Annotated in this window: 58 protein-coding genes, 1 tRNA gene and 1 riboswitch (2 of these 60 cut by a window edge); of the genes, 28 read left to right on the plus strand and 31 right to left on the minus strand. The window is 60.3% G+C overall.

The features are described from left to right. The 5 genes in view from nirB to cysG are tightly spaced (each overlapping or abutting the next) and all read left to right on the plus strand, a layout consistent with a single transcriptional unit that may run on beyond the window. Window positions 1-769, plus strand: partial view of a nitrite reductase large subunit NirB gene (gene nirB, locus V8J81_RS18575; protein ID WP_368477238.1) — the 3' end only. Its footprint begins 1,667 nt before the window's first position; 769 of the gene's 2,436 nt are visible here — the last part of the coding sequence; its start codon lies beyond the left edge, outside the window; its stop codon occupies window positions 767-769. Continuing rightward, on the plus strand, window positions 766-1,095 hold the full coding sequence (nirD, locus tag V8J81_RS18580; protein ID WP_368477239.1) for a nitrite reductase small subunit NirD: 330 nt from the start codon (window positions 766-768) through the stop codon (window positions 1,093-1,095). The genes nirB and nirD overlap by 4 nt, the downstream gene beginning before the upstream one ends. Next, window positions 1,095-3,713, plus strand: a complete 2,619-nt coding sequence (locus V8J81_RS18585) for a molybdopterin-dependent oxidoreductase (protein WP_368477240.1) — start codon at window positions 1,095-1,097, stop codon at window positions 3,711-3,713. The genes nirD and V8J81_RS18585 overlap by 1 nt, the downstream gene beginning before the upstream one ends. Then, window positions 3,710-4,672, plus strand: coding sequence for a glycosyl transferase family protein (locus V8J81_RS18590; protein ID WP_368477241.1), 963 nt, complete (start codon window positions 3,710-3,712; stop codon window positions 4,670-4,672). The genes V8J81_RS18585 and V8J81_RS18590 overlap by 4 nt, the downstream gene beginning before the upstream one ends. After that, the gene (gene cysG / locus V8J81_RS18595) at window positions 4,669-6,135 is read left to right on the plus strand and encodes a siroheme synthase CysG (protein WP_368477242.1); all 1,467 of its coding nucleotides are present in this window, start codon (window positions 4,669-4,671) and stop codon (window positions 6,133-6,135) included. The genes V8J81_RS18590 and cysG overlap by 4 nt, the downstream gene beginning before the upstream one ends. Window positions 6,136-6,153: 18 nt before the next feature. Here the strand turns inward: cysG and V8J81_RS18600 are convergent, their stop codons facing one another. After that, window positions 6,154-7,041, minus strand: coding sequence for a LysR family transcriptional regulator (locus V8J81_RS18600; RefSeq protein WP_368477243.1), 888 nt, complete (start codon window positions 7,039-7,041; stop codon window positions 6,154-6,156). A 94-nt stretch (window positions 7,042-7,135) separates the two neighbouring features. Here V8J81_RS18600 and V8J81_RS18605 point away from each other — a divergent pair, with 94 nt between their 5' ends. From V8J81_RS18605 to V8J81_RS18615, 3 genes are all read left to right on the plus strand, one after another. After that, window positions 7,136-7,420, plus strand: coding sequence for a DUF2218 domain-containing protein (locus V8J81_RS18605; RefSeq protein ID WP_368477244.1), 285 nt, complete (start codon window positions 7,136-7,138; stop codon window positions 7,418-7,420). Window positions 7,421-7,442: 22 nt separating this feature from the next. Further along, entirely contained in the window at window positions 7,443-8,282 is an 840-nt protein-coding gene (locus V8J81_RS18610; RefSeq protein ID WP_368477245.1) for a nuclear transport factor 2 family protein, read from the plus strand. A gap of 114 nt (window positions 8,283-8,396) precedes the next feature. Further along, complete coding sequence (locus V8J81_RS18615; protein WP_368477246.1) at window positions 8,397-9,185, plus strand: nuclear transport factor 2 family protein; 789 nt, start codon at window positions 8,397-8,399, stop codon at window positions 9,183-9,185. 376 nt (window positions 9,186-9,561) lie between these two features. Here the strand turns inward: V8J81_RS18615 and V8J81_RS18620 are convergent, their stop codons facing one another. Next, entirely contained in the window at window positions 9,562-10,443 is an 882-nt protein-coding gene (locus V8J81_RS18620) for a LysR substrate-binding domain-containing protein (RefSeq protein WP_368477247.1), read from the minus strand. A gap of 105 nt (window positions 10,444-10,548) precedes the next feature. On the opposite strand from V8J81_RS18620, the gene V8J81_RS18625 reads away from it, so the two are divergent. Further along, the gene (locus V8J81_RS18625) at window positions 10,549-11,208 is read left to right on the plus strand and encodes an SDR family NAD(P)-dependent oxidoreductase (RefSeq protein WP_368477248.1); all 660 of its coding nucleotides are present in this window, start codon (window positions 10,549-10,551) and stop codon (window positions 11,206-11,208) included. Between the two features lie 245 nt (window positions 11,209-11,453). Here the strand turns inward: V8J81_RS18625 and V8J81_RS18630 are convergent, their stop codons facing one another. The 5 genes from V8J81_RS18630 to V8J81_RS18650 all read right to left on the minus strand — a co-directional run bounded on the left by V8J81_RS18630 (window position 11,454) and on the right by V8J81_RS18650 (window position 19,267). Next, a complete protein-coding gene (locus V8J81_RS18630; RefSeq protein ID WP_368477249.1) occupies window positions 11,454-13,289 on the minus strand; it encodes a glycosyltransferase family 2 protein in 1,836 nt (611 codons plus the stop codon). After that, window positions 13,286-14,782: a cellulose biosynthesis cyclic di-GMP-binding regulatory protein BcsB gene (locus tag V8J81_RS18635; protein ID WP_368477250.1), complete on the minus strand. Its 1,497-nt coding sequence runs from the start codon at window positions 14,780-14,782 to the stop codon at window positions 13,286-13,288. Before V8J81_RS18635 ends, V8J81_RS18630 begins: the two co-directional genes overlap by 4 nt. Window positions 14,783-14,865: 83 nt before the next feature. Further along, window positions 14,866-16,077, minus strand: coding sequence for an NAD-dependent epimerase/dehydratase family protein (locus V8J81_RS18640; protein ID WP_368477251.1), 1,212 nt, complete (start codon window positions 16,075-16,077; stop codon window positions 14,866-14,868). 154 nt (window positions 16,078-16,231) lie between these two features. Then, window positions 16,232-18,727 carry a hybrid sensor histidine kinase/response regulator gene (locus tag V8J81_RS18645; protein ID WP_368477252.1) on the minus strand — a complete coding sequence of 832 codons (2,496 nt, stop codon included), beginning with the start codon at window positions 18,725-18,727 and terminating at the stop codon, window positions 16,232-16,234. 48 nt (window positions 18,728-18,775) lie between these two features. After that, window positions 18,776-19,267, minus strand: coding sequence for a putative pterin-binding protein (locus V8J81_RS18650; protein WP_368477253.1), 492 nt, complete (start codon window positions 19,265-19,267; stop codon window positions 18,776-18,778). 147 nt (window positions 19,268-19,414) lie between these two features. Here V8J81_RS18650 and V8J81_RS18655 point away from each other — a divergent pair, with 147 nt between their 5' ends. Then, window positions 19,415-20,026: a response regulator gene (locus V8J81_RS18655; RefSeq protein WP_368477254.1), complete on the plus strand. Its 612-nt coding sequence runs from the start codon at window positions 19,415-19,417 to the stop codon at window positions 20,024-20,026. A 178-nt stretch (window positions 20,027-20,204) separates the two neighbouring features. On the opposite strand, the gene V8J81_RS18660 is transcribed toward V8J81_RS18655, so the two are convergent. From V8J81_RS18660 to V8J81_RS18680, 5 genes are all read right to left on the minus strand, one after another. Next, on the minus strand, window positions 20,205-21,251 hold the full coding sequence (locus V8J81_RS18660; RefSeq protein ID WP_368477255.1) for a FecCD family ABC transporter permease: 1,047 nt from the start codon (window positions 21,249-21,251) through the stop codon (window positions 20,205-20,207). Next, window positions 21,248-22,183 carry an ABC transporter substrate-binding protein gene (locus V8J81_RS18665; protein WP_368477256.1) on the minus strand — a complete coding sequence of 312 codons (936 nt, stop codon included), beginning with the start codon at window positions 22,181-22,183 and terminating at the stop codon, window positions 21,248-21,250. The genes V8J81_RS18660 and V8J81_RS18665 overlap by 4 nt, the downstream gene beginning before the upstream one ends. Next, window positions 22,180-22,980, minus strand: a complete 801-nt coding sequence (locus tag V8J81_RS18670) for an ABC transporter ATP-binding protein (RefSeq protein ID WP_368477257.1) — start codon at window positions 22,978-22,980, stop codon at window positions 22,180-22,182. The genes V8J81_RS18665 and V8J81_RS18670 overlap by 4 nt, the downstream gene beginning before the upstream one ends. Then, entirely contained in the window at window positions 22,977-23,387 is a 411-nt protein-coding gene (locus V8J81_RS18675; protein WP_368477258.1) for a DUF1636 family protein, read from the minus strand. The genes V8J81_RS18670 and V8J81_RS18675 overlap by 4 nt, the downstream gene beginning before the upstream one ends. A gap of 106 nt (window positions 23,388-23,493) precedes the next feature. Continuing rightward, window positions 23,494-23,696, minus strand: a riboswitch (cobalamin riboswitch). A 290-nt stretch (window positions 23,697-23,986) separates the two neighbouring features. Beyond that, window positions 23,987-24,994 carry a zinc-dependent alcohol dehydrogenase family protein gene (locus V8J81_RS18680; RefSeq protein WP_368477259.1) on the minus strand — a complete coding sequence of 336 codons (1,008 nt, stop codon included), beginning with the start codon at window positions 24,992-24,994 and terminating at the stop codon, window positions 23,987-23,989. Between the two features lie 102 nt (window positions 24,995-25,096). Here V8J81_RS18680 and V8J81_RS18685 point away from each other — a divergent pair, with 102 nt between their 5' ends. The 5 genes from V8J81_RS18685 to V8J81_RS18705 all read left to right on the plus strand — a co-directional run bounded on the left by V8J81_RS18685 (window position 25,097) and on the right by V8J81_RS18705 (window position 28,807). Further along, window positions 25,097-25,960, plus strand: a complete 864-nt coding sequence (locus tag V8J81_RS18685; RefSeq protein WP_368477260.1) for a LysR family transcriptional regulator — start codon at window positions 25,097-25,099, stop codon at window positions 25,958-25,960. 109 nt (window positions 25,961-26,069) lie between these two features. Next, on the plus strand, window positions 26,070-27,014 hold the full coding sequence (locus V8J81_RS18690) for an alpha/beta fold hydrolase (RefSeq protein ID WP_368477261.1): 945 nt from the start codon (window positions 26,070-26,072) through the stop codon (window positions 27,012-27,014). Window positions 27,015-27,152: 138 nt separating this feature from the next. Further along, window positions 27,153-28,046 (plus strand): haloalkane dehalogenase, encoded by an 894-nt coding sequence (locus V8J81_RS18695; RefSeq protein ID WP_368477262.1) that lies wholly within the window; start codon window positions 27,153-27,155, stop codon window positions 28,044-28,046. A 10-nt stretch (window positions 28,047-28,056) separates the two neighbouring features. Further along, the gene (locus V8J81_RS18700) at window positions 28,057-28,371 is read left to right on the plus strand and encodes a DUF1330 domain-containing protein (protein ID WP_368477263.1); all 315 of its coding nucleotides are present in this window, start codon (window positions 28,057-28,059) and stop codon (window positions 28,369-28,371) included. Window positions 28,372-28,402: 31 nt separating this feature from the next. Beyond that, window positions 28,403-28,807 carry an MAPEG family protein gene (locus tag V8J81_RS18705; RefSeq protein WP_368477264.1) on the plus strand — a complete coding sequence of 135 codons (405 nt, stop codon included), beginning with the start codon at window positions 28,403-28,405 and terminating at the stop codon, window positions 28,805-28,807. 458 nt (window positions 28,808-29,265) lie between these two features. Here the strand turns inward: V8J81_RS18705 and V8J81_RS18710 are convergent, their stop codons facing one another. Next, the gene (locus tag V8J81_RS18710; RefSeq protein WP_368477265.1) at window positions 29,266-29,865 is read right to left on the minus strand and encodes a TetR/AcrR family transcriptional regulator; all 600 of its coding nucleotides are present in this window, start codon (window positions 29,863-29,865) and stop codon (window positions 29,266-29,268) included. A gap of 111 nt (window positions 29,866-29,976) precedes the next feature. Between V8J81_RS18710 and V8J81_RS18715 the strand changes: the two genes are divergently transcribed. Genes V8J81_RS18715 through V8J81_RS18735 form a run of 5 tightly spaced genes read left to right on the plus strand, consistent with a single transcriptional unit; the run spans window position 29,977 to window position 32,603 of the window. Next, window positions 29,977-30,567: an SRPBCC family protein gene (locus tag V8J81_RS18715; RefSeq protein ID WP_368477266.1), complete on the plus strand. Its 591-nt coding sequence runs from the start codon at window positions 29,977-29,979 to the stop codon at window positions 30,565-30,567. Between the two features lie 38 nt (window positions 30,568-30,605). After that, window positions 30,606-30,995: a hypothetical protein gene (locus tag V8J81_RS18720; protein WP_368477267.1), complete on the plus strand. Its 390-nt coding sequence runs from the start codon at window positions 30,606-30,608 to the stop codon at window positions 30,993-30,995. Window positions 30,996-31,012: 17 nt separating this feature from the next. Next, window positions 31,013-31,483 carry an SRPBCC family protein gene (locus V8J81_RS18725; protein ID WP_368477268.1) on the plus strand — a complete coding sequence of 157 codons (471 nt, stop codon included), beginning with the start codon at window positions 31,013-31,015 and terminating at the stop codon, window positions 31,481-31,483. A 17-nt stretch (window positions 31,484-31,500) separates the two neighbouring features. Further along, entirely contained in the window at window positions 31,501-31,923 is a 423-nt protein-coding gene (locus tag V8J81_RS18730) for an MAPEG family protein (RefSeq protein ID WP_368477269.1), read from the plus strand. After that, window positions 31,920-32,603 (plus strand): methyltransferase domain-containing protein, encoded by a 684-nt coding sequence (locus V8J81_RS18735; RefSeq protein ID WP_368477270.1) that lies wholly within the window; start codon window positions 31,920-31,922, stop codon window positions 32,601-32,603. The genes V8J81_RS18730 and V8J81_RS18735 overlap by 4 nt, the downstream gene beginning before the upstream one ends. Before the next feature lie 200 nt (window positions 32,604-32,803). Here the strand turns inward: V8J81_RS18735 and V8J81_RS18740 are convergent, their stop codons facing one another. The 5 genes from V8J81_RS18740 to V8J81_RS18760 all read right to left on the minus strand — a co-directional run bounded on the left by V8J81_RS18740 (window position 32,804) and on the right by V8J81_RS18760 (window position 38,216). Continuing rightward, the gene (locus V8J81_RS18740) at window positions 32,804-33,544 is read right to left on the minus strand and encodes a lytic murein transglycosylase (RefSeq protein ID WP_368477680.1); all 741 of its coding nucleotides are present in this window, start codon (window positions 33,542-33,544) and stop codon (window positions 32,804-32,806) included. Window positions 33,545-34,401: 857 nt separating this feature from the next. Continuing rightward, a tRNA-Thr gene (locus tag V8J81_RS18745) sits at window positions 34,402-34,477 on the minus strand. 44 nt (window positions 34,478-34,521) lie between these two features. Further along, window positions 34,522-36,039, minus strand: coding sequence for a heme biosynthesis protein HemY (locus V8J81_RS18750; RefSeq protein WP_368477271.1), 1,518 nt, complete (start codon window positions 36,037-36,039; stop codon window positions 34,522-34,524). Between the two features lie 12 nt (window positions 36,040-36,051). Continuing rightward, window positions 36,052-37,419, minus strand: coding sequence for a COG4223 family protein (locus tag V8J81_RS18755; protein ID WP_368477272.1), 1,368 nt, complete (start codon window positions 37,417-37,419; stop codon window positions 36,052-36,054). Between the two features lie 101 nt (window positions 37,420-37,520). After that, window positions 37,521-38,216, minus strand: coding sequence for a uroporphyrinogen-III synthase (locus V8J81_RS18760; RefSeq protein ID WP_368477273.1), 696 nt, complete (start codon window positions 38,214-38,216; stop codon window positions 37,521-37,523). A 52-nt stretch (window positions 38,217-38,268) separates the two neighbouring features. On the opposite strand from V8J81_RS18760, the gene tsaD reads away from it, so the two are divergent. From tsaD to V8J81_RS18780, 4 genes are read left to right on the plus strand one after another with little or no spacing between them, the layout of a single operon-like run. Beyond that, the gene (gene tsaD, locus V8J81_RS18765) at window positions 38,269-39,333 is read left to right on the plus strand and encodes a tRNA (adenosine(37)-N6)-threonylcarbamoyltransferase complex transferase subunit TsaD (protein WP_368477274.1); all 1,065 of its coding nucleotides are present in this window, start codon (window positions 38,269-38,271) and stop codon (window positions 39,331-39,333) included. Beyond that, window positions 39,330-40,253, plus strand: a complete 924-nt coding sequence (locus V8J81_RS18770) for an NAD(P)H-dependent glycerol-3-phosphate dehydrogenase (protein WP_368477275.1) — start codon at window positions 39,330-39,332, stop codon at window positions 40,251-40,253. The genes tsaD and V8J81_RS18770 overlap by 4 nt, the downstream gene beginning before the upstream one ends. Before the next feature lie 3 nt (window positions 40,254-40,256). Continuing rightward, a complete protein-coding gene (locus V8J81_RS18775; RefSeq protein ID WP_368477276.1) occupies window positions 40,257-40,529 on the plus strand; it encodes a YciI family protein in 273 nt (90 codons plus the stop codon). Continuing rightward, window positions 40,529-40,942: an EVE domain-containing protein gene (locus V8J81_RS18780; RefSeq protein WP_368477681.1), complete on the plus strand. Its 414-nt coding sequence runs from the start codon at window positions 40,529-40,531 to the stop codon at window positions 40,940-40,942. The genes V8J81_RS18775 and V8J81_RS18780 overlap by 1 nt, the downstream gene beginning before the upstream one ends. Window positions 40,943-40,949: 7 nt before the next feature. On the opposite strand, the gene V8J81_RS18785 is transcribed toward V8J81_RS18780, so the two are convergent. From V8J81_RS18785 to V8J81_RS18815, 7 genes are all read right to left on the minus strand, one after another. Continuing rightward, window positions 40,950-41,381, minus strand: coding sequence for a DM13 domain-containing protein (locus tag V8J81_RS18785; RefSeq protein WP_368477277.1), 432 nt, complete (start codon window positions 41,379-41,381; stop codon window positions 40,950-40,952). Window positions 41,382-41,655: 274 nt separating this feature from the next. Further along, window positions 41,656-41,970, minus strand: coding sequence for a DUF1272 domain-containing protein (locus tag V8J81_RS18790; protein WP_368477278.1), 315 nt, complete (start codon window positions 41,968-41,970; stop codon window positions 41,656-41,658). Window positions 41,971-42,039: 69 nt separating this feature from the next. Further along, window positions 42,040-42,381, minus strand: a complete 342-nt coding sequence (locus V8J81_RS18795; protein WP_368477279.1) for a DUF2853 family protein — start codon at window positions 42,379-42,381, stop codon at window positions 42,040-42,042. A gap of 137 nt (window positions 42,382-42,518) precedes the next feature. Further along, window positions 42,519-43,121, minus strand: a complete 603-nt coding sequence (locus tag V8J81_RS18800) for an HD domain-containing protein (protein ID WP_368477280.1) — start codon at window positions 43,119-43,121, stop codon at window positions 42,519-42,521. A 408-nt stretch (window positions 43,122-43,529) separates the two neighbouring features. Further along, entirely contained in the window at window positions 43,530-44,117 is a 588-nt protein-coding gene (locus V8J81_RS18805) for a hypothetical protein (RefSeq protein WP_368477281.1), read from the minus strand. A 225-nt stretch (window positions 44,118-44,342) separates the two neighbouring features. Next, a complete protein-coding gene (gene ahcY, locus V8J81_RS18810; protein WP_368477282.1) occupies window positions 44,343-45,725 on the minus strand; it encodes an adenosylhomocysteinase in 1,383 nt (460 codons plus the stop codon). Between the two features lie 165 nt (window positions 45,726-45,890). Continuing rightward, window positions 45,891-46,013 (minus strand): hypothetical protein, encoded by a 123-nt coding sequence (locus V8J81_RS18815; protein ID WP_368477283.1) that lies wholly within the window; start codon window positions 46,011-46,013, stop codon window positions 45,891-45,893. A 184-nt stretch (window positions 46,014-46,197) separates the two neighbouring features. Between V8J81_RS18815 and V8J81_RS18820 the strand changes: the two genes are divergently transcribed. Next, window positions 46,198-46,794: an HD domain-containing protein gene (locus tag V8J81_RS18820; protein ID WP_368477284.1), complete on the plus strand. Its 597-nt coding sequence runs from the start codon at window positions 46,198-46,200 to the stop codon at window positions 46,792-46,794. Next, on the plus strand, window positions 46,791-47,279 hold the full coding sequence (locus V8J81_RS18825; protein ID WP_368477285.1) for a GNAT family N-acetyltransferase: 489 nt from the start codon (window positions 46,791-46,793) through the stop codon (window positions 47,277-47,279). Before V8J81_RS18820 ends, V8J81_RS18825 begins: the two co-directional genes overlap by 4 nt. 63 nt (window positions 47,280-47,342) lie before the next feature. On the opposite strand, the gene V8J81_RS18830 is transcribed toward V8J81_RS18825, so the two are convergent. Further along, complete coding sequence (locus V8J81_RS18830) at window positions 47,343-47,504, minus strand: hypothetical protein (protein ID WP_368477286.1); 162 nt, start codon at window positions 47,502-47,504, stop codon at window positions 47,343-47,345. 94 nt (window positions 47,505-47,598) lie between these two features. Here V8J81_RS18830 and V8J81_RS18835 point away from each other — a divergent pair, with 94 nt between their 5' ends. Together V8J81_RS18835 and V8J81_RS18840 are read left to right on the plus strand one after the other, a co-directional pair. Next, window positions 47,599-48,501, plus strand: coding sequence for a LysR family transcriptional regulator (locus V8J81_RS18835; protein WP_368477287.1), 903 nt, complete (start codon window positions 47,599-47,601; stop codon window positions 48,499-48,501). Window positions 48,502-48,525: 24 nt separating this feature from the next. Next, a complete protein-coding gene (locus V8J81_RS18840; protein WP_368477288.1) occupies window positions 48,526-48,936 on the plus strand; it encodes a hypothetical protein in 411 nt (136 codons plus the stop codon). Here V8J81_RS18840 and V8J81_RS18845 read toward each other — a convergent pair. The 5 genes from V8J81_RS18845 to addB all read right to left on the minus strand — a co-directional run. Continuing rightward, complete coding sequence (locus V8J81_RS18845; RefSeq protein ID WP_368477289.1) at window positions 48,933-49,286, minus strand: hypothetical protein; 354 nt, start codon at window positions 49,284-49,286, stop codon at window positions 48,933-48,935. The two genes, V8J81_RS18840 and V8J81_RS18845, sit on opposite strands and share 4 nt — an antisense overlap. Further along, entirely contained in the window at window positions 49,283-49,843 is a 561-nt protein-coding gene (locus V8J81_RS18850) for an ActR/PrrA/RegA family redox response regulator transcription factor (RefSeq protein WP_368477290.1), read from the minus strand. Before V8J81_RS18850 ends, V8J81_RS18845 begins: the two co-directional genes overlap by 4 nt. Before the next feature lie 142 nt (window positions 49,844-49,985). Beyond that, window positions 49,986-50,306, minus strand: a complete 321-nt coding sequence (trxA, locus tag V8J81_RS18855) for a thioredoxin (protein ID WP_339986555.1) — start codon at window positions 50,304-50,306, stop codon at window positions 49,986-49,988. 60 nt (window positions 50,307-50,366) lie between these two features. Then, window positions 50,367-53,726 carry a double-strand break repair helicase AddA gene (gene addA, locus V8J81_RS18860; RefSeq protein ID WP_368477291.1) on the minus strand — a complete coding sequence of 1,120 codons (3,360 nt, stop codon included), beginning with the start codon at window positions 53,724-53,726 and terminating at the stop codon, window positions 50,367-50,369. Then, window positions 53,719-55,329, minus strand: partial view of a double-strand break repair protein AddB gene (gene addB / locus V8J81_RS18865; protein ID WP_368477292.1) — the 3' portion only. It continues 1,350 nt past the right edge of the window; the window shows 1,611 of its 2,961 coding nt (coding positions 1,351-2,961); its start codon lies beyond the right edge, outside the window — the gene reads right to left on this strand; it ends in the stop codon at window positions 53,719-53,721. The genes addA and addB overlap by 8 nt, the downstream gene beginning before the upstream one ends.

The following is a 55,329-nucleotide window of genomic DNA, read 5'->3' on the forward strand; positions in this document are numbered from 1 at the left end:
GAAGGATGGGACGTTCAGCGTGGTGCCGCGCATGTGGGGTGGGATCACGAACCCGACCGAATTGCGCGCCATTGCCGATGCGGCTGACAAATACAAAGTGCCGACCGTGAAAGTGACGGGCGGGCAGCGCATCGACCTGCTGGGTGTGAAGGGCGAGGACCTGCCCGCCATCTGGGCTGATCTGAACAAGGCCGGGCTGGTCTCGGGCCATGCCTATTCCAAGGGGCTGCGCACGGTGAAGACCTGTGTGGGCACGGATCATTGCCGGTTCGGGACGCAGGATTCGACGGGTCTGGGCATCAAGTTGGAGCAAGCGCTCTGGGGGTCCTGGACGCCGCACAAGGTGAAGCTTGGCGTCTCGGGCTGCCCGCGCAATTGCGCGGAGGCGACGTGTAAGGATGTGGGCATCATCTGTGTCGATAGTGGTTATCAGGTGGGTGTTGCGGGTGCTGCCGGTATGGACGTGAAAGAAACCGAACGGCTGATCGACGTGGCCACCGAGGCCGAGGCCATCGACGTGACCGTGGCGTTTGTTCAGCTCTACCGGGAGAACGCCAAGTACCTCGACCGGCCCTACAAATGGGTTGCGAAGGTGGGCCTCGACTGGGTGAAAGAGCGGATCAACGACCTGGACGAACGCGCGCGTTTGATCGAGGCGTTCGAGCTTTCGCAGTCGATCTATCGCAAGGATCCCTGGGCGGAACATGCCGCTGAGAAGGCAGAGCGCTATCAGCCGCTCGCTGACCTTACGCTGGAGGCGGCAGAATGAGCTGGATCGACATTGGATCAATCGATGATGTGCCACTCAGGGGCGCGCGCAAGTTGAAGACGCGGTTGGGCTGTGTCGCTGTGTTCCGTACGGACACGGAAGAAGTCTTCGCGGCCTCCAATACCTGCCCCCACAAGGGCGGGCCACTGGCCGAGGGGATCGTGCATGGGCAATCGGTAACCTGCCCGTTGCACAACTGGGTTTTTGATCTGAACACAGGGCAGGCGCAAGGTGAGGACGGGCAGATTGCCACTTATCCCGTGCGGGTCGACGCCGGGCGCATCCTGATTGACGGGACGGCCTTGGCCGCACGGAGTGCCGCGTGATGGATGGCAGTCCAGCCTCGCCTGAAGTTCGCTCGACCTGTCCCTATTGTGGGGTGGGCTGTGGCGTGTTGCTGCGGCGCGAGGGCGACGGGTTGGCGGTGCGCGGCGATCCAGCCCATCCGGCGAATTATGGGCGGCTCTGTTCTAAGGGCACGGCGTTGGGCGAGACAGTCGGCTTGGGTCACCGCTTGCGGGCACCGATAGTTGGCGGGGTCGAGACCGGTTGGGATGAGGCGCTGCAATTGGTGGCGGATCGGTTTAGCGACGTGGCGCGCGACCACGGCCCGGATGCGACGGCGTTTTACGTGTCGGGCCAGTTGCTGACTGAGGATTACTACGTCGCCAACAAGCTGATGAAAGGATTCATCAGGTCGGCTAATATCGACACGAATTCAAGGCTTTGCATGGCCTCGACGGTAGCGGGGCACAAGCGGGCCTTTGGCACGGATACCGTGCCGGGGACTTACGAGGATCTGGATCAAGCGGACCTGGTGGTTTTGGTCGGATCGAACCTCGCCTGGTGCCACCCCGTGCTGTTTCAGCGGGTCAGGGCGTCGGGCGCGAAGGTGGTGGTGATCGATCCACGGCGGACGGCATCTTGCGACGGGGCGACTCTGCATCTGGCGATTGAGCCGGGAGCGGATGTGGCGCTGTTCAATGGGTTGTTGCGTGCGATTGCCGAGCGGGGCGCGGTGGATGCAGATTTCGGCGCGCACACCGATGGATTGGACGCCGCACTTGCCGCTGCGCGCGCTGACACAGCGACGACAGGCCTGAGCCCTGAGGACGAGCGGGCTTTTTACGATCTGTGGATTGGGACCGAGAAGGTTGTCACGATCTTCAGTCAGGGTGTGAACCAGTCGACCAGCGGGTCGGATAAGGTCAACGCAATCCTGAATTGTCATCTGGCGACGGGGCGGATCGGGAAGCCGGGCATGGGACCGTTCTCCGTCACCGGGCAGCCCAATGCGATGGGCGGGCGAGAGGTGGGCGGGTTGGCCAATATGCTGGCCTGCCATCTGGATCTGGAAAACGCCGAACACCGCGCGGCGGTGCAGGGATTTTGGAACGCCGGTGATCTGCCGCAGGCCGCGGGCCTGAAGGCGGTGGATATGTTCCGGGCTGTGGGGGAGGGGCGCATCAAGGCGCTGTGGATCATCCACACCAATCCGGCCGTCTCGATGCCCGACGCGGATGCCGTGCGCGACGCGATTTCAGGCTGCGAGTTTGTCGTGGTCAGCGATGTCACGGGGGCCACGGACACGGCGCGGCTGGCCGATGTTCTGCTGCCTGCCACCGCTTGGGCGGAGAAGGAGGGCACAGTCACCAACTCTGACCGCACCATCAGCCGACAGCGCGCGGTTTTGCCGGCACCGGGACATGCGCGGCCGGATTGGGATATCCTGGCCGAAGTTGGTCGCCGAATGGGTTTTGAGACGGCTTTCGATTACGAAACGCCTGCTGAGATTTTTCGAGAGCATGCTGCACTGTCAGGCATTGCCGGAGCGCATTTTGGGCGGGATTTCGATATCTCAGGTCTCGCGGATCTGAGTGACGCCGAATACGACACACTCGCGCCTACGCGCTGGCCAACCACGAAGAGCCGCACCGGCGGTCGCTTCTTTGCGGATGGACGGTTCTTTCACCCTGACGGAAAGGCGCGGTTCGTGCCTGTTACCACGCGCTCACCCGCCGCCACGCCGACCCCGGCGTACCCTTACCGCCTCAACTCCGGTCGGGTCCGCGACCAATGGCATACGATGACGCGCACCGGCCTGAGCGCGCGCCTGTCCGGGCACCTGGCGGAGCCGTATTTGGATATTCATCCGCAGGATGCTGTCGCGTTAGACATCAACCCCGCCGATCTGGTTGAGGTCACAAGCCCGCATGGTATGGCGATCCTGCGCGCGCGACTGACCACAGATGTGCAACCTGGCCAGATGTTTGCACCTATGCACTGGACCGGTGAAACCGCCCCGACGGGTCGGATCGATGCGCTGGTGGCACCGGCAACGGACCCGGTTTCAGGCCAGCCGGAAAGCAAGGCTGCGGTTGTCTCGGTCAAGCGGATGCAAGCGGCCTGGTACGGCTTTGCGGTTTCAACCATGCCGATGCGGCCGGAAAGTGACTATTGGGCCGTCGCCGCCACTCCCGCCGGCTATCGCATGGAACTGGCAGGCTACACGCGCCCCGAGGAATGGGACGCCGCCGCAAGGGCGCTGTTTGGCATAGAGGATGCCGCCGCGATCTCAGTGAAAGATCCGGCCCGGGGCACAGCCCGCATTGCCTTTGAGCAGGACGGGCGCATCACGGCAGCCCTATTTGTGGCGCCTGAGCCGATTGCGATCATGCGCGACTATATCGCGGGTCTTCCCGGGACATCCGCCCCGGCCAATCTGACAGGCCGCCCCCCAGCGGATGTGGTCGATGCCGGCGCGATCCTTTGTGCGTGTTTCGGTGTCGGGATCAACACCATCGTCACGGCGATTGAGACGGACGGCCTGTTGAGCGTTGAGGCCATTGGCGAGGCCCTTCAGGCGGGCACAAATTGCGGCTCTTGCAGGCCGGAACTGGCCAGCCTGATCGCCCGCAGTCAGCACCGGGAGGCCGCGGAATGAGCCTTGCACCTTTTGTCGCTGCGCTTGGACGCGGGCCGGGTCGGTCACGGTCGCTGACGCAAGCAGAAGCCACCGAGGCAATGGACATCATGCTGTCAGGTGGGGCCGCGCCCGAGGCGGTCGGTGCCCTGCTGATGCTGTTACGCATGAAGGGCGAGACGGCGGAAGAGATTGCGGGATTTGCCGGGGCGGCGCAGGCTGCTTGCCCGGCCCTGCCACGCGCCGATCTGGATTGGCCGTCCTATGCGGCGGGCCGCACGCGCGGCTTGCCGTGGTTTCTTCTGTCTGCCCGTTTGGTGGCGCTGAATGGGCATCGCGTGATGCTGCATGGCTGGAACGGGACGGATAGCGCGGTGCGCGTTCACCTTAAGACGGCGGGCATTCCCGTCGCCCGGACATTCGGTGAGGTGGAGCGCGCGTTGGGCAACGCCAATATCGTCTATTTGCCGTTGGAAGACTTGAATCCGAACCTGTTTCGCTTGCTTGCCTTGCGTCCGGTTCTTGGCCTGCGCTCATGCATCAACACAGTGGCGCGGATGGCGAACCCGGGCCGGGCCTCGGCCAGCGTGCAGGGTGTGTTCCACCCCTCCTACCGCCTGTTGCAGGCCGACGCAGCCCAACGCCTTGGTTGGCAGGCGTTGAGTGTCATCAAGGGCGGGGGCGGGGAGTTCGAACGCCATCCCGGTAAGGCGATATCGGCCTTTGGTTTGCGGGCAGGCAAGTCGTGGGAGGCGCTGCATGAAAGCCTGTCAACCGACACTCGGCGCTTGGCGGAAGTGGGCGCCGGTTCTGATCTGGAGTCGATCTGGTCGGGCGCAGCTCACGATGGTTTTGCCGAATCCATCGTGATCGGCACTGCTGCCTTGGCGCTCGACACGCTTGGATCGGTGGACCCGCTTAAAGCGGCCCGCGACCTGTGGTGCGCTCGTCCGACCCTGTTAACGGAGGTTGCCGCATGAAAAGCTTTCCGATGTTCTTTCGCACAAGCGGACGGCGCATTGTCATCGCCGGAGGTGGCGAGCAGGCTGCGCAAAAGGCGCGGCTGATCCTGAAAACCGACGCACAGATTGTGTTGGCCGCGCCCGAGCTTGATGAGGAATTGGCCGCATTGGTGGCAGATGGTCGGGCTGAGCATCATGCGCAGGCCCTGACGCCGGAAGCATTCTCCGGGGCCGCCATGGCCTTTATTGCTACCGGTTGCCCCGGATGGGACGCGGCCCTGCACGGGTTGGCCAAGGCCGCGCATTGCCCGGTGAATGTGGTCGATCGACCCGACCTTTGTGACATCACCACGCCGTCTATCGTGGACCGTGATCCGGTTGTGGTCGCCATCGGGACAGAGGGCACAGCCCCCGTTTTGGGGCGCGATCTGAAGACCCGGATCGAACAGATGCTGCCCGCGAATATCGGCGGGCTGGCCGCACTGGCGGGTCGTTTGCGCCCTGCGGTGGCGAACCATGTGCCCCGTGCGAAACGGCGCGCTTTCTGGGCCTGGGTTTTCAAATCAGGCCCGCGCGATGCCTGGGTCAGAGGCGCGGAACGCGAGGCAGCGCAACAGATCAAACAGGCCATCGCCACATCCGCTGCGCCAGGGGCGGATGAAGCTGGTTCTATCACATTGGTTGGTGCAGGGCCGGGCGCGCGCGATCTGCTTACCTTGCGCGCGGTTGAGCGGCTGCAGGAAGCCGATGTGGTTTTCTACGATCGGCTTGTGGATGCGGAGGTGTTGGAGCTTGCCCGCCGCGACGCGGAGCGGGTCTTTGTGGGTAAACATGTTGGCGCCCATGCCTGGCCGCAAGATCGCATCAGTCAGGCGATCGTGGCTGAGGCGTCAAAGGGTCGTCGGGTGGTGCGGTTGAAGTCGGGCGATCCGGGCATTTTCGGCCGTGCCGGTGAAGAGGTTGAAGCGGCGCGGGCTGCCGGTGTCGCGGTTGAGATCGTGCCGGGTGTGACCGCGGCCTCGGCTGCGGCGGCGTCGTTGGGGCAAAGCCTGACCCTGCGCGGTCAAACGGATACGCTGGTTTTGGCGACTGGCACTGGTTGCGCAGACGCGCCTTTGCCCGATTGCGTGCGCCACGCCGGGCCAGGAACGACCGTTGCGGTCTATATGGGCGCACGGCAAGTTGATCGGATTTGTGCAGCGCTTGCGGAGCGGGGGTTCCCCGAAGACGCGCAGATCGACGTTTGCGTGGATGTCTCGAAAGGAAGCCAGCGCCTGTTGTCAGCCGCATTGAAGGATGTTCCCGAATTGCTGAGATCTGAGGCGATAGACGGCTGCGCCATTTTGCTGGTCAGGTGGCCGAAAAGGCTTGCCCAGATCAGTGCAAGGCCTGTCTTCCAATCGAGCTCCAACCTAATTGCAGGTTTGATTAATGAATCGCGAACCGTCGAAGAGCGGATCTCTGTGAATGTCCGAGCCTAAAGAGACTGCGGCTGACCGCTATTCGTCCAAGCGCTCCACGCGCTCAAGAAACTCGATCAGTTTGCGCGTGAGCTTCTTTTGGGGGCCTATGTCGGGCCAAACTGCGTAGATGCCAAGATCAGGTGGGGACCATCGCGGAAGCACTTCCACCAAACGGCCTTCTGCGATCTCGATGTCCACTTCACTGTCGGGGAGGTGCTGAACGCCCAGTCCCTCCAGCACTCCAGCCTTCGCGGCCGACAATGAATGAACCTCCAGGCGCACATTTTCCGGCTGGAAACTCACCTGCTCCTCTTTGCAGACAAGTGTGATTGTGTCGGGCAGCATCGCCATTGCGATGAAATCACAGCTCTGTAGATCGGTCAGCGTTTTGATCGGTGGTCGCTTCGCCAGATAGTCAGGGCTTGCGACGATCTTGCGCCCGAACGTGCCAATGCGTTTGCTCTTCAGCGCACTGTCGCGCAGCACTCCCAGCCGGATTGCCAAGTCGAAGCCTTCTTTCACCAAATCCACCTGCTGGTCGCTGCTATGGAGCGACACGGCGACCATGGGATGCTCGTGAGCAAAGCGCAGAATGGCCCGGTTGAACGGGTTTCGATCTCCGAAGGCGGGCAGAGTGACCCGAAGCGAGCCGACCAGTTGATCGTTTGCCTCGGCCAAAACATCCAGTGCGTCCTTGGCAGCAGCGACCATAGCGCGGGCGGCGGGCAGGATCGCTTTGCCTTCCGGTGTCAGTGACAAGGCCCGGGTCGAGCGAAAAAACAGCGATGCCCCGACCTTGGCCTCCAGCTTCGACACATGATGGCTGACGACTGAGGTCGAAAGCTTGAGGCGCCGCCCTGCTGCGCTGAAGCTTCCAGCGTCATGGACCGCGGCCAAAACGGCGAGGGAACGATATTCATCCATCTTTCTATTCTATCGAAAAGTGATCCCTACACAATTGGGATAATCAAACGGCAGGACGTTCCTTAAATCTGTGATCCATAGCAAGGACCGACAGATGACACAGAGCAATCTACACTTCAGCACGACACATGCGTCCCGTTACCTTCAGCAACTGGCTAAGCACTTCGGACATAAGGTTCCGGTGACATTCACGCCTAGCGAGGGGGAAGTAAGCCTCCCCTTTGGCACTTGCGAAATGGCGGCAACAGACGCGGCATTGTCGATCACCGTTTCGGGAGAGACCCGCGATATCCCGCGTCTTGAGCACTTCGTAGGCGACCACCTCGCCCGCTTTGCATTCCGCGAAAACCCAACCCTGACCTGGCAGCGTACTGCCTGACTCCAACTGGAAGGATCATCCAATGATGAAACCAATTACGACATTCGCAGCCCTGGCGCTCAGCACGACGGCTGCTATGGCAGACACCGCCGAGAATAGGCAGCTCGTCATCGACGCGATGACCGAGGTCCTCATTCGTGGCAACGTTGACGCGATCCCGGACTACTTCGCTGACCCTTACATCCAGCACAATCCCATGGCGGCGTCGGGCATCGATGCGCTGGCCGGTTTGGTCGGTCACATGCAGGGAGACCCGGAGGGCACATTTGAGCCCGCTCGGATCATCGCCGAAGATGATTTGGTCGTGACCCACTACGTCTACGAAAACTTCGGGCCCGTTCCGCTCGTCGCATTTGACGTCTTCCGCATTGAAGAGGGCCGGATCGTTGAGCATTGGGACAATATGATCCCGCTGGCCGATGAACCGAACGCCTCAGGTCGCACGCAGATCGATGGCGAGACCGAGGTCACGGACCTTGACCAAACCGCCGCCAATCGCGCCGTGGTGGAAGACTTCATCACACGGGCGCTGATCAACGGCGAAGAGGTTGATTACACTCAGTACATCAACCCCGAGATGTATCTGCAGCACAATCCGCAGGTGGCAGACGGGCTCGAAGGGTTCGGGGCGTTCATGCAATATCTGGGCGAGAACGAGATCGCGTTCGGCTATTCGGATCTGCACATGGTGGTGGCCGAAGGCAACTTCGTATTCACCGCGTCCGAGGGGATCTTCGGCGAAACGCCAACGGCGTATTTCGATCTGTTCCGCCTCGAAGACGGTCGCATCGTGGAGCATTGGGACGTGATTGCCGACATGCCATCGGGTGATCTTCCCGAAGGCTATCCGGGCAAGTTCTGAGACATCGTTTGGCCGGGGCGAACGCCACGTCCCGGCCTCTCTTCATTGCACGGACACTGACCCTGAGCCGCGCGTGCATTGTGCGCGCCCGCCCGAGAGGAACGGAGATATGAAATGACAGACAGCATCCGCGTCGCAAACGCGAAGGGCCTTTATCTGGAAGGCATTCGCGACGGCAACATGAAAGAAGCGCTCGATAAATACACGGGCGACCGGTACACGCAGCACTCCACCGGTGTGCGCGATGGCAAAGAGGGCTTCATCGAATTCTTCACGCCGTTTCTGGAGCGCAACCCAATCCGCGATATTCAGGTGTTTCGCACAATCGAAGACGGCCCGTACGTTTTTGTGCATGTCTATCAAAGCCTCAACAACGGTGAAGCGCAGTGGGTGACAGCCGATCTCTTTGACACCGATGCCGATGGCAAGATCATTGAGCATTGGGACGTCATCGCAGAATACCAATGGCCGACAAAGTCCGGCCGTTCCATGGTCGACGGACCGACGGAGATCGAGGATCTGGACAAAACCGACGCCAACAAGACCATCATTCAGGGGTTCGTGGATGACATTCTGATCGGCGGTCAGACCGACAAGATCACCGACTACATCTCGACCGAACAATACGACCAACACAATCCGTTGGTTGGGGATGGCCTGGACGGCTTTGGCGCCTTTCTTGGCGAGATGGCCGCCAACGGCCAAACGATGGAATACGTCAAAGTCCATCGGCTGATCGGGCAAGGCAATTTCGTCGTGATCTTCAGCGAAGTGAAGATGGACGGCCACGACTGGGCCTTCTTCGACATCTTCCGCCTCAAAGACGGCAAGATCGTCGAACACTGGGATGTGCAGGAACAGATCGGACCGAAAGAGACGTGGAACAATTCGGGCAAGTTTTGATCCAAGATAGAAGTGCGGCAGACCACTCAGTGTCGCACTTCTTTACGTGACTTCGAAAACCGCCGTTCATGCGGCGCGCAGCATTTGTCGCGTTAAGCTCTGATCCGCCTTTCGCCGCGTCGCAGCTTTCTGAAAGCGGACGTTGATTGCAGGAACGGCGTGGTCGTGCTTCAGCTTTCGACCGAATGAGCGTATTTCCCAAAATTCGGTTTGTTGAAGGTAATCTCCTCACGTTTCGACGAACTGAAATTCACTTCCGGTATGCTTACCGCTGATGGAGATGGCATAGGTCGCTATCCTCTTGGTTGGGAGGACTATTTTTCAAGTCGTACCGAGGTGCTTTGTCGTCCAGCAATCCTGGGTCTCGCGCCCTGTTCTACTTCAAGTGGTCAATAAACAACCTGAGCGGCGTCATGTTTCGGTATTCCCGCGGGAAGTAGATGAACAAACCGGGCACATTTCGAGAGAATGGTGACAGGACTTGTTCCAATTCACCGCTCTCCAGACTGTCTGCAATGTAATCGCGAAAGGTGTGGATCAGCCCATTGCCGCGCTTGGCCATATCTACCAACACAGGCAGATCGTCAGCCAGCAATTTGCCGGCCACAGCCACCTCCTCCTCGCCTTCGGCGCCTTCAAACAACCAAGGTGCGGTTTGGCGCGAGCTACGGAACCGATAGCGGATGCATTCATGCGCCAGCAGATCTGCGGGCGTGTCTGGTCGCCCTGCTCGGTCAAGGTAGCCGGGGCTTGCGACAGTCGCGATAGGGAGGGGGGCGGTCAGCCGGACAGCAATCATATCTTGCGCCACGACGTTTCCCAATCGGAAGCCTGCGTGAAACCCCTCTTCCAAGATATCCACCAACGCATCGGAAAGCGAAATCTCAACCTCAATCTCGGGATACACTGACCGAAAAGTGGGCAGCTTGTCGGCGATGATGGTGTGATATGCGTGTTCAGCGGCGGTCAGTCGCAACGTCCCACGCGCGCTGTCGCCTGTTGTTCGCGCGGCTTCGACCGCCTCTCCAAGCTGTTCGAAGGCGGGGGCTGATCCGCGATGCAAAGCGCGACCTGCTTCTGTGAAGCTGATGGAGCGTGTGGTCCGGATGAACAGGTCAACGTCCAACCGTTCTTCAAGGCTCTTGAGTTGATGGCTGACCGTGGAGGCTTTCAACCCCAGCCGGTCCGCCGCGCCGCGCAGACTGCCCTCCCGCGCTATCGCGTCGAACACTTCAAGCATGGCGAAGGGCAGTCTCATTATTCGATTTTATACATGAGAGTCATGAGAAAATAGGGCATTAATGAATCTTTGATCGCTGCCTACATCTGGGTCATCGAAACACAAGCCCGATTGGAGGCGATCATGACCCGCACAGCACTCGTGACCGGAGGCAACCGAGGCATCGGCTTTGCCATTGCCTCCGGCCTGACTTCAAAAGGCATCGATGTTGTCATCGGGTCGCGTGACGCAGTGGCGGGCCGCGATGCAGCGCACCGGATCGGCGCCCGATCCGTTCAACTCGACCTCCAGGACCGAGCATCAACAGAAGCGGCAATATCCCAAATCGACGATGTCGAAATCCTCGTCAACAACGCGGGCGTTTTGGGAACCGGCGATCTTTTCAGCGACGACGCGCAGTTCAAAGCTTCCATGGAGGTGATGGTTGACGGGCCTTACCACCTCCTAAAGGCGGTAACTCCCTACATGAAACGCAACGGCTACGGGCGCATCGTCAACGTATCATCTGGCTGGGGGGCATTCTCGGATGGTGTCGCAGGGCCCGGTGCTTATGGCGTTGCCAAGGCTGCGCTGAATGCACTGACCGTTTCCGCCGCGCGCGCCTTGCCGGAAACGATCAAAATCAATGCCATGTGTCCGGGCTGGGTGCGCACGCGCATGGGCGGATCCAGTGCCTCGCTATCCGCCGAGGAAGGCGCGGATACCGCGATTTGGCTGGCAACACTGCCTGAAACCGGGCCGACTGGGATGTTCTTCCGGGACCGCGAGAGAATTGGATGGTGAGTGGACGCATATCATGGACAGTCGTGCGACTGAGCCAAGGTTTGGTTTTGTGCTTGTAGCGCACGGCTTGGCTCAAAGCAGGTTTTCGAGATGGGCAACTGCGCCGCAGGGAAGCGTTTCCTGAAGCAGGAGCCGGTAATTGACGCAGCCGGCCGGGCGTTCAGAGCTCAAAAGCTGACCTTGATACTATTTGCGCCCCGCAAAGTTCCTCCATCGATGTGTGCGATGCAGTCCAGAGCCTTCATTTATGCCACACGAACCGGGCCTGTTGGTGTGACGTTCTTCTTGGTCGCTAATTCGAGATCTTCTCCTTGATGGCCCACCAAGATGCTCATCATGGACTCAAGCGTGAAATAGGCGCGCAGGACGCGAAAGATAAGGTATTCCGGCAAGGCGAGGATACCCTTAGGCACGCCGTTAAGGAGCGACGCAATCACGGCCATGATCGCAGGCGCGCCGGTTGTGACCGCAACGACCGCTTGCCACACGATGGGGCTGTTGGGGTTGAAGGCAAACACGCACTCCAGCGCGCCATAGATTATCAATGGAACGAGCATCGCGCGTCGGGCGGAATTAACCAGCATGTAGGGCAGGATGATCTTGCCCCTGAGCGAGCCATTGCCGGAATAGATCAGGTCCCGACAGCGCGACGAGATGTGGTAGATGGATCGGAACCAACGCATCCTCTGTTCGCGCATATGCTCGTAGGCCGACGGCACTTCGGAGATATAGCGGATCTTGGGATCGACCACGGAATGGTAGCCAAGCTCTCCGATGCGCAGGGACACGTCTGTGTCTTCGCCGTTCATCCCCTCCACGAAGCCGCCGAGGTAGCGCGGGTGTTCGGTGCGGTAGACCACGAACATGCCGGGAATACCGACGACCCCGTTCACCGCGCCCATGGCGACGGAATAAAACCCGTGTTTCACCAGCACCTCCAGAAGCCGCGCGCGATCGAACAGCGCGCCACCGGGCGGTACGGGGACGCCGCCGACAACGCCGACGGCGGGATTTGTGAAGTAGGGCATGGCGCGGGTGAGGTTGTCTTCGCCAACCAACGTGTCTGCGTCGACGCGGACAAGGAATTCGGTCTCGGCCGCGTCGAGGCCCGCGTTCAAGGCGTTGGACTTGCCGGGTTTTGGTACGTTAATCACACGACCCAAAGCGGCCTCGCAGGAGGCGAGCGTGGCATTCGCGATCTCTTCGGTGGCGTCGGTGGAGTTGTTGTTCATGATCAGGATGTGCACCTCACCGCCGTAATGGGCGGCGGCGCGGTCCATGACCCGGACCGTGTTCTCGATGATATATTCCTCGTTATGGGCGGGCACGATGATGGAGACAGGCGGGTTGAATTTGGGTGTTTTCGCCGTTTTCACATCCCAGATCGCGAGCGCGTAAAGCTGCGCGAAGAGGACCGGGAGAACGAGAAACACGCCCGGCCCGATGCCACCCAGAAGGGTCCAGCTGCGCAGGCGCTCGACCAGTTCAAGCTGTAACGACGTGACCCAAATCGAGGTCGCGATGGCGATGGCGATGGTGACGAGCAGCCGGATGATGGCGCGACGGTTGCTGACGGGGCGATGTTCAACGGGGATGCGCACAGGCATCAGGCCACGCTCGAGCAATTTCCAAGAATAGATGCAAAAGCCCAGAAGGCCGGACGCGATGGCGCTGAAATGCAGGGAAAAGGCCAGATCGAGGGCCAAGTGGCCCGCCACGTTCGCCAGATCGAAGATGGCGCAGATCAGGGCATAGGTGAGGACCATATCGAGGCCGAAAAAGAGTTTTCCCTTCCAATCGGCCGAGGAAAAGGCCGCGAAGCTGATGAAGAAGGCGATTAGAAAGATGCGGATCGCGATGGAGTGCCGCCCCTCGTAAGGGGAGAATACGAGGTCGCGGTTGGGAAAGATCGCCGCCCCGGTGGGGGAGTTGACGGCCAGCAGCATGGCGACGGCAAGCAACGTGAACAGGGCCAGCATGGCAGGGCCACGCCATTGCGGGATAAAGCCCGCGAACCGCTTGGGCGCGCTGTCGACTGAGATGAAGGCGATCTTGTCGCGGTTGTCTTCGGCCTCGCTCATGCCGCGTCCTCCGGCACATGCACGAGGAGGGAAACGGCCTGTATCTCTCGCCCCGCGAACTCTGCGGCGGGTTGCGCCGAGAGGGTGCCGGCAGCGTCCCGGAAGACCAGCCAATAGCTTTCGCTCACCGCGACCCGCGCCCCGCGTGGAAGGATTGTTACCGTCGCGTTGGCCTGCGCTGCGCTGATGGGCGTATGGGGCAGGAGGGCCACGAGAAGCTCTGCGGCGACGTTCGCCTCTGCGCTATTGAGCGATTGTGGGGACGCGACAGAGATATCCGAGGTCAACGCGAGGCTGAGCGCGCGGATGGGATCGTCGAAGAGCGCGCTGGAGGGCACGATCTGTGTCTCTGGCAGGATTTCGGCGAGGAGTTCAGGACCATCGTTGCATTCGCCATCCCGCAGGAAGGCGGAGGTCAGGGTGATTTCAATCGTGTGGGCAGGGCCAAGGTCGGCGGGGATCGCGATGCGCGCGCCGATCCGCGTCTGGTCGGCAGTGCCAGAGAAATGGCTGAGCAGGCGGTCATTTTGCGTGACCGTGATCTGCCAATCCGCGCCCAAGGGGTGGGCGGGGACAAGCATGGCAAGGTCCAACACGCTGGGCCGGTTTGCGTGCTCCGCCCGCGTGAGATCATAGCGCAGACGCCATGTGTGGCTGTGCTGGAAGCGGCGGAGGCCGAACAGACCACCCTCGGGCGCCATCGCGTCGGACCATGCGTATTGCGGGCGGGACACGGCTGCGGCGGTGGGATCAATGGCCGCCTGCGCCTCTTGAGGGTTGAGGCCCATCTCTGGCACGATCAGGGCGTTCGTTCCAAGGCGCGCGGCGTTGACCGCGTGGATCAACGTCTCTGTCGTGCCTGTCCATTCCAGTCGCACCTGATCCCCCCAGGCCGCGACGCGGTCACGCGGGCTTTCAAGCGGTGCGTCGAGGGACAAGTAAACAGCGCTGGTCGTCTCGATCTCGACCACAGCCTCAATTGAAGTGTCGTTGGTGCAGACGAGGTTGGCACCCGTCCCCTGCAGCGAGAAAGAGACGACCAGCTGTGCCCGTGCGATATCGGCTGGGGTCAGCTCGATCCGTACGGCGCGCACCGCCTCACCTCGATGCAGCAACACCTCAGCCCGGCGGGTGTTGTCGATGGAGATGCGCAGCACCCCTTCGACCCCGTCCAACACTTGCGATGTCGCATCGATTTGGAGGTATCCAGATGTCGGGCGTGCGTCGATTGGCATATGAAACACAGCACCCTGATAGGCGGGAAATCCAGAAAGAATGAGCGGCGCGGAGGCGCCCGCCCGCAAAATGATGGCCTGATCCGCACCGCGTTGGGCCTCAGCAGCCATCGGGGTTTCAAAGCGCAGTTGCGGCCCGTCCATCAGGGTCCGCGCGGCGCGAAAGGTTTGGCCGACCATTTCGGATCGCGCCAGCAGGAGGGCCAAACCTGCAAGAAGAAATGCCAACAGCCCGATGCCAATCAGTCTCATCGTCATTGCCTTTCTGCAAAAGACCCGACCGCGGTTGAGCGCCGGTCAGCCCCACCTCCACGCGGGGCTGACCGGTGCTCAGTTCGGGGTTAGGCGGCGACCTTTTCGGGGGTGACGACGCCGGGGCGCTGGTTCTCCGTCCAGGTGGAGACACACGGGATCATGTGCATGATGCAGCGATCCGCGTATTTGGCGGCGATTTCCTGCGTTTCTTCCATCAGGCCATAGGCCAGCGTGACCGGTTCGAGCCCGAGGTCGATGAACGACGCGTTCGACACGCGCAGGCCATTCTCGGCCGCCTCGTTGCGGGGATTGTCGACCATCGCGATCTGGGCTCCGGTGTTGGCCGCAACCAGTTGGGCGAGAGACCGCACTGTGTGCGTCTCGGTCATCTGATTCATGATCTTGACCTTGCCGTCTTTGGCCGGCGGATTGTCGACCGCCAGGGCGATGCATTTCACCGTGTCCTTGACGTGGATGAATGCGCGGGTCTGGCCGCCGGTGCCATGGACGGTCAGCGGGTGGCCAACGGCGGCCTGCATCAGGAAGCGGTTCAGGACGGTGCCGTAGTCACCATCGTAGTCGAACCGGTTGATCAGACGCTCATCAAGGCGCGTCTCATCGGTTTGCGTTCCCCAGACGATGCCCTGGTGTAGGTCGGTGATCCGCAGGCGGTCGTTCTTGGCGTAGAATTGGAACAGCAGCTGATCCATCGATTTGGTCATGTGATACACGCTGCCCGGGTTGGTCGGGTAGAGGATGTCACGCTGGAAGATCTGCTTGTTGTCGCCGGGCACGAAGACGCGCAGGTAGCCTTCGGGGATTTCCATCCCGTCATCGTCGTAGCCGTAGACGCCCATGGTGCCGAGGTGGATCATATGCGGGTCGAGGCCCAGTTCGATCACAGCGGCCAGAAGATTGTGCGTGGCCGAGATGTTGTTGTCGACGGTGTAACGCTTTTCCTCGATGCCCTTCATCGAATAGGGCGCGGCGCGCTGTTCGCCGAAGTGGATGATCGTGTCAGGCTTGAGCGCGGCCAGAAGGCCCGTCAGGCGGTCGAATTCACGCGCCACGTCGATGCATTCGAAATTGATCGTCAGGCCGGTGACGTCGTGCCAGGCCTCAAGCCGCTCTTCCACGGTTGCGATCGGCGTCAGGCTGTCGGCGCCCATTTTCTTGTCGATCCAGCGGCGCGAGAGGTTGTCGACGATGGTCACGTTGTGACCCAGTTTCGACAGGTGCAGGGCCGTGGGCCAGCCACAGAAACCATCGCCACCGATTACCAGAATTTCCTTCGTCATAGTCTTTGTCCTTTTGGTCAGGTGGGCCGCCTCCGTGGACGTGCCCTCGTTTCGATGACCAAGGATTTACGGACGATTTCGCTCGAATTGCGCACTCCGAGGGATAGGAAACCGGGGAGATGGAAGGGGGCATCTATCCTTTTGGATATGCGTGCTAGCCGGTCGGATCGGTCTGCTGAAGTCGATCGGTCAGATCTTTACGTCCGGCAGAAATCGCCCCCTGCAGGGCCGCCACCGCCTGTCGGTTCATGGTGGCGCCGTCCAGTGCATCAATCTGCGTGATAACGGATTTCAATCCCAAGAGTGCCGCCCCGCCTCGCATCTTGTGCAAGATTGCGGCAACATCGCTTTCGGGCGAAGACAGCACGTCCAGTTGCGTTTCACTTTCCGCGAAGAACGCATCGGCCGTCGCTTTGACCTTTTCCGGCCCGAGAACGTCGATCAGATCATCGATCACCTCGGCGTCCAGTCCGGCAGGTGAGGCCGATTGTGCATCGGCAGAAACGACGTCATGCAAAGCAGAGAACCGGATGGGTTTGGTGAAAAAGCCGTCCATGCCCGCCCGAATGGCGCGGTCGCGGTATTCTTCGCGCCCATGGGCCGTAAGCCCCACGATGCGGGTTCTTTGGTTTGGCCCGGCCTCCGCCCTGATCCGCCGCGCGGTTTCGATGCCATCCATGACGGGCATCGAGACATCCATGATGATCAGGTCGAAGGCGGACTGTTGTGCTTGATGCAAACCGTCCAGCCCATCGGAGGCCTCCGTCACGCTGTGGCCAAGCCTCTCCAGCATGTCGCGCAGGACCGAGCGGTTGATGGCGTTATCCTCGACAACCAGAATGTGTTTCGTTTGCGCTGTGTCTGCCAGTCTTTCATCGGCAATTTCGTTCGATGCTGCCTCGGCCACGGCTTTTGCGCGGGCCAAGGGGATGCGCAGAGTGAAGACGCTGCCTTGGCCAATGGTCGATTGCACCGACAGCTCACCGCCCATCAGCCGCGCCACCTTGCGCGAGATCGACAATCCCAGCCCATCGCCGCGCGCCTGGCGGCCTTCGGAATGCGCCAGGGCGACGAAATCCTCGAACACGTCTTCCAGCCGGTCTTCGGGGATCCCGCGACCCGTATCTGAGACGGTGATTGTCGCATTGGTGAGGTCAGCGCCGTGAATGCCGGAAACGGACACCACGATCTGGCCATCTTCCGTGAATTTGATGGCGTTGCCGATGAGGTTCGTCAGGATTTGGCCGATGCGCGCGCCGTCCCCGTCGAAGATCCGGTCCATGCCGGGGTCGAAGTCCAGCGAAAGAGACAGGCCCTTTTCCTGCGCCAGCGGGGTGAGCACGTCGCAGACACTTTGAACCGCAGGCCGCATCTCGAACGGGTGTGGCGACAACTGCATCGACCCCATTTCGATCCGCGTGATGTCGAGCGCCTCGTTCACATGTTCCAGCAGGATCTCACCCGATGCAGAGGCGACGCGCATGTACCGGTCCTGCTGTTTTGTCAGGCGGGTTTGCCGCATCAGGTCGAGCACGCCGAGGATACCGTTCAGAGGCGTGCGCATTTCGTGGCTCATCACGGCCAGGAATTGCGACTTCGCACGGTCCATAGCTTCGGCCTTGTCGCGTGCGTCGATCAGCTTCTGCTCGTTGATCTTTCGCTGCGAGATGTCTCGCAGATAGGCAATAAAGAGCTCTCCATTGGCGCTTTCAACGGAGGTGATGTTGAGCTCTACCGGGAATTCCTCACCCGATTTGCGCAGGGCCGAAAGCTCCACCCGTCCGGCATCGACGACATGGGGTTCGTGGGTCGCCAGATAACGCTCCATCCCGGCGGCGTGCGCTTTGCGGTGCTGGTGGGGGATGATGGTTGCTTCCATTTTCTGCCCGAGGATCTCTTCCCGCGACCACCCGAAAATCCGCTCTGCCGAGGCGTTGAATTCGATAATCTCGCCAGCTTCATTCGCAGTGACGATTGCGTCGAGTGACGCCGTAACGGTCGAGGCAAGCCGTGAGCTGGAGTTCAGCAGCTCCGTATCTCGCTGATCCGCGCGTGCTAGCAATCGATCAAGGACGACCAAGACAGCAGAGAGGCCAACGATCACGGCAATTGCGATGGCGCCAGTTATGGTAAGTTGGCGTGCAAACCCGGCGCGCCGCGCCGATGCGCGGTTGGTACCGGCCTCAAGCCCCAAAAGAACAAGGTCGCGGATATCCGGGCGGATGTCGCGGGTCAGATCGCGTAGAGCGATGATGTCGTTCTCCGACAGGCCAGGGTCGGCATCCAGCACCGCGATCATATCGTCTTGATAGGCGTTCACCCGAGCCAGAAGATCTGCAGCGTCACCGGGAAAAAGATCGCGTGCCTCGCCGCGCCCGACGATCAACAGGCGGCTGAGCGCGATGTCAGCCCGCAGGCGCACAGCATCGACATCAGGGGAGGGGTCGTTGGCGGCCTCGCTCAAGGTCGCGTTGAGGTTGGCGATCTCGGTTTCGACCTGAAGGATTGTCCATTGCAGATTGTCGGCATCCGCGGTGGAGAGGCCCCGCAGCTCCCGCAACAGATTGCCGCCCAACACGCCCAACAGGACGATCAGCAGCGGCACGACGATCAGCACGCCAATGCGTCTGCGGCCCTTTTTGTCGGTCACGGCGCGCCTTTCATTTGCTCCGGCCCGACCAATACCGCTGACAAGGTGTCATTCCAACACTTCGATCCGGTCCAGTTGCCAGATGCTTTGCGCATAGACCTCTTCCGTCTGGTAAGCCGCATCGCTGTCATATGGAAAGACGATCCAGTACGGGCCCTTGTCGCGTACGGACATTGGTGCTCCGTCCATCCGCGTCGCGATGATCGGATAGGTCGCGCCGGTTTCGGGTGCGGGCATTTCAATGGCGTAGTCATTCAATGCCGTCAGGGTCAGGTCCGCGCCCTCTGCACCGGCGGCATCCAGAACGCTTGCCAGGGATGGCCCAGTGAACGTCACTTCGCCTTCCGTCCAGATCGTCGTGGTGGTGACCGTGACCTGATCGAGCGCATCCAGATCCGCGAGCGAAAGAGACATTTGCTCGCCACCTTCCGGCGTGATCTGAAGGGCGGTCGGATCCTGTGCGATCGCAGGGCATGTCATCGAAATCGCCAGAAGGGCTGCACAGACGAAGGAGCGAAGCATGTCAGATACCTTTTGCATCACGTGGTTGCCCCGATCTCTAACATTGGGCGCAGGCCGGCATCGTACGGGGATAGGGATAGGTGTATATACTTTGGTATAGGTCTGCCTCGCCCGAGCCACATTTTCCCCCTAGGCACTTGAGACAACTTCGGAAAAGATTGCGCCATGCCAAACATTCTTGTTGCTGACGATCATGATCTGGTGCGTGACACGATTGCGGCCTACCTCGGCCAGCAGGACGATTTTCACGTAGAAACCGCCGATGATCTGGCCGAAGCGCGCGCACTATTGGAAGGCGTCGTCCCGTTCGATCTGGTCATCCTCGATTACAACATGCCGGGCATGGATGGCCTTGAGGGGATGGAAAGCGTCATCAAGGGCTATCCCCATATCAAGGTGGTCTTGATGTCCGGCGTCGCCAAGCCCGATGTCGCGCGCGAGGCGATGACACGCGGGGCCAACGGCTTCCTTCCGAAATCCGCGACCGCGAAATCGATGGTGAATGCGATCCGGTTTGTTCTGGCGGGCGAGCAGTACTTTCCCTTTGATCTCGCCGAGGCGAAACCCGAGACGCCCGAAAGTTTCAAGGGGCTGTCCTCCCGAGAAATGGAGACGTTGGAGTTTCTATGCCGCGGCGCGTCCAACAAGGAAATCGCGCGGGCCCTCGATCTGGCGGAAGTCACGATCAAGCTTCACGTGAAGAACATTCTCGCCAAACTGGGCGTGAGCAACCGGACGCAAGCTGCTTTGCTGGCGAAGGAACAGAATTTGTTCTGAGTGGTCGATAACGCCACTTTTTTAGCGGCGAAAGAACGTCATACCTTCTGCAATGGCTTGATTTCGAGGCAAAAAGACTTCTTTGCGGAAAGTGGATGGCAGCGCATCGGTCAGCTTCGTTGATAGCGCGACGACACTAAGCAGGGACAGCCAGGGACCGCTTTGGGCCGAACGCTCTTCACCCTCTCCGTCTCAGCAACGCCACGAAGAACACACCTCCGATTAGCCCGGTGACAATCCCGATCGGCATGTCTTCAGGGGCCATGATGGTGCGCGCGACGATGTCCGCCCAGAGCAAAAAAATGGCTCCGGCAAGGGCAGACCACGGCAACACGCGGGTGTAGTCGCCACCGACCACCACACGCACAATGTGCGGGATCATCAAACCGACAAACCCGATCATCCCTGAAAAGGCCACCATCACACCGGTGATCAGTGCTCCTGCAATGAACACCATGCGGCGGAATCGGACCACGGAGATACCAAGCGACGTTGCGGTTTCATCACCGATTGTCATTGCATTGAGGTCGGCAGCCCGGCGCCAAAGCCAAAGGACGCACGGGATCAAAACGCCAAGCGGGTAGATGAGATGGTTCCATTGCGCGAGGCCAAGCCCACCCAGCATCCAGAAGACAACCGTATGGGCAGCGCGGGGATCGCCCAGAAAAATCAGTAGGTTGGCAAGCGCCATAATGACGAAAGAGACAGCGACGCCCGTCAGAACCAAGCGGTCTGCGCTGCTGGCTCCGGCAAAACGAGAAACCGCCAACACCGCCCCCGTGGCTGCCAACGCACCAAGGAATGCCAGGACCGGAACCGTCAACAAGCCTAGGAAAAGGCCGGTGTGAAGTAGGGCGAGGATGGCACCAAATGCCCCACCCGATGAGATCCCCAGCAAATGCGGATCGGCGAGCGGGTTGCGGGTAACGGCCTGTAGGCTGGCGCCAACTACAGCGAGACCCGCGCCGACAATCGCCGCCAGCAAAGCGCGCGGGAAACGGATCTCCCATACAACTGCTGCTTGGCCCTGGCTCCAATCCGGCGTGACCAAGCCAAAACCGATCTGCTCGGACAAGACCCCCCAAACTGTACGGAATGGCACCGAAACGGCACCGACGGAGATGGCAGCGCTGATCGAAAACACCAACGCCACCATACCAATGCCGATCAGGAGGGGCAGATTTCCCCTCCGCCCAATTGCCCGATCTCCGGACGAGACGCTCATTCCGGCCAGAACGCTTCGGCCAAGCGGGCCACGGCATTGATGTTTCGCGGCCCAGGCGTGGCTTCGACATATTCCAGCACGACGAAGCGGTTGTTCTGAACAGCACTAATCCCCGAAAGGGCCGGGCTGTTGCGCAGGAACTCCATCTTCTGTTCGGCGGTAACTTCACCATAGTTTACGATAATGATGACCTCAGGGTCCCGCTCCACCACGGCTTCCCAGCTGACCGTGCCCCAGCTTTCGCGGAAGTCATCCATGATGTTCACGCCGCCAGCCGCTTCGATCATTGCGGTCGGGATTGCAAAATGGCCCGCCGTGAAGGGGGTATCTTCGCCGCTGTCATAGACAAACACACGCGGTGCTTCGCCTTCGGTGTTAAGGCCTGCGATGATCTCGGTCAGTTCCGCCTGATAGCCCGAAATCAATGTCTCCGCGCGCTCTTCGACGCCGAAGATTGCACCAAGGTTGCGCAGGTCATTGTACATCAGATCAAGCGTGACCTCCTGTTCCATCCCAACGTGAATACAGCTTTCGCTCAACTCGTAGACATTGATGCCAAATCGTTCGAGCGTCTCAGGTGTCACTTCACCGCCGACCCTCATGCCGTAATTCCAACCGGCAAAGAAGAAATCCGCCTCGGCCCCTACCAGCACTTCCGTTGTCGGGTAACGCTCGGCCAGTTCGGGCAATTCCTCGACCCCTGCGCGCATTTCTTCGTCCAACTTGTTCCAGCCGGAAATGCCAGTATAGCCGATCATCTGGTCGGTCAGCCCAAGAACCAGCATCATCTCGGTGAGGTTGATGTCGTGGGAAACCGCTGCCTGCGGCACGCCTTCGAATGCAACCTCGCGCTCGCAGGACTGCACAATGGTCTGTGCCAGTGCGACTGTGCCGATAAGGCTGAAGACTGCGGATAGGGTGAGCGTTTTCATTGCAGGGGAGTCCTTTTGGTTTGCAAATGGAAGGTGAAGTGGCGCGTGTCTGAACGGTTGAGCCAATCGGCCCTTGCATCGACGTGAAAGGCGCTGGTGACAAGATCTTCGGTCAGAACCTCTGCAGGGGTTCCAAACGCTAGTGCCTTGCCCTGTTTGAGGATGAGCAGGTCGTCGCACAGCCCAGCCGCAAGGTTCAGATCGTGCAGACTGGTCACAACTGTCAGGTCGAGGTTTCGGATCAGATCCAGCACTTCAAGCTGATGCCGGATATCGAGGTGATTTGTCGGTTCATCAAGGATCAGCACCTGCGGTTGCTGAGCCAAGGCTCGGGCAACCATCACGCGCTGCCGTTCCCCGCCAGAAAGGGTGCCCATTTGGCGAAACGCCAAGTGAGCGAGATCAAGCTTCAGTAATGCCGCTTCAATTATCGCAGTTTCCGCTGCGCCGCCTGCGCTGAACCCGTCGCGATGGGGAACCCGGCCCAAAGCCACGACCTCGCCAACTGTCAGGGCGAAATCGGTGGGCTGTTCCTGCAAGACTGCAGCAACCTTCCGAGCAGCCTTGCGCGGCGGCATCGCCCAGATGTCGTCGCCCCCCACCATGATCCGACCTGTTGCGGGCATGTTGTAGCGATAGAGCAGCCGCAAAAGGGTCGACTTTCCAGCGCCGTTTGGCCCGACAATGCCCAAAAGCCGACCAGCCGCGACCGAGAAACTGGTGGCGTGTAGTGAAAATCCTTCTGCCCCGCGCGACGCCCAGGAGGCGTTTTCGACAACCAAATCCGCCGCCCTCATTGCACAGGCTCCGGGCTGTGCTCAACGATGGTTATGGCCGCAGGAACACGGGCCAAAGTGGTCCGGCGCAATTTGCCCGGTCGGTCGACCGAACTGCACCATCCATCATGCAGAACTGAATATTGGCGTGCGAAAGCAACAAGCGCCTCGATATCCTCGTCGGCATCAATGTCGCCAAACAAGTAGGTCGCCTTGCGTGTGCCATGGTAGGCGATTGTGCAAGGCCGGTCGCAGCCCGCCATGCAGGCCACACCAGATATCTCGAATGCCTCGGGGATCGCGTCTCCGGCCGCATCAATCGCCTCGCGCAGGCGTTTGATCAGGTCATATCCCGGCTCGCACGTGGCCCCTTTGTGCTTGCAAGATGTGCAAACCGAGATGCGGTGATTGGGTGTTGTCCGGTGCATGTCGCCCTCCGCGCATATGCGGGCGCATCGGGGAACCGGATCGGTCAGCGGCGAATGCCGTCGGTGCCATACCTGTCTCCTCCACCGGGCGCCCCGCCCGAGTTAGGGTTGAAACAAGCAAAAGGCAGGTCTCCTGACTTCGCGGGTCTGGGCGTTCTTGCGGCCTTCCCGGGGCGGGCCCAGTGACCATATGCAAAACACTCACCGCTTACAGTTGCGGGGGCAGTCACGGACTTGGCACATATCAAGGCACCGCACCGTGTTCCCTATTAACCCACAAGGCGTGGGACCAATTGCGCCGTAACCCGTAGGTTGATTCCGTCTGCCGTGCAATAGAGTTGGTTCATCTTTGGGATCACAGCAGCGCTCTGAGCAGTCTTTCGTAGTTCCTATTGGTTTGGTGTGAATAGTCACGAGCTTGAAAGTCGGCGAAGCGGGACACGCCTGCAGCATCCAGAGTACGGCTCGAAGGTCTGGAATAGGCCGTCGCCTCACACCGATTGATTGCGTCTCGTCAGCGGTGTTCGAAGCCGACCCGTCAAACGCCACGACACCAAGTCCGGGCAGAACCATGATTTACCGTAGGTCGAAGGATCTTTTCATCGAATGCGGACGACGATTTTTCCCAGGTGACGATTGCTTGCCATGTAAGCGTAGGCATCAGACACTTCATCGAGTGGAAAGATGCGATCGATCACCGGTTTCAGTTTTCCTGTCGCCCAGAGCGGCATCAGGAAATCCACAGCTGCTTTCCTTCGATCGGCATTGTCCAGCAAGTGCCAAACAAGGTGAAACCCTTTGATGGCAATGCCCTTCGTGAGGATGGGATAGAAAGGAAGCCCAGGGATTTCGCCTGATTGAAACCCCATCAACACCATTGTGCCTTCAGGAACCAATGCTTCGGCGGCGGGGGCAATCATGTCTCCAATAACAGAGTCGCAAACGAGATCGACCCCCTTGCCAGCTGTGATCGTACCAACTCGCTCAGCAAGATCTTCAACGTCGGTGACGACGACATGATCCGCGCCTGCATCTTGCAATGCTGGCGCTTTCATTTGGGTGCGCGTCGTCGCGATACTGGTCGCCCCGATTTCGGTAAGGATTTGGAACGCTGCTGTCCCAACACTGGAGCTTGCACCCGTAATTAACGCGACCCTACCATCTGCCTCTTTCGGCATACCACCTTTGTCGAGGATCATGCCGTATGCAGTGGCAAATGCCATCCAGAACGCGGCCGCGTCTTCAAAGCTTACGCCCTCAGGAATTGTCTCCAATGCCTCAGCCGGGACGTTCACAACCTCGGCAAGTGTCCCGTATTTCGCCCAGTCCATCATTGGAAGAATGCAGACTCTGTCACCTACCATAAAGTTCGAAACGCCATTGCCCACAGCCAAAATCTCACCTGCGCCTTCCGCACCCAAGGGGGCCGCCGGGATGGGAGGCTCAACAAGATAGTTTCCGGCTACATAGAGAAGCTCAGCACGGTTGAGACCTGCAGCACGCATGCGCACCTGAACCTCACCTGGTCCGGGTTGCTTCACGGGCAGGTCCACAAGATTGATGTTCTCGGGTCCACCGAGGGCGTCAAATTGAGCTGTGAGAGGCATCAGGTCATCCTTAAAGCTTGCTTCACAGGAAGCTTACTGGTGCCTTTTCGCGTAATCATGTAGTGAATTATCATCTGGTTGGTGCGTATTTGCGAGGCAAGAGTGGACTGGGAAGAGATCAAAACGCTCCGGGCCGTGGTCCAGCATAGAACAGTCCGCGGCGCCGGGCATGCACTCGGCGTGCACCACACAACGATTGGCCGACGGATCGACTCGTTGGAGGCCAGCATTGGGACCAACCTATTCAATCGCACTCCCGATGGGCTGTTGCTCACCTCCGCCGGAGAGCGACTGTTTGCGGTTGCGCAGGATTTTGACGAAGCCCTCATTGATGCAGAACGCAGCATTGTAGGTTTGGATGATGAACTGGCGGGGTCTTTGGCTGTCACGATGCCAGAGCCGTTATTGAACGCGCTTTTCATTCCGGAATTGCCGGAATTCGTCGCGAACAACCCGTCCGTGGAACTCCGATTTGATACCTCGCTGTCCATCCGAGACGTTGCGCGACGTGAAGCGGACTTTGCAGTGAGGCTGGATAATAACCCACCCGAAACGTTGGTCGGAAAACGGCTCTTCGCCTATACCGAGGCCGTCTATGCGACGTCCGAATACTTGGCCCGTGACCCCAAAAATCGTCGATGGCTCGGATGGGGGCATGGCACGCAAGGCGCGCCAGAGTGGGTCCAATCATCTGAGTTTCCCGACCTTCCGATTTGGGGAGTCTTTCCGACGATCCCGTCACAACAAGCGGCAGCACGGCAAGGCCTCGGTTTCGCGATACTTCCGTGCCTATTCGGGGATGCAGACCCTGAACTACAGCGTGTCGGCAAGAGACCTCCTACAAAGAGCCGGGACATCTGGCTCCTGACGCATAACGATTTACGCAAGACCGCCCGCGTGCAGGCCTTCATGAGCTTTGCCGAAGACCTCCTCCGCCGAAAGAAATCCGTCATCCAAGGAAGTTGATGCGCTATCTGCAAAATTGCACCAACTTGATGCAAACACACTTCGTGATGTTGCGAAATTGCGATGCTACCTCTGAACCAACGCGACAGACAGTGGTTCGGAGACTTCCATGCTTGACACAGCGGCACAGGTGCACCCCCGCATCAAAGAGCTAGGGCTGCAAGACGAGTATCCGTTTGCCTCTCACTTCATCGATACTCCGATGGGGCGAATGCACTATCTGGACGAAGGCGCACACACCGGCGGGTCCACCGTTCTTGCGGTTCATGGCAACCCGTCTTGGTCCTTTCTCTATCGTGTATTGGTCAAAGGCTTATCGTCAGATCGGCGCGTAGTCGTTCCAGACCACATCGGTTTTGGGCTTTCCGACAAGCCAGACGACGAGCACGCCTACACGCTCAAAGCCCATATCGACCATTTGGAGGATTTGGTCCTCAAGCTGGACCTGACCAACATAACGCTTGTGATGCAGGACTGGGGTGGGCCGATTGGCTTGGGCGTAGCGGCTCGGCATCCCGACCGCATCAAGGCACTGGTTGTCATGAACACGTTTGGGTTCTACCCGCCCGTCGACGGTATGGACCCCGAAGCGCTGAAGCTTCCACCTCCCCTATTGATGATGCGGTCCAAGGGTTTGGGTGATTTCATGGTCCGGCGGCTTGGCTTTTTCGAACGGCAAGTGATGACGATGGCCACTGCAACGAGGCGCAATGGGCCAGTGAAAGCTGCCTACCGGGATGTTTTCAGAAGCTCGGCGGATCGTGCAGGCGTCATGGCGTTCCCCCGCATGATCCCCACGAACACGCGCCATCCGGCCGCCAAGATCCTGCTCGAAGAAACAGGTCCGTATGTCGAACAGTTCGACGGCCCGGCCCATATTTTTTGGGGCTTGAAGGATCCGCTCATTCCCATCGGCGCATTGGCTGCTTGGAAAAAACGCCTGCCGCAGGCCGGTGTCACAGAGTTCGAGACCGCCCGCCATTACCTCCAAGATGATGAGCCTGAGGCTCTGGTGCACCACCTTCGCACCTTCCTGACGTCCAAAGTCGACTGACCCACCCTTCACCAAAGACTGGAGAGCAATATGAGAGTTCGCGTTTCCCGCCGAACAGTCCTGCTAGGATCGGTGGCTGCCTTGGCCATTGCAACGGGGCTTCCTGCATCTGCACAAGACTTCACTCCGAGCGCAGAAATGCCTTTCGAAAAGAACTTCGTGGAGGTGAACGGTTCAAGGATGGCCTATGTGGATGAAGGTGAAGGACCAGTCGTTCTTTTCCTGCATGGCAACCCGACCTCATCGTACCTTTGGCGCAACATTATTCCGTTCGTTCTGGACGATGTTACTGGCGCCACGACCCGATACCGCGCGATTGCGCCTGACCTGATCGGCATGGGCGACAGCGACAAACCAGACATTGGGTACACATTCGCAGAGCACGCCGAGTATCTAGATGGCTTCATTGAAGCTTTGGGCTTGGAGGATATTACTCTCGTCATTCATGACTGGGGATCTGTCCTCGGAATGCGCTACGCCCGCATGAACGAGAACAACGTCAAGGCCGTTGCCTTCATGGAAGCTGGAATTCCGCCAGCCCTTCCAGCCCCCAGCCTTGAGGCGATGGGCGAGGCGAATGCACAACTCTTCGGAATGCTCAGGTCAGAAGCAGGCGAGGTTGCCGTTCTGCAGAACAACTTCTTTGTGGAAGAGGTTCTCGGTCGGCTGGCCGTCGCAACGCCGCTCTCCGAAGATGTCCTCGATCATTATCGCGCACCATTCCCAACACCAGAAAGCCGTCTGCCAACTTTGGTTTGGCCGCGTCAGGTGCCGATCGCCGGGGAGCCAGCAGATACTGCAGCCGTCATCACAGAGAACGGCGCGTGGCTCTACTCAACCGATCTGCCCAAATTGATGCTGCACGTGGCGCCGGGCGCCCTCATGCCTCCTCCCGTTGTTGAATACGTGAGAGCGAACGCCTCCAATCTGGAAGACGTCTTCCTCGGACCGGGTGTGCATTTCGTTCAAGAAGATCATCCCGAAGCCATTGGTCGCTCATTGCGCGATTGGATGGACCGGCTAGCGGCCTGAGGAGAGCATGATGGATTCCCCAAAACCGGTTTTTCTCATCGCGCTTCTAGAGGTCCAGGATATGGCCAGCTTTCAGGCTGGATATGTCGGGCCCCTAAAGGCAATCAATGACCGTCATGGCGTGGAGACCATCGTCGCCACTCCAATGCTTTCCGCGCTGGAGGGCGCGCCCACAGCCAATGTCGCAGCAGTCCTGCGGTTCGCTTCCCAGGCTGCGTTGGACGCTTGGTATACAGACCCGGATTACCAACCGCTGATCCATGCACGGCAATCGTCGACAGACCAGAGCAGCTCTCAACTCATCGCTTTGACGCCAGTGTCGTAAATACGAAAATCAGAAGAAAGACCTTAAGAACATGACGTTTGAAACCGCCTTGATCGGCTTCGCACTTGTAACAATGACCGCGCTGACGGTCGAAATCGTCTACGCTTACGTGAGTCAGGGCTTCGGCTATGGCTTTTCTTCCAACCGGCCCACGGTTGAGCGGGGTGCACTCGGGCTTCGCATACAGCGCGCCTATCAAAACCAGGTTGAGTCTTCGGCCTACATCGTTCCCGTTCTGGCGGGGGCAGCGTATTTGGGTGTCTCCGGTGACGGTCCGGCGCTTGCCGCAGCGCTTATCGTGCTGGGCCGTGCTGCATTCGTGGTGCTGTACTACACCGGCATCCCTTTCATCCGCATTTTGGGCTTCACCTGCGGGTCGCTCGGGTCGCTCTACTTGGCTGTCCAGTGTGTGCTCATGATGTCGGCTACAGCTTAAGGGACCTCACGCTATAGCGGTCCTTTGCGACCCCCTTGCTATGGTTCTGACTAGTGCTGGGTTTCTGTCTCGTCTTCACTCTTTAGCGGCACTGATGTGATAGGAACCCGCTCTCAAAATATGACCTTAAACGGGCCCATCGACGTCGACGTAAACAAGAAGGGACGGGGCGCATGTTGATCTCGACTGCTCACGTTCGTGATCATCCCCGTCCCACTTCGCTCGTTTAAGCTGGAACGGCCCACGCTGAAGCAGCGTTGGTCGAAATTCACGAAATCTGCGCAACGGTCCATCTATAAGCAGGAAGATGATCGAGGTGGCCAAACGGGTCTTCCGCGTTCGACGCCGCATAGCGGACACACATTTCATACTCAGCACGGATTGCACTACGCTTTCGCGCCGCGAGGTGGTCCGGCCAGCGGCCAGTTCACACTGGTTCAATCGCCCTGCAATTGGTTTCAAGCTTTGATGCGCCAGCTGTCAATGACTGCGTTGCCAACTGCGGCTACATCTTTGGCAGCGGTCGTGTTGCCTTCTACGCGTATCATCGCGAGGGCCCCCCAGAGCAAACCAAGAAGATAAGTTGCACGCTGGTTCAGGAGTTGGTCATCCGCAATCATCTGGCCGCTTGACCGTGCATTCGTTAGCGCTGAAACGAAGGAACGCTTTAGCAAATTGCGGTAACTCTCGATCCGCTCTTTGACCTCCTCCGAGGCGCGGCGCACGTCCAGCACCGTATTCACCATCAGACACCCTGAATGAGCAGGCGCGTCCGAATCCGCCGGTGCACTCATGGCCTTGAAGAGGTTCTGGATGGCGTCCAATTCGCCCTTTGCGACCGTGCCCTCATACACTTCGACAGCTCCCAAATGGTAGCGATCCAATGCGGCGAGGAACAAACCCTCCTTGTCACCGAACGCGTTGTAGAGACTGATCCGTTTCACGCCCGTGGCTTGTTCAAGCGCGTTGATGGGGGTGTCATCAAACCCCGTACGCCAAAAGGCCACCATTGCGGCATCTACCACCGTATCTTCGTCAAAACTTCTTGGGCGGGCCATATCACACCAATTTTATAATGTGAGGTATATAACTCTGGACAGGCGGTTTGGCAAACAGTAGGAATTATATAACGTAAGTTATAAAACGATTCTTACCGCAGGAGCATCCCCATGCGTGCCGCACTCAGTAACGTCGCCCTCTTGGCGGCGATCATCCTCTCTTTGCCTGCTCCCACCCCGGCGCAGGATTGGGCGGGGTCATTTGATGCAGCCATTGTTGACGATATCACGCTCCGGCGCACGATTGAGCTTCAGTTCCGCAGCCCTCCGGAGGAGATCTTCCCACAACTTCTCACACGGGTGGACCTTTACGATCCCAACGTGATCGAAGTGCGTTTTGATCATTCTCAAAGTGAGAATCCGGGTCAGTTTGGCGTCGGGTCGCTTCGCATTTGCGTCTTCGCTGATGGTCGCGAGTTGGTTGAACCGATTGTCATCTACGATCCACCATATTCCTACGGCTACACGGTGGATCACGAAGCGTCGACAATGTCGCTTCCCGTCAGTGACATCGTCCTCATTTACTCGTTTCGGCCCGCAGAAAGCGCCGCGACACATCTGAATGTGCAGGCGTTTTACGATCCCCGCATTCCCGGCACCGTGCCGGTCATTGAGCCAGTCCTGACCGGCACGTTGCGCCGCACCTTCCAAACCGCCGTTGACGTCTTCGGCGGCACCTATCTCGGCGACGAGAGACCCTGAGGCAAACCGCCTTTTTCCCAAAAACAAGGAGACCTACCATGACCGCCAAATCAACCCTGCGCTCCCTCATTGCATCCGCTTTATTCCTGGCACCTGCTGTGGCGTTTGCGGATAGCGCAACCGTTGTCGAGATCGTGACGTTTCAAGCCCAAGCCGACGCAGATTCTGCTGCCGTAACTGCAGCACTTGATCCAATCGCTGAGCAGATGGGCCAGTATGGAACGCTCGTTGCGCGTTCTGTCGCTGAAGGTCCCGACGGGACGTGGACAATGGTCAACTATTGGACGGACCGTGATGCAATGAACCGCATCAACGAGGAAGCCCTGACATGGCCAGAGTTTGCTGCATTGCCCGGTGTGGCGAACCTCGAAACACTTCAAATGCAGCAACTCGACATTCAGTCGTCTGTCGGTCTGGACGTTGAGTAATGCAAATCGCGAGATCAATGACTGTGGCAACAAAGGTGGATCACGTGTGGTCCATCCTTGCGACTGATTATGCTAAAGTTGGCAAATGGGCGCGTGCAGTGCAGGCGTCCGAGGCGAAGGAAACAGGCACTCCGGTCAACGGCGCGCCAGTGACGGGTCGTGTGTGTACCGCATCCATCGGCGACGTGACGGAGACAATCCGCATCTTCGACCCCGCGTATCACATCCTTGCCTATGACGCCAAGGCGAAGGCCATGCCATTTTTTGTGCGTAACTTGAGTGGCCGGTGGAAGCTGCACGGCATCGGAGATGAGACTGAAGTCGATCTCTCTTTCGTCGCAGATCTGATGCCGCCCTTCCGCACACTGATGGGTTGGGCAATGCGACGCCAGTTCAGCACAGCCATCGACGAAACGCTCGAGGACCTCAAACTCTTCGCCGAGACAGGCAAGATTCATCCTGACAAAGCCGCTGCCTTGGCAGCCTGAAACCTAGGAAAACTTCTATGACACTCGAACTCTGGTCCGCATTCGTGACCGGTGGCATGCTTTGGCTGTCCATCGTCGTACAACAGCTTCACCTCGATAAAATCGGGGGCACGGCATACGCACTTTCAAATCGCGTTGATCCGCCGCCCGACTCTCCGGCACAAGGCCGTCTCTTGCGCGCCGTGCGGAACCAGAGCGACGTGGCTGCTGTTTGGATCACCCTTGTCGTTGTCCAGCAGATCACTGGATCATCTGGCGCTCTCACCTATTGGGCCTCGCTGGCCATGATCGTGTCCCGCATTTTCTATTTGCCGCTTTACGCATTCGGGATCACGCCGTTTCGCAGCCTGAGTTGGGCGTTGTTCCTGTTTGCGGCACCTGTCTTCGGCGTTGGGATCATCTTGGGTCTTGATACTGTCGGTGTGGCGGTCAATCCATGAGCTGGTTATCTAAACTGATCGCGTCTGAAGGGCGGTCCCGCGCGGACCGTGCCTTCGACGAGAGGCGCCGCGCCGCAGATACTCTTTCCCTTGCAGAGCTGGATCCAAGTCATTCAATCCTGGAGCTTGAACCGGGAAAGGGCTGGTTCAGTGGACTGCTGCTTGAGCTCATTAATCCGTTAGGCAGCCTGGTAGTTCAACAGCCCGCGGAATTGGACGGCTTCTTCGGGAAGGAGGCCCGAAAACGCATTGAACGTTCAGCGAATTCGAATGCGCGTTACAGCGCTGCGTCTTGGGAAACCCTGGATTCAGACGGCCACTCAATAGATCGTGTCGTGTGGTTGCAGGGGCCACATGAACTTTGGTTCACACCGCAACCGGGCGTCAGTTTTGGCAAGCCGAGCAAAGTGTTTGCCGAAATCGCTCGGGTCCTGAAACCGGGCGGGAAGTTCCTACTTATCGACAATCTGGCGCCACCCGGCGTGGACCAAGCCTCGGCCGGTGCATTGCATAGAAGCGTGCCAAATGAATTGAGCGCGCTCGTCGAAGAAACTGGCCTGCGCCTTGAGCATGAAGATCGGGACTGGATCTGTGATACGAACGATCCGCTTGATATCCCCACCTACGATCCCAAAGTGCATCTGAAGACTAGGCAGTTTGCGCAGGTCTTCATGAAGTGAGCACAACCGCCTTTAGTGGCCGTCCTCCGAGGGCAGTGATGGCTTCCGGTACGACAGCACTGGCGCGCTGTGTCCCCAATCATCGAGTGCGACCAACTCTATGCTTTGAAACTGCAGCGAACGGCGGAAATGCTCGCTGTGGTCACGGCCTTTCGAACCTTCTTCGCAAGGGCCAATCCAAGCCCGGCGCACACCAAAGGTTAGCCTTCTATCTGGCTCGCCATAATCGCGATGGCGCGTTGATAAACCGGCGCCGCATTCCATGCTTGGATTGCGCTAAAATTGCGCTGGCCTTCTTGATAGCCTTGGCCTGGCCGCCAGCCATTCTGGCGCAAAAAATTCGCAGTCGAAGCCATGGCATCTGTAAGGTTATTCAAGTCAACACGCCCGTCACCGTTACCATCGACGCCGTAGCGCAGAACGTTGCCCGGCAAGAATTGCGTATGTCCCAGCTCTCCATGCATCGCGCCGACCGAATTCGGGCTGATGATACCGCGATCCACCAGGGTGAGCGCTGCAAGCGCATGTTCGCTGAAAAAGGCTGTGCGGCGGCAGTCATAGGCAAGTGTTGCAATGGCCGAGAGGACGTTTGCATCGCCCATGAAATTCCCAAACCCGGTTTCCATTCCATGAATCGCGACGATCACCGCTGCTGGAACGCCATATGCACGCTCGAGCGAGTCGTAAAACGCAGGGTTTGCAGCGATCCGTTGCCGGCCTTGCCGCACAATCGTGTCTGCACCACGAACGCGCATGAACTCTTCAAGAGAATAGCTAAAGGAGCGCTGGTTGCGGTCTGCCGAAATCGTCCGCGTGGCGTATGTCGTGGCAGCCAGAGCTTGCAGCCCGGCCGGACCGATACCCGCGGCGGCAGCTTCTGCAGCGAATTCCTGCTGCCAGCGAGAGAAACCGGACGCGTCATTGCCGCAGGTCGCGGCCATAGCCGAGGAGGGCACACCGAGTAGAAGGCAGATCACTGTGGCACGGCGGATGGAATTGATCAGGCCTATGTGCATGGTGTCTTCCCACAGTGATTGGATGGCTTCAGCAACTTGCGAAAATCCTAGCATGGGCGAAGCGCGGGGAGGCAAGAAATCTTTCCGCGAATGCAGCACCCGCCAAAACATGCCTTTCGCATATTGCTGCCAGAGTTGAAATTCGTGACGCTGCCCGGAACCAGATTCCCAGTTACAATGGCGTTCGGTCCCGTCGAGATGGCGCATTTGCGGCGCATGTCCGCAACTAGGGTTGTGACGGCAGCGTCCTTGCTTACCGACCAATGCCGCCTTTGAGTCGGAAAGCCCGGTTTTCCCATTCATTGAAAAGCATTCGATTTTCGGATCAACACCGCTCGCAGAACCTGAGAGTCCGATAAGGAGGCTCCCACGGCAGTCACTTCGCTGTCGTGTCCGATGCTTTGCGAGAACGCCTTGAACGCCTCGCGCGATTTGTAGTGGCCGTCGCTCCGTTTAACGACGGTCCTGTGAAGGCTTTGCGGCCCGAAAGCCGGCAACTCTGCATTGACGAACGCGGTCTTGAACAGCGCGCGAAGTGTGCTGGTGTGGTTGTATGGCTCGCGCTCCAACCCGGTAACCGAGAAGCCTCCGGCGATGCACCCTTACTTGTGTACATGGAAGAACGCGGCATCCAGTGTTCGCGTCTTACGCGATGTTCTCGCGAAAGCGCCCAAGTGGGGGCACTCCACCGGATGTGATTGGATCAAGCCCGTCAATCCTACATCGCCAAGCCCTTATAAAAGGGCCTACGGGATGTCTCTAACCATATTCGGGAGGAGAAGTGGTGCCGCTGAAGGGACTCGAACCCCCGACCCCATCATTACGAATGACGTGCTCTACCAGCTGAGCTACAGCGGCTTACCGGCGGCGCTCATAGCAAGGCGCGCGCCGGTTGAATAGACCTAATTTCGGGATTCCTCGGCCACTTCGACCTCGACCGCGGCGGACGGTGATGACCCCTCATCCACAACGGTGACGTCAACCTCATCCACTGGCCCGTCCTGAACGACGTCAGCGTCTTCGGGTGTGTCGCGCTGGTCTTCCAATGCGCCCACGATCAAAGGCAGCATTTGAGTGGGTCCAGCCAATGCCGCCTCGGATTGCCGGACTTCGGACCATTCCAGCGTGTCGAAGCTGTCGCAATTCGCGCAGACCGGGCGCCAGTCTTCGTGGACGTGGCCACAATTGCCGCAAACCCATTGGTTCCCGCGTGATGCTGTAACGGCGCGCGCCAGCCAGCCGCGCACCACGCGGTCTTCGGCGCCTTCGCCACGCTCGATGGCCGCCATCAATGTCAGGGACCGCGCTGTCGGGCTTGTTTCCGCCAGATTGCCAAGCGCCTTGCGCGCTTCCGGGAAATCCTCGGCTGCGATCTGCAACTCCGCCTCCAGCATCTTGGTCTCGGGATGTCCGCGATGCTTGCCCAGCAGCGGCCGGAACCGGCGCAGACGCAGCGCAGGGGTTTCATCGGGTTCAATATCGGCAAAGGCTGCGGCCAGATCCGGATGCGGGGCCTGATCCCAGGCTTTGCGGATGGTTTTGACGGCTTGGCGCTTGTTACCCGCCTCGGTCGCCAGACGTGCCGACATCACGGAGGCCGGCACAAGGCCCGGGGCCAGTCGGCTGGCCTCGGCCACATCGCGGGTGGCGGTGACAACCTGACCATCGGCCATCGCTTCACGCGCATGGGCCAGCGCCAGAACGGCATCGCGGCGACGGTGCAGGTCACGCGGCACATTGCCTGACTTCAACGCCTGCGCCAGCGTTCCGCGCGCACCTTGCCAATCTTCATGCTTGGATTGCAGCGAGATCAGCGTGGTTTGCACTTCGGCATTTTTGGGGCGCAGCGCCAGCGCCTTCTCCCCAAGCTTGAGGGCCGTGTCGGTATCACCCTCTTCAAGCCGTTGCTTCATCAAGCCGCGCACGCCAACGAACCGGGTGCGATCATCCTGGACAAGCGCCTTGAACGTTTCGGTCGCCAGCGCCTTGTCGCCAACCATCTCCGCACCCTGCGCCTTGACCAGATTGGTCAACTCAGGCCGGTTGAGGTACTTGCCAGCACGCTCCGCCTTGCGGATTGCCAAGCGCCCTTCGCCAGCGGCCAATGCCATCATGCCGTCGCCCAAAGCCTCGAACCCCTTCCGCTCCGAGCGGCGGTCAAAATAGCGGCTGACCGCAGTCTCATCGCCGTTCAGGAACCGCAGCGTGGCGACCAAAAAGCCCACGACCTTGAAGAGGATCCACACGGCCAACAGCAGCACGAGCGCACCAATCACGGCCTTCACTGGCGTGATGATGTATTCCGTACCCAACACGATCAGTGTGCCGAGATTGTCCATCTCGAACAAAGCCGTCACGCCAAGCGTCAGCCCGACGACAATCATGATGAAAAGGATGATTTTCAGTAGCGACCAGAGCATGTCCCGCTCTCCTTAATTGTCGAGCGTGGCGGCAAGCTCCGCCAGGGCTGCATCTGCTTCGGCGCGGGTCTGAACCTGAGTGACCCAGTCGGCCAAGAGGCTGCGCGCGCCTTCGGGCAGGCTTTCGATTTCGGTCAGTGCAGAGGACAGATCACCGGCCTCAACAGCGGCCCCGACACGGCTGAGCACGGCATCAGGATCATCACCTTCGCGAGGCACAACGGACCGTCCGCCAAGCTGGTTCTGCAAGAAGGCACCCAGCCCGCCCATCACGCCATCTTCGGCGGTTTCGCGGTTGGCCTCTGCCAGTGCCGCGCGGGCTGCAGCCGGGTAGGCGGCTTGCAACTCTTCCAGCGTCGGCACACCTGCCTCGGCGACGGCTTGCAATTCATCCGGCACCTCAACGTCCATACCCGACAGCGCCTCGGCAAATGGATCACCGGCGGCCATTGCGATCTGCACACGGCTCAGCGCGGCCTGCGCTTGCGTTGCGGCAGCCGTGGCCTGCGCTTCGGCCTGCGCCTCGGCGATTGCGGCCTGCGCGGCGTCAGATGCGGCTTGCAATTCGGCAGCGGCGGCAGCCTGCGCGGCTTCTGCGGCGGCCACGGCCTCAGCGGCCGCGTTGCGTTCTTCCGCCAGCCGGCCTTCCAGCGCTTCCACGGCGGCAGCCATCGCGGCGCTGTCTTCGTCCACTTCGCCGGTGAAGACGGGGCGCTCCTCAAGGGCCACAACACGTCCCGTCAGCGCTTCAACCGCCGTGCCAACGCCTGCGACGTCAGACGCCACACCTTCAATCGCGCTCTCTACGCTAGACAGATCCACCTCAGGTGCTGCCGGCGGTTCAGCGGCGGCCAAGGCAGCAACCTGCTCCTGCAATCCGGCAATGGTGCCTTGCTGCGCCTCGATTTGCTCAAGGGCTGCCGTCAGGGCGGGGTCAACTTCAGGCGCTTCGCTGGGGCGCAGGCCGAACAAGGCTGCGCCATAGCCCAGAGCCGCTGCAACAACGCCGCCAATCAGAAGGGGGCCAAACCCGGGGCCGGTGCGTTCCACCACCCGTTCAACAGTGACGGGCGCGGGTTCGGCGGGTGTATCCTCCACCGGGGCGGTCTCTTCCACAATCTCGGTTTGGGCAGGGTCGTCCTCAACAGTTTCCGCTGCCGTCGTATCGCCCGGCTCAATCGTCACGCGGTCGCCCGGATCGGGTTCCGCCGCGACGGCGTCCTCGCCTAACGTGTCATCCCCCAGCAGAACCGTGTCGCCGCCCAACTCTTCACCTGAAGTCTCCGCAGCCACGCTCTCCGCTTCGGGCGAAACACTTTCTTCTGCGTCCGACTTGCGCGATTTCCGGCTGCCCGAACGGGAGGAAGTTTGCTTCGCCATATGCTGAGGCCCCTCATCTCTGTCATATTCAAGCTGTCAACGTACCGTGACAGGGGCTCCGAGTCAGCCCGGTTCAAACTGTCACGACGCAGCAGCGGCTTCTAGGGGGAATTCCGCCGCATTCCAAACGGTTCCAATGCCTTGCGCATTTCTGCGCCATTGGGGTGCGCAATCACCTGCGTGCGGGGCTGCATCGCTTCAGGAAGCGCGGCCTTCACGGCCTCGCTGAGCGCGAAAAGTATTGTGTTTTCAGAAGCTTCAGTGGCGGCCTCCGCAAACAGGGCCGCACTGCGCGGGGAGAACAGGGGCACAATCACCTGCGACTGCTCCAAAGCGCGGCGCAAGGCATCATTGGCTGGCACCTGGTTTTGCGCGTAGGCGGCAATCCCGCGCGCATCCAGGCCCGCGCGTTGCAGATGCCCCACCACATCGCCCCTCGTGTGCCGCCCATGCACATGCAAGAGAGGCCCCGCAGGGCGGCGGGCAATCAGAGCGTCAATCAAACCTTCCGCATTTGGCCCGACCACCTCCGCTGCAAATCCTGCATCTGTTGCGGACTCTGCGGTTCGCGGGCCGACGCAATAAGCGGGGAGGTCTGATTTTGGCAGGAACGGAACGGCGTTTTCAGAAGTCAGGATCAGGGCCGAAATGCCGTCCAACGAAACCGGTTCGTCTGTTGGCGCAATCTCCATTAGCGGTGCGATCACCACATCGAAGCCGTCCAACCCTTCCGCAAATCTCTCCGACGCCGCGCGCGGGCGGGTCAGCAGTAGGGTGGGGCGCGAGTGGACAGCCATGGGGCAGGGTGTTACCCCGCATGGGCTTGGCAGACAACGGCAGCCCGCCCCCATGACCCTGACCATCCTCGGCATCGAAAGCTCTTGCGATGACACCGCCGCCGCGGTCCTGCGTGGTTCAGGCGATGCGCCGCAAATTCTGTCGAACGCCGTCCGCAGTCAGACCGACCTGCACGCAGCCTTTGGCGGCGTCGTGCCTGAGATCGCTGCCCGCGCCCATGCAGAAGCGCTCGACCTGATGGTCGAACAGGCGCTGACACAGGCGGAGGTTTCATTGCCTGAGATCAATGCAATCGCCGTCACAGCTGGCCCCGGTTTGATTGGCGGCGTCCTTTCCGGTGTGATGGCCGCGAAAGGTCTGGCGATGGGTCTGGGCAAGCCGCTGATCGGCGTGAACCACCTGGCCGGTCATGCGCTCACCCCACGTCTTACGGATGGGATTGAGTTTCCTTACCTCCTCCTGCTCGTGTCTGGCGGCCATTGCCAATTCCTGCGGGTCGACGGGCCGGAGTCCTTCACGCGCCTTGGCGGCACCATCGACGACGCGCCGGGGGAGGCCTTCGATAAGGTCGCCCGCCTTCTGGGCCTGCCACAACCCGGCGGACCTTCGGTGGAAGGCGCCGCGAAGAACGGTGACCCGACCCGCTTCAAACTCCCCCGCCCCTTGCTGGATCGCCCCGGTTGCGACCTCAGCTTCTCTGGCCTCAAAACCGCTGTCCTGCGTGCCCGCGATGATCTGGTCACTGAGAAGGGCGGCATGACGGAACAGGACCGATCAGACCTCTGCGCCAGCTTCCAATTGGCCGTAGCAGACGTGCTGGCCGAGAAATCCCGCCGCGCGCTGGCCGAAGCAGACGTCACTGCCTTCGCCGTTGCCGGAGGCGTCGCCGCCAACAAGACCCTGCGCGCGCGGTTGGAAGGAGTCACCGACCTCCCATTCATCGCCCCGCCCATGGCACTTTGCACAGACAATGCCGCGATGATCGCCTATGCCGGGATGCTCGCGTTTGAGGTCGGGCGCACGGACGACATGACGCTCAAGGCGCGCCCCCGCTGGCCATTGGACGAAGCGGCAGCGCCCATGATCGGGTCAGGCAAGAAGGGGGCCAAGGCATGAGGTTGGATGTCATCGGGGCAGGGGCGTTCGGCACGGGCCTGGCCATCGCATTCGCTGAGGGCGGGATCGACGTGACTCTCTGGGCGCGCGACATCGAGACATTTGCGGGCGGCGAAAGCCACCGATTGCCAGGTCACAAACTGCCCATGAACATCCGCACGACCGACGATCTTGCGACTTGCACTGCGGAGACCGCTGTATTCGCGCTGCCGACCCAGACGCTCGGCGGCTTCCTGTCAGCCAATCGCCTTACCGCTCAAACAGCCATCTCCTGCGCGAAGGGCATCGACCGCGCCACCGGCCTAGGTCCAACGTCCCTCATCGCAGCTCATATCCCGCAGGTCGCGCAACTGACCGGTCCCAGCTTCGCCGCCGACATCGCCAAGGGTCTGCCCACTGCGCTCACGCTCGCCTGCGCCGATGATGCCCTCGGCGCGCATCTGCAAACTGCACTCAGCACGCCCGCTTTGCGCATCTATCGCACCACCGACGTGATCGGGGCGGAACTTGGCGGTGCGCTCAAAAACGTCATCGCAATCGCCGCCGGCGCCGTGATCGGCGCAGGTCTGGGCGAGTCCGCCCGTGCGGCCCTCATCGCCCGTGGCTTTGCCGAGATGACCCGCTATGCGACCGAAAAGGGGGCGCAGGCCGAAACGCTCACGGGCCTCTCCGGCCTGGGCGATCTGATCCTAACCTGCGGGTCCGAGCAATCGCGGAACTTTCGTTTCGGCCTAGCCTTGGCACGCGGCGAAACGCTCCCCGAAGGGACCACCGTCGAGGGCTTGCACACCGCCCGCCAACTCAGTGAAAGCGCCGCCGATACGCCCATTGCTGATACTGTCGCCGCCCTTGCTGACGGCAAACTCGACATCACTGGCGCGCTCGATCATCTTCTCAACCGTCCCCTCAAACCGGAGTAAGCCATGCTTGTTGCCATCATCGCCACCGACAAACCGGGCCACCTTCAGACCCGCCTCGACAACCGCGACGCGCATCTCGCCTATGGCAAGGACAGCGGCAAATTGGTGATGGCGGGGCCGATGCTGGATGACGACGATCAGATGTCCGGCAGCCTTCTGGTGATCGAGGTCGACACCATGCAAGACGCCTACGATTTCGCCGACAACGACCCCTACGCCAAGGCCGGTCTGTTCGAGAAGGTGAGGATCGAAAAGTGGAAGAAGGTGATCGGCTGATGCGCTACTGGCTGTTCAAGTCCGAACCTTCAACGTGGAGCTGGGATCAACAGGTCGCCAAAGGCGAGGCAGGTGAAGAATGGGACGGCGTTCGCAACTACCAAGCCCGCAATTTCATGCGTGAGATGGCAGTGGGCGACCGGGGCTTCTTCTACCATTCACAAAAGGAAAAGGCCGTTGTCGGCATCGTTGAGGTTTGTGCCGAGGCGCACCCCGACAGCACAACGGACGATGACCGTTGGGAATGCGTGGACATCAAGGCAATTGAACCTGTGCCGACGCCAGTGACGCTCGATCAGATCAAGGCCGACGAGCGGCTGGCGGACATGGTTCTGGTGAAGAATTCCCGCCTATCCGTCCAGCCCGTGACCGAGGATGAGTTCAAGATAATCTGCACCCTCGGCGGTCTGTAGGCAGCGCTCAGTTCAACGAGGCTGTGGCGAACAAAACGCTGAAATCCTCGCACCAAATGACGATCGAGCCATAGGCGCTCGCGTCGACATTTGCAGGCACTTCGTACACCTGCGTGCCCTGTGGCGATTGCAGGGATCCCAGCGAAACCCACTGGCTTGCAAGAACTGCGCCGCTGGTCGCAGGGGAGCCGTCCACCACCAGCCAGACCTCGAGGTCCGGGCCCGGCGTAACCGAGAATTCGCTTAGCTGCAGGACAGTGCGGCCATCGGAGGTTTGTGCAAGCGTGGCCGTCCCATCACCTTGATGGCGTGCGTCAGCGTCCACGAATTGACCTGACGCAATCGCGGTTGCGGTGCTTTGCGCCTCCGCAGGCGGTGTCAAACCACCAAGACCGGCAAGGCCGACGCATAGGGCAAGGGAAAGGGTGAAAACGCGCATGGCTTGTCCTCCGGCACGAGATGAGTTGCCGGAAGCCTAGTCGCGTGTGGGATGAAAAAGAAAATCACGTTCCCGGCAAACTTGCGTGAGCAGGCCGATCTTAGACACAAAAAATGGGGGGTTCCGACCCCTTGGAACCCCCCATCCACCCACGCGCGGCCTCGCTCCGCTGGTGTAACTGAATCTTGGGTCCGCCTTCCTGGCCGGACACGCGCGTTATGGCAGCTTCGCCGCTTTGCAGCAAAGAAATAGCCCGTGGCATTTGACCTAAATGCTAGCGCTCAGCGGGCGGAATATGCGCCAATCGATCCGACATGTCCGCCACCTGTTCTGCGCTCCACTGCGAATGCACCCGCACCGTGCTGGCGGGTTGATGCCCCAACCCAAGTGTCTTGCCCGCGCGATGCGCCCCACGGGGCCGGATCGGGCGCGGCTGAAACCCTCCACCGCAGGTCGGGCAGACGTTACGCAGAACCTTCTCCACGCATTCCGCGCAATAGGTGCATTCGTAAGAGCATATACGCGCCTCCGCGGTATCTGGCGGCAGGTCCTTGTCACACCATTCGCAATTCGGTCTCAACTCCAGCATCGCGCCCTCCTCAAACGAAAAAGGCCCGCCCGATTTGGGCAGGCCCTGCATCTGCATAAAGCGTTACGCTTAGCTGTAGACGCTCTCTTTGCCGAAATGCTTGGTCAGCATGTAGTAGACCACGGCGCGGTACTTGTTGCGCTCGGAACGGCCATAGGTCTCGATCACCGAGTTGATCGCGTTCATCAGATCGGGGCTGTCGGGCAAACCCAGCTTCTTCATCAGGAAATTGTTCTTCACCGTTTCCAGTTCGCCTTCCTGGGTCGCTGCCACAGTCGATGCATCTGCGTCGTAGATCGACGGGCCGCAGCCGATGGTGACTTTTGTCAGCAGCGCCATGTCCGGCTCCATGCCGCACTTGTTCTTCAGATCGTCTGCATATTGCGCGATCAGATCGTCACGTTTGCCCATGGGTTGGTTTCTCCCCCGTTAGTGTTTTCATGTCTCGCACCGGACCTTCCGGTCTGGCTCGCGCGGAGGTTAAACGCGGCCACCCTATTGAAGGAAGAAAAAGTTGCAGGGAAAAACGTCCCGGCGGTCCCCTGCGCTTATGCTGCAACAAGCGGCGAGACTTCGCCTTCACGCAAAACATCCGCCGCGTAGGCCTTGCGGCCAAAGACTTCGCGGACCATCGGCTCAAAATATTCCAAGGGTTTGCTGTCATAGTCAGGATCGAAACTCGACTGATCCCAGCGCTCGCAAAAGGTCGCGCAGCTCTCGAAACAAGGATGGTCCCGGTAGCGGTCCCGCGCATTGCGGTCCCAACCGTAGTGGTGACCGTAATAGAGCATCTGGAACAGTCCGTGATGCTCGACCACCCAGGCCACATCCCACCGCACGAAAGGCCGGATCACCTCCGCCGACATGCGGTCATGGTTTTGCGGCGCAAGGCCGTCGCCAATGTCATGCAAAAGCGCGCCGACGATCCAGTCGATATCCGCCCCGTCCCGTTCCGCGCGCGTGGCGCTCTGCAGGGCGTGCTCCAGCCGCGTGATGCGATAGCCTTCCAGCGTGACCTCTCCCTGACGGCGCAACTCGTCCATCACCCGGTCACCGGTCAGGGCAAGGAACGGCTTTTCCTTACGCTCAAGAAGCTCGTAGTCTTCTTTGGTCCCGTCCCTCATCTGGGTGAAGCTGACTGTCTCGGTCATCTCGCGATTCTCCTCCGCCGTGACCGGATCGTTTCATGTTTTCTGCATTGCGTTAACCCATTCGCAACCCTGCCATAGGACACCATATGGCGGTTAACCCCTGCAAGCCGCGTCACCCGCGGTTTGCATGCTCAAGATGACAGTCTCTGTCAGAGGTCCCAAGACCACCCCCTCATTGGGTGCAGGATGTCTGGCTCGGATGCGCAACGTTCCGGGCGTGTCGGGTGAAATCCGGCGCGTCAGCGACTGCCGCTCAGCGCGGCGCCGCGTCTTCTTTCGTGTCTCGCGGCCCTCTTTGCGCCGCTCCCCAGTCCGAGGTTCCCTTCAACGCCCGTCAAACACGACGGAACCCGGACGCATCACTGCATCCGGGCCCCCGTCGACGTGTGGTCTGACGAAAGATTGGCGTTAGCCGATGACGTGATCGTCCGGCAGCGCTTCAAGGTCGCTTTCATCGGTCTCCGGCATGGCTTCCAGCTCTTCTTCGGTGAAGCCATCCAGCAGCAGCGTCTCGTCTCCGCCCATGGAGAATGCGCCAAGCGGAAGGGCCACCGTGTATTCGCCCAGACCAAGGAAGCCACCGATACCGATAACGGCTTCGTAGCCGTCGGCGGTTTCGATGATGTAGTCGATCTCGCCCACGTCATCTTCGTCCTCGCCAGCGATGGAATGCACGTCCATGCCGATGATGTCACCGACGGTCATGCCACTGAACATGGACGTGTCGCGCACGTCGCGGTCTGTGATGAGGCCTGCGGTTGCAAGATCGGACTCGGTCTCAGTCTCCGTATCCATGTCCGCATCGGCCGCTGCCTCAGCGTCTTCATCCGTGTCCATATCGGTTTCAGCGTCGGTGTCCGTCTCCGCGTCAACAACGGGGGTTTCAACAACGACTTCAGCGTCAGTTTCCGTATCCGTGTCAGTGGATTGCGCGAAAGCGGCGCCGGACAGAGCGACAAGGGCAACGGTTCCAAGAAGGGTGTGCTTGAGGGTCATGGTTCTCTCCGAAATGTGGGTGCCAGCCGGCGGCCGGCGATGCTTTTCAAACCCGCCGCCCGACCGATAGGTTCCCAGTATCAGTAGAAATTCGCTATATTTTTCAGTGAATTAAACTAGTTTAATCGGACCGTTCAACGCGGCGAACACGTCGAGGGTTCCACAAAAAAGCGCCGCGCCCCGGATGTGGGGCGCGGCGCGCAAGAAGTCGCCGATGGCGAGTGGTCAGTAGCGGTAATGCTCTGGCTTGAACGGCCCGTCCTGCGGCACGCCGATATAGTCGGCCTGTTCCTTGTCCAGCTGGGTCAGCTTCACACCGATCTTTTTCAGGTGCAGCATCGCTACTTTCTCATCCAGCTTCTTGGGCAGGATGTAGACCTGATTGTCGTAGGCGGCTGTGTTGTTCCACAGCTCCATCTGCGCGAGCACTTGGTTGGTGAAAGACGCCGACATCACAAACGACGGATGGCCGGTGGCGTTGCCGAGGTTCAGAAGACGGCCTTCGGACAGCAGGATAAGACGATTGCCGTTCGGCATCTCGATCATGTCCACCTGGTCCTTGATGTTGGTCCATTTGTGGTTTTTCAGCGCTGCGACCTGAATCTCGTTATCGAAGTGACCGATGTTGCCGACAATCGCCATGTCCTTCATCTCGCGCATATGCTCGATGCGGATCACGTCCTTGTTGCCAGTCGTTGTGATGAAGATGTCGGCGTCCAGGTTCTCTTCCAGCAGCACAACTTCGAACCCGTCCATCGCCGCCTGAAGCGCGCAGATCGGGTCGGCTTCCGTCACTTTCACGCGGGCACCTGCACCACGCAAGGAAGCGGCAGAGCCTTTGCCCACATCGCCGTAACCCATGACGACGGCGACCTTACCGGCCATCATCGTGTCGGTGGCGCGGCGGATGCCGTCGACCAGCGACTCCTTACAGCCGTACTTGTTGTCGAACTTCGACTTGGTGACAGAGTCGTTCACGTTGATCGCGGGGAACGGAAGCTGGCCGTTCTTCTGCAGATCATAGAGGCGATGCACGCCTGTCGTGGTCTCTTCCGACACGCCTTTGATCTGGTCACGCATCTTGGTGAACCAACCGGGGCTGGCTTCCATGCGCTTCTTGATCTGCGCCTTGATGACCTCTTCTTCTTCGGATTGCGGGACGGGGATAATCTCTTCGCCCGCCTCGGCGCGCGCGCCCAAAAGAATGTAAAGTGTCGCGTCGCCGCCATCGTCGAGGATCAGGTTCGGCCCGTCGGGGAACATGAACGACTGGTCCAGGTAATCCCAATGCTCTTCCAGCGACTGGCCCTTCACCGCAAAAACCGGGATGCCCGCCTTGGCAATCGCCGCCGCCGCATGGTCCTGGGTCGAGAAGATGTTGCACGAAGCCCAACGGACATCCGCGCCCAGATCCACCAGCGTCTCGATCAACACTGCCGTCTGAATGGTCATATGCAAGGATCCGACAATCCGCGCGCCGGCCAGAGGCTTCTCCGCGCCGTATTCCTCACGCAGGGCCATCAGGCCCGGCATTTCGGTCTCGGCAATGTCGAGTTCCTTGCGGCCAAACTCGGCCAGTGCGATGTCCTTGACGACGTAATCACTCATATATCCTGCCTCCTGTGGGCCGCGTCCAAAATCGGAATTCGACGCCCCCATAACAGCGCCGCGAATATTGAGCAATGCGGCGTGCTGGACTGCCGAGAATTGCACAGAAAAGGGCCGCCCCACAGCTTGGGGGCGACCCTCAACGATCTCGCAATTCAGCCGGACTTACTTGTCGCTGGCTGGCCCTTCCTGCGTGTTGGGGCCCTTGGGGCCACCTGCGCCGGGGGGCGGTGTCGTGGTCGGCGTCTGGCCGGGGCCTGCGCCGTCGCCTTTTCCTGTTTTACTCATAAACAAATTCCTCCGTTCAATCAGTGGTTGCGTTTGAAGGCTAACCCGACCCACGCGAAATTGCCTAGAACTTTCCGAAAAGGCCCCGAGCCCCTTTCATCTTGCCAGAAAAACCTCGGGGGCTTGGGGGCTGGCCCCCAAACCGGACTTTGATAAAACGCTGTGACGCCAATCGGAGCGCCCCATGCCCAAACAACAACCCCGCGCCTGGCAGCGTATGCTGTCCGGCCGCCGCCTTGATCTTTTGGACCCTACGCCCGTGGATATCGAGATTGAGGATATCGCCCACGGGCTAGCCTTCGTCGCGCGCTGGAACGGGCAGACCCATGGCGATTACGCTTATTCCGTGGCCGAGCATTCGATCCTTGTGACCGACATTCACGCTCGATTGGCCCCCGGCGCGCCGGTGAAATGGAGGTTGGCGGCGTTGCTGCATGACGCGCCGGAATATGTAATCGGTGATATGATCAGCCCGGTGAAAGCCGCCGTTGGCCCCGGCTACGGCGCGTTGGACGACAGGCTCACCGCAGCGATCCATTTACGCTTTGGCCTGCCTGCCGCGCTGCCTAAGGCGGTGAAGGCCGCGATCAAACGGGCGGACAAAGTCTCGGCCTGGCTGGAGGCCACGCAACTGGCCGGTTTCACGCAGGCCGAAGCTGACAAGTTCTTTGGCAAGCCTGACCCCGCCGTGATCGACGGCCTGACCCTGCGCCTGCGCCCCCCGTCCGAGGTGCGTGCCGAATTCACCGCGCGCCACGCGGCGTTGATGGAGGCCTTATGATAACTGTCCGCAAAGCCCATGACCTAGACGCGCGCGAGATGGCGGAGATCCTGAACGAAGTGATCCAGATCGGCGGCACAACTGCACTGACCGGCGAGATCGAGGCGCAGTATTTCATCGACCGTATGAAAACGGACCCCGAGACATCTTCCTGGCTGGTCGCTGAAACGGCAGAAGGGGCGATCGTGGGCTTTCAATGGTTCACGAAAGGCGAGGGGTATCTGCCGCCCGAGGCCGCCGAGATTGCGACCTTTGCAAAGCCGGGCCAGCAGGGACTTGGCATCGGTTCAAAGCTGATGGATGCGACGAAAGCCGCCGCGAAAGCGCAGGGCTATAAATGGATCAACGCCAATATCCGCGCCGATAATGAAAGTGGGCTGACGTACTACCAGTCCCGCGGGTTCGAGGATTATGGCAAGATCGAAGGCTATCAGATGGCCGACGGGAGACGTGTCGACAAGATCCTCAAGCGCTTCGATCTCTAGAGCGTTTCGTGCAGGAAAGGGATTTGGGCCTGCACACCTGAGACGCTTTACTTATACCCTGCTTCACAGGATGCCGGTCTGGCGCAACCACCGCCGGCGGTCTTGTTCATCCCGCTGGCGTTGCGCGGATGTGCGATGATCATAGGTCGACCAATGGTCAGGCGCATCCCAGTTACGCTCCTGCCGCGTTGCGATTTTCAGTGAGTTTGCGAGAATTCCAAACATGGCGTGTTCCTTTCGGGTTCATGCCATCTTGATATCCCCTTGCGCCGTTTGGGCCGAATCTGCAATCCTGACAATATATCAGATGAGGTAACATATGGATTGGCGTGACATCCCCTCCCTCTCGGCGCTGCGCGCGTTTGAGGCCGCTGCGCGCCTCGGCTCGCTGTCCGAGGCGGCGCGCACGCTGAACGTGACCCATGCGGCTGTCGCGGCCCATGTCCGCACGTTGGAGGCCGAGTTCGGCCAACCCCTGCTGACGCGGTCGGGCCGTGGAATGGTGCCAACGCAGGCCGGTGCCGAACTGGCCCGCGATCTTGGCACTGGCTTTGCAGAGATTGCTGCAGGCGTCCGCGCCGCGCGGCAGGGGCGGGAGGATCGCCCCGTGATCCTGACCACGACACCCAGCTTCGCGCAAAGCTGGCTGATGCCACGCCTTGCGGCTTTCTGGTCCGACCATCCGGATGTGCCGCTGACCGTGCAAACCGATCATTCCATGATCGACCTGCGCCGGGAGGGCGTGGACCTAGCCATTCGCCACGGCAAAGGGCCTTGGCCGGGTTTGGAGGGAACCGTCCTCACCCGCGCGTCCATGGTGATCGTCGCGCAGCCTGGCCGTTTCGAGATGCCTTTTGAATGCTGCTCGCCTGAGGCCTGGGCCCATGTGAAGACGCTGCCCTGGCTTCACGACATGTCACATTCGGAGTTCAACAAGCGTCTGATCCGCCTCGGCATCGAACCGGAAAAGCTGAAGATGACAAAACTGCAATCCAATGCCCTGATCCTGCCTGCCTGTCGCGCGGGCGCGGGCGTTTCAGCGCAACCCGCGGCCTTGGTCGAACAGGACATCGAAGAGGGAAGGCTGGAGGTTTTGGCCGAAGAAACCATGAGCGATATGGCCTATCACTTGTTGCACTTGCCCGGTCCACTCAGCCGCCGCGCGCAGACATTCGTGACCTGGTTGAAACGGGACTTGAAGCGCGCGTCGAAAGCGGGCTGACTGGGCGGAACAACAGGAGCAGACATGGCCAAATTCAAAGGTTTCGTGCGGATCGCCTCCAGCTACGATCTCATGGAGGTGCGCATGGCCGTCGCCGCATTGGAAGGTGCGGACATCATGGCGATTGCGCCCGGCACAGAGCTTTCAAACACCATGCTCCACGCAAGTCTCGCCTTCGGGCCGATGGAAATCCACGTTCCGGCCGACAAAGCGGATGAGGCTGCGGCCCTTCTGAACGCGGTTGCGGCGGGCACCGTTATTCCGCACGATCAACGCGACCTTGTGGAAGACCCCGAAGACCCGCCCGAACCCCTGCGCACGGATGCCACGATTGGCGACAAGATCCGCAATCTGCTTGGCTTTCTTGTCGGCGGTGTCTCGCAACCCTTGAAGGGAATGCTTGTCGAAAAGCGCGAGCGAAATCGCCGCGATTAATTGACGGCCAGCGGTGCGCAGGTTTCCCCGGCCTGGCCCGGTGATCCGGGCGAGCCGTGGCCCACAAAAGACCCGTTCCGGAACACCAGAAGCGGTCCGTCTCGCCACCGTGCAGCGGTCACATTGGAGCGGTCGCAGGGAAGCAGGGTCGGCGCGCTGCCTTGAAGGCGTGTCATCGTTTCAATCACTCCGGCCTGTGCCCGCCCGAAGTCGATCCGCTGGCCGGAGCCAACAACATCGATCCCGCGTGCATCAAAGGCAACGGGATAGACGGGGCCATCGGGCACAGAGGGCGCCGCACCACCGATGCAGGCGCCCAGAAGCAGGGGAAAGGCGTATGCGACCCTCACCGGGGGGAGCGTTTTGCGAGGATGCGCTGCAATGTCCGGCGATGCATGTTCAGCCGCCGCGCCGTCTCGGACACGTTTCGGTCGCACAACTCATAGACACGCTGAATATGCTCCCACCGCACGCGATCCGCGCTCATCGGGTTCTCTGGCGGCGGGGGCATTTCCTCTTCCTCGGCGAGAAGGGCGAAGGTGATGTCGTTGGCGTCGGCGGGCTTTGACAGGTAATCCGTCGCGCCCATCTTCACCGCAGCCACGGCGGTCGCAATCGCGCCATAGCCGGTCAGCACGACGATCCGCGCATCCGGGCGCTTTTCGCGCAGGCGTTCCACGACATCGAGGCCGTTGCCATCCTCAAGCCGCAAATCAACCACGGCATAGGCAGGCGGACGGGCGGTTGCGATGGCCGATCCCGCCGCGACGGAACCGGCGGCCTCAACCTCGAAACCCCGCTTCTCCATCGCCCGCTCAAGGCGGCGCAGAAACGGTTCGTCATCATCAACGATCAGCAGTGATTTATCTGGGCCGATGTCCCGGAGGCTGCGGTCGGTCGTGGCCATTGCGGTCGTCTCCTCTCATCCCTCCCTCTAAGTTATAGGAATATCGGGAAAATGGTCAAACGGTCGCAGGTGAAAAGACTGTTTGCGCAAACAGAAAAAGGGCGCCGCGATGGGCGCCCTTTCTGGATCAGTTGCTGTAGGATCAGACGGCTTCGTCGATCCACTTCTGAAGCGCGGCCTTGGGCGCGGCACCCACCTTGTTGGAGACGACTTCGCCGCCGTTGAACATAAACAACGCCGGGATGCCACGCACGCCAAGCTGCATCGGCGCGTTCGGGTTCTCGTCCACGTTGACCTTCACGATCTTCACGCGGCCTTCATATTCGGTGGAAAGCTCTTCCAGCGCGGGGCCGATCTGCTTGCAGGGGCCACACCATTCGGCCCAGAAATCGACAACGACAGGAATGTCGGACTGCTTCACTTCGGCGTCGAAGGTGGCGTCGGTGACGGCGGTGGTAGCCATGGTTTGCCCTCCAGGCACATTTGAATCGGAGTCGGAAGCTATGGGTGGGGGTCGCTCGGGTCAAGCACCCCTAGCGCTTTTCAACGCGGCGGACACGAGATCGTGTGGCAGTTCCATCAATACGCCAGTGCGCGACCAGAGGATCGCGGTGGCAATTTCCCGATCCGGATAAACGGCTTGCAGCAATTCTGCGTAGGCTCCCATCTGGCGCAGCAGGCCATCGGGAACGGCGTCGGCGCTGGTTGGGACGGTGGCGTTTGTCTTGAAATCCACCGCCATAACGCGGTGTGGCTCCACAACCAGCCTGTCGATGATTCCAAGCATTGGGGCGTCCAGCGTGGCCGAATAGCCGGTGATTTCAACCTCGGCCAATGTGTCCGGCGCGAAGATGTGAGACAGGCCGGGGTCGGTCAGAACGCGCGTCGCCTCGTCCAGCATAGGGTGCAGTTCAGCCTCGGTCACGTCCGACGCATGCAGCGCGGCAATTCCCGGCGCTGCGGCTGGCCAAGCGGGCGCAGGCAGGCGCGGCAGATGTTCGAGCAGCAGATGCGTGATTGACCCGCGCCGCATCGCAACTGAGCTTTCATCACCCGCACCGGGCAGAGCCTTTGCCCCGCCCAGATCGGACGGCGTCCGCGCTTTTTTGTCTTTCGCGGGCTGTTTCACCCGCTCCGTCACCCAAGCTGGCAGGGCAACGCCCGTGTCATGGCTCTCGTCCGGTTGGGGCACAGAAGTCCAATCGCCCGTCTGGATGCGCAGGCCATGTCCGTCCAGCCCTGGCACCTCCAACGGTGCGGCACCACCAATCTGCATGGCGTCTTCGACGATTTTGTACCAGCAGGAGGCAGGCTTCTTTTCGCTGCCCAACTTGCCCGCCGCCGCCACGATCAGCCAGCTTTCGGCACGGGTCAGCGCGACGTAGAGTAAGCGATTGGCCTCTTCTTCCTCGCGGATTTTGGCGGCTTCCTTGGCCTCCAACACACCGTCGCTTTCCTCACCGGATTTGGGCGACCAAACCACTGGACCACCCTCGGGTGAAAGCAATCTGACCCGGCCACCCTGGCCCCGATATTCGGCACAATCGGGCAGGATAACCACGGGCGCTTCTAGGCCCTTGGCCCCGTGAACAGTCATCACGCGGATCTGCCCCTCGGCTTGGCTGAGGTCGCGCTTTACCTGCACGTCGCCGGATTCCAACCAACCCACAAAGCCCGTCAGGGAGGGCACTTCGCTGGCCTCATAGCTGAGCGCTTGGGCCAGCATTGCGTCCACCGCATCCTCGGCTTCTGGCCCCAAACGTGCGATCAGACGGCGGCGGCCATCATGGCGGATAAGGGCACGTTCCAGAAGGTCATAAGGGCGAAGAAAATCGGCCTGATTGAACAGATCCCGCAAGATTGCATGGGCTTCGGGGAACTCATCTTTCCGGTCACGGAGGGCGGACCACAAATAGCCTGCTCGCCCATGGGCCAACTCGTAAAGCTCCGCCTCGCTCAGCCCGATCAGCGGCGAGCGCAATACGCAAGCCAGCGAAAGATCATCCTCGGGCGTGGCGAGGAACCGGCACAGGGCCAGCAAATCCTTCACGGCCAATGGTGAGGTCAATTGCGATCGGTCCACACCAGCGACGGGCAGGTCACGCGCTTTCAACTCAGCAATAATCTTGTGAAACAGCGGTGAACGGCGGCGCACGAGGATCAGGATATCGCCCGCCGTCACAGGCTTGCCCGGCGCGTATTCCACCGGATTCTCGATCATGTCCTTGATGCGGAGCGCGACATTTTCCGCGAGTTTGGAGGAATGGTGATCCTCGCTCACCAAATCCTGCGGATCGTCCCAGTTGGGCTTCTCGACCTTCTCTGCCGGCGCGATGTGCGGCCAAAGATCGACCCGGCCCGGTTTGTCCGAGAAGAACGCTTCATGCTGAACCTGTTGCCCCAATCCCGGCGCGCCAAGTCGGGTGGCGACACGGTCAACGAGCGCAAGGATCGGCGGAGCCGAGCGGAAAGAGTGGATCAACGCAGCGTCTTGAAACGGAGCTTCAATCGCGCTCAGGCGCGCCTCGAAGTAATCCCGCATCCGATCGAATTCATCCGGGTCCGCGCCCTGGAACGAATAGATCGACTGCTTCTTGTCGCCCACGACGAAGATCGTGCGCTCCACATCCGTGCGCGCGCCTTCGCCTGCCGCGAAATCCTCTGCCAGACGTTTGACAATGTCCCATTGGCGCGGCGACGTGTCTTGCGCTTCATCTACAAGAATATGGTCAATCCCACCGTCCAGCCGGAACAAAACCCATTGCGCCACACGCGGGTCCGAAAGAAGCGCGCGGGTCTTGTCGATCAGGTCGTCGAAGTCGAGCCACCCACGCGCCTGTTTGGCGGAGGCATAGGTGGGGAGGAAGACATCGGCGAAACGATGCAGCGCGTTCGTGCGGATTGCAGTGAGATAGCCGGTGCGCAACGTGCGGGCCTCCGCCAGCCGCTCTGCCAGCGCGTTCACTTCCTCCATCGTGTCACCAATCGCACTGCGCACCTTTGCATTGGCGATGGCATCAATGCGCGGCTCACCCATTTTCGCGCCGGATTGGTAGACGAAGATCGCCTCAAGGGTTGCGATGGTTTCAAGTGTTGGCCTGCCCCAAGGGATGGCCTTCAACTTGTCAGAAAGGGCGACATGGGTCTTCGTGTTTGGATCGAGATGCGTGCAAATGACTTGCGCGATGTCTTCCTCATCACCCTGCAAAACGGACGAGATGATCTTCGTTTCCGTCAGGCCGGGATCAATGCCCACCCAATCGCAGATATCCTCCCAACACGCGGTCGGCGTCATCGTCTCTGCCTTACCCGCCACGGCGCGAGCCAATGTGATAGCGCCTTCATCGTCGGACAGATGTTCCGCAATCAGGCCTAGGGCGGCGCGCCCGTGATCGTCTTCGGCCATCTGATCAAGCAGGTTGGATAGAAGCCGCGTCTGCACCCGTTCGTCGATCTCGATGAAGGCCGGGCTGACCTGAGCCTCCAGCGGGAAGCGACGCAGCACAGACGAACAAAAGGAGTGGATGGTCTGAATTTTCAGTCCACCCGGCGCCTCAATCGCGCGGGCAAACAGCGTGCGCGCAGTGTCGAGGTGGTCGTCCGTCAGCGCATCCACACCGATATCGGCCAAGGTCTGGCGCAGCACTGCATCGTCTTTCATCGCCCACTCGCCGAGACGCTCAAACAGACGGTTCTGCATCTCCATCGCGGCGGCTTTGGTGTAGGTCAGGCACAGGATACGTTCGGGCCGCACGCCCGCCAGCAATAGCCGCGCCACGCGGTCTGTCAGAACGCGAGTCTTGCCGGACCCTGCATTGGCCCCCAGCCAGGTCGACATATCGGGTTGCGCTGCGCGGGTCTGGGCAAGGGTGGCATCATCCATCGCGCGCCCCTCCGACCGGGATCACCTTGGCCTCTTGCGTCTCGTCCCATTCGCCAAGCCGGGCGAGATGGTCGTAATCCCCCTCAAACCGCGTGTCCTTCACGGACCGTCGTGAGGGGAAGCCAACTTGCTTCAAACGGTAATGGGTTATGAGCGTTTTCAGCCCATCCATGACCTGCGCGAAGGTCTCATCATCGACGGGCTGCTCGCGGATTTCCGGCTTTGTGCCCAACCCGATATAGGCCAGCATTGCGACCTCTAGCGGACGTTCGGCAAAGGCCCCGCCACGGGCCATCAGCCCCTCGATCAGAAGCTGCTTGTTGTAGGCAATTTCCTGTTTGTCGGTCGGCAAGTTGCCGGTCTTGTAATCGTAGATCGCGACACGCCCGTCAGGCAGCCGGTCAATCCGGTCGCCCTTGCCGGTCAGACGCAGTGACAGGTCCGGAATATCCCAGTGCTTGGATTGCTCCAGCATCCAGGGCTCGGCCAGATCCCTTAGTTTCGCCTCCTGCTCCAGATACCACGGCAGGATGCGATGCAGCCGCGCGCGCCAGAATTGGCGAGTGGCGGGCCAAGGCGCGTCTTGTAGAAGAATTCGCTCTGCTATGTTGGAGAACTGCGCAGGCGCATCCTGTGTCAAAGCCTCGGACGTTTCGCGTACGAAATCCTCAAGGATGGCATGCACGACATTGCCCCGCAGCCGCGCATCCGGGCTGGCGCGCAGGGGATCAATCGGGCGCAGGTTTAGGATACGGCGGGCGTAGATCGCGTAGGGGTCGCGGATCAGGCGTTCGATGTCTGTCACCGAAAGCTGCGTCAGGCGCGGACCTGTCTGCGGCGCGGGCGCGGGGCGTGGGGCCGGCGGCTCCGACGCCTCAGGGCGCGTGAGGGCGGCGGTTTTGGCAAGCCATTCTTCGCCACGGGCGCGCATGTCTGCCAAAGCCTGAGCAGACTCGGCGCTGGCCCCGCCGAGAAGGTTCACCAGCCGGTTGACCCAGCGGGCGGGAACCGTGTCCGTCTCATCATCGCGTTTGGAGCGGCTCAGCCAAACCTCGCCACCGGCGATGCCCTGCTGGAAATCATGCGCGCTCAGCCCGATCACCCGGTCGGGCAGGCGCAGCCCGGCCTCCGCCCGCAGCGGCCGGTTTAACCACGGATCCGCTTCCGCCGCGCCGGGCCATGTACCCTCGTTCAACCCGGCGAGGATCGTGATGTCAGCCCCCTGAACGCGGGCTTCCTGCGTTCCCCAGATCAGCACATCTGCATGGGGGCGCAGCGCGAAACGAACCTCGCGGTCATGGGCGAGCGAGGTGAAGAAATCCGCATAGTCACGTGCCGACATTGCCCCGCCATAGGGTGCATCGGCGGTGAGGTCGGCCATCAATCGCGCGGCTTCCCGGCCCGCTTCCTTTTCGTAAAGCTCACCGCTTTCATCCGTTCCCGGGCCAGCGGCAAGGCTATGTGCAAGTGCCATATGCGCCTCAAGATGCTGCGCGATGGGGCGCGGGCCTTGCCGTTCGTTTACGGAGAGAAAGGGGGCAAGCCATTCGGCCCAGGCGACGGCACCTTCGTCATCCTGCCGCTCATGCGCCCAAGACAGCAC

Origin of the sequence: Gymnodinialimonas sp. 202GB13-11 (genome assembly GCF_040932485.1) — a bacterium.
Classification (GTDB): domain Bacteria; phylum Pseudomonadota; class Alphaproteobacteria; order Rhodobacterales; family Rhodobacteraceae; genus Gymnodinialimonas; species Gymnodinialimonas hymeniacidonis.

Coding starts and splice junctions, on each gene's coding strand:
- nirD (WP_368477239.1), top strand. CDS start 766: ATGAGCTGGATCGACATTGGATCAATCGATGATGTGCCACTCAGGGGC.
- V8J81_RS18585 (WP_368477240.1), top strand. CDS start 1,095: ATGGATGGCAGTCCAGCCTCGCCTGAAGTTCGCTCGACCTGTCCCTAT.
- V8J81_RS18590 (WP_368477241.1), top strand. CDS start 3,710: ATGAGCCTTGCACCTTTTGTCGCTGCGCTTGGACGCGGGCCGGGTCGG.
- cysG (WP_368477242.1), top strand. CDS start 4,669: ATGAAAAGCTTTCCGATGTTCTTTCGCACAAGCGGACGGCGCATTGTC.
- V8J81_RS18600 (WP_368477243.1), bottom strand. CDS start 7,041: ATGGATGAATATCGTTCCCTCGCCGTTTTGGCCGCGGTCCATGACGCT.
- V8J81_RS18605 (WP_368477244.1), top strand. CDS start 7,136: ATGACACAGAGCAATCTACACTTCAGCACGACACATGCGTCCCGTTAC.
- V8J81_RS18610 (WP_368477245.1), top strand. CDS start 7,443: ATGATGAAACCAATTACGACATTCGCAGCCCTGGCGCTCAGCACGACG.
- V8J81_RS18615 (WP_368477246.1), top strand. CDS start 8,397: ATGACAGACAGCATCCGCGTCGCAAACGCGAAGGGCCTTTATCTGGAA.
- V8J81_RS18620 (WP_368477247.1), bottom strand. CDS start 10,443: ATGAGACTGCCCTTCGCCATGCTTGAAGTGTTCGACGCGATAGCGCGG.
- V8J81_RS18625 (WP_368477248.1), top strand. CDS start 10,549: ATGACCCGCACAGCACTCGTGACCGGAGGCAACCGAGGCATCGGCTTT.
- V8J81_RS18630 (WP_368477249.1), bottom strand. CDS start 13,289: ATGAGCGAGGCCGAAGACAACCGCGACAAGATCGCCTTCATCTCAGTC.
- V8J81_RS18635 (WP_368477250.1), bottom strand. CDS start 14,782: ATGACGATGAGACTGATTGGCATCGGGCTGTTGGCATTTCTTCTTGCA.
- V8J81_RS18640 (WP_368477251.1), bottom strand. CDS start 16,077: ATGACGAAGGAAATTCTGGTAATCGGTGGCGATGGTTTCTGTGGCTGG.
- V8J81_RS18650 (WP_368477253.1), bottom strand. CDS start 19,267: ATGCAAAAGGTATCTGACATGCTTCGCTCCTTCGTCTGTGCAGCCCTT.
- V8J81_RS18655 (WP_368477254.1), top strand. CDS start 19,415: ATGCCAAACATTCTTGTTGCTGACGATCATGATCTGGTGCGTGACACG.
- V8J81_RS18660 (WP_368477255.1), bottom strand. CDS start 21,251: ATGAGCGTCTCGTCCGGAGATCGGGCAATTGGGCGGAGGGGAAATCTG.
- V8J81_RS18665 (WP_368477256.1), bottom strand. CDS start 22,183: ATGAAAACGCTCACCCTATCCGCAGTCTTCAGCCTTATCGGCACAGTC.
- V8J81_RS18670 (WP_368477257.1), bottom strand. CDS start 22,980: ATGAGGGCGGCGGATTTGGTTGTCGAAAACGCCTCCTGGGCGTCGCGC.
- V8J81_RS18675 (WP_368477258.1), bottom strand. CDS start 23,387: ATGCACCGGACAACACCCAATCACCGCATCTCGGTTTGCACATCTTGC.
- V8J81_RS18680 (WP_368477259.1), bottom strand. CDS start 24,994: ATGCCTCTCACAGCTCAATTTGACGCCCTCGGTGGACCCGAGAACATC.
- V8J81_RS18690 (WP_368477261.1), top strand. CDS start 26,070: ATGCTTGACACAGCGGCACAGGTGCACCCCCGCATCAAAGAGCTAGGG.
- V8J81_RS18695 (WP_368477262.1), top strand. CDS start 27,153: ATGCCTTTCGAAAAGAACTTCGTGGAGGTGAACGGTTCAAGGATGGCC.
- V8J81_RS18700 (WP_368477263.1), top strand. CDS start 28,057: ATGGATTCCCCAAAACCGGTTTTTCTCATCGCGCTTCTAGAGGTCCAG.
- V8J81_RS18705 (WP_368477264.1), top strand. CDS start 28,403: ATGACGTTTGAAACCGCCTTGATCGGCTTCGCACTTGTAACAATGACC.
- V8J81_RS18710 (WP_368477265.1), bottom strand. CDS start 29,865: ATGGCCCGCCCAAGAAGTTTTGACGAAGATACGGTGGTAGATGCCGCA.
- V8J81_RS18715 (WP_368477266.1), top strand. CDS start 29,977: ATGCGTGCCGCACTCAGTAACGTCGCCCTCTTGGCGGCGATCATCCTC.
- V8J81_RS18720 (WP_368477267.1), top strand. CDS start 30,606: ATGACCGCCAAATCAACCCTGCGCTCCCTCATTGCATCCGCTTTATTC.
- V8J81_RS18725 (WP_368477268.1), top strand. CDS start 31,013: ATGACTGTGGCAACAAAGGTGGATCACGTGTGGTCCATCCTTGCGACT.
- V8J81_RS18730 (WP_368477269.1), top strand. CDS start 31,501: ATGACACTCGAACTCTGGTCCGCATTCGTGACCGGTGGCATGCTTTGG.
- V8J81_RS18735 (WP_368477270.1), top strand. CDS start 31,920: ATGAGCTGGTTATCTAAACTGATCGCGTCTGAAGGGCGGTCCCGCGCG.
- V8J81_RS18740 (WP_368477680.1), bottom strand. CDS start 33,544: ATGGCCGCGACCTGCGGCAATGACGCGTCCGGTTTCTCTCGCTGGCAG.
- V8J81_RS18750 (WP_368477271.1), bottom strand. CDS start 36,039: ATGCTCTGGTCGCTACTGAAAATCATCCTTTTCATCATGATTGTCGTC.
- V8J81_RS18755 (WP_368477272.1), bottom strand. CDS start 37,419: ATGGCGAAGCAAACTTCCTCCCGTTCGGGCAGCCGGAAATCGCGCAAG.
- V8J81_RS18760 (WP_368477273.1), bottom strand. CDS start 38,216: ATGGCTGTCCACTCGCGCCCCACCCTACTGCTGACCCGCCCGCGCGCG.
- tsaD (WP_368477274.1), top strand. CDS start 38,269: ATGACCCTGACCATCCTCGGCATCGAAAGCTCTTGCGATGACACCGCC.
- V8J81_RS18770 (WP_368477275.1), top strand. CDS start 39,330: ATGAGGTTGGATGTCATCGGGGCAGGGGCGTTCGGCACGGGCCTGGCC.
- V8J81_RS18775 (WP_368477276.1), top strand. CDS start 40,257: ATGCTTGTTGCCATCATCGCCACCGACAAACCGGGCCACCTTCAGACC.
- V8J81_RS18780 (WP_368477681.1), top strand. CDS start 40,529: ATGCGCTACTGGCTGTTCAAGTCCGAACCTTCAACGTGGAGCTGGGAT.
- V8J81_RS18785 (WP_368477277.1), bottom strand. CDS start 41,381: ATGCGCGTTTTCACCCTTTCCCTTGCCCTATGCGTCGGCCTTGCCGGT.
- V8J81_RS18790 (WP_368477278.1), bottom strand. CDS start 41,970: ATGCTGGAGTTGAGACCGAATTGCGAATGGTGTGACAAGGACCTGCCG.
- V8J81_RS18795 (WP_368477279.1), bottom strand. CDS start 42,381: ATGGGCAAACGTGACGATCTGATCGCGCAATATGCAGACGATCTGAAG.
- V8J81_RS18800 (WP_368477280.1), bottom strand. CDS start 43,121: ATGACCGAGACAGTCAGCTTCACCCAGATGAGGGACGGGACCAAAGAA.
- V8J81_RS18805 (WP_368477281.1), bottom strand. CDS start 44,117: ATGACCCTCAAGCACACCCTTCTTGGAACCGTTGCCCTTGTCGCTCTG.
- ahcY (WP_368477282.1), bottom strand. CDS start 45,725: ATGAGTGATTACGTCGTCAAGGACATCGCACTGGCCGAGTTTGGCCGC.
- V8J81_RS18815 (WP_368477283.1), bottom strand. CDS start 46,013: ATGAGTAAAACAGGAAAAGGCGACGGCGCAGGCCCCGGCCAGACGCCG.
- V8J81_RS18820 (WP_368477284.1), top strand. CDS start 46,198: ATGCCCAAACAACAACCCCGCGCCTGGCAGCGTATGCTGTCCGGCCGC.
- V8J81_RS18825 (WP_368477285.1), top strand. CDS start 46,791: ATGATAACTGTCCGCAAAGCCCATGACCTAGACGCGCGCGAGATGGCG.
- V8J81_RS18830 (WP_368477286.1), bottom strand. CDS start 47,504: ATGTTTGGAATTCTCGCAAACTCACTGAAAATCGCAACGCGGCAGGAG.
- V8J81_RS18835 (WP_368477287.1), top strand. CDS start 47,599: ATGGATTGGCGTGACATCCCCTCCCTCTCGGCGCTGCGCGCGTTTGAG.
- V8J81_RS18840 (WP_368477288.1), top strand. CDS start 48,526: ATGGCCAAATTCAAAGGTTTCGTGCGGATCGCCTCCAGCTACGATCTC.
- V8J81_RS18850 (WP_368477290.1), bottom strand. CDS start 49,843: ATGGCCACGACCGACCGCAGCCTCCGGGACATCGGCCCAGATAAATCA.
- trxA (WP_339986555.1), bottom strand. CDS start 50,306: ATGGCTACCACCGCCGTCACCGACGCCACCTTCGACGCCGAAGTGAAG.
- addA (WP_368477291.1), bottom strand. CDS start 53,726: ATGGATGATGCCACCCTTGCCCAGACCCGCGCAGCGCAACCCGATATG.